The following is a 57,577-nucleotide window of genomic DNA, read 5'->3' as shown; positions in this document are numbered from 1 at the left end:
CCGCGGCCCTGGAGGAACAGGCCCGCGTCTTGTTTGACACCGGCAAACCCGAGGAAGCCGTCGCGCGGCTCCAGGCCGCCGTGAATGCGACCACGACCGGAAGGGCGCGCTTCATGGCACGCCTTTCCCTGGCACGCATGTGTGCCAACTCCGGCAAACTCTTACTCGCCCAGACGCTCTATGAGCAGCTCGACGCGGAGTGCAGCGCGAAACAGCTCGATGCCTGGGAGCCGGCGCTCGCGGCCGCGTGTCTTGAAGGACTCCTGACGTCTGTCATCGCGCAGGCAAAAGATGAGAGACGTCTGGAAATGAACCTACAGCTTCGTTATCGTCGCCTCGCGCAATTGGATGCACCGGCCGCGTTGCGCGTGCGCGTCGAACGACTGGAAGCGACAGCGGAGTCCCCACCGGACCCGACCGCGTCCTGACCCTTTCACCCCAGGAGAGAACCGAAGATGAGCAAGGAAAACTCCGTCGCCCCGACCGAACGCGTCAACATCGTCTACAAGCCCGCCACCGGCAATGCGCAGGAGCAGGTGGAGCTGCCGCTGAAGACTCTCGTCATGGGAGACTTCACCGGCCGCGAGGACGACCGGCCGCTGGAGCAGCGCGCTCCCATCAACGTCGACAAGAGCAACTTCAACGACGTGATGGCCCAGCAGGACCTGCGCGTCACGCTCTCCGCCGCCGACAAGCTTTCCAACGAGGCGGGCGCCACCATGTCCGTCACGCTCCAGTTCAAGAACTTGTCTGACTTCGCGCCCGAAAGCGTGGTCAACCAGGTGCCCGAGCTCAAGAAGCTGCTGGAGTTGCGCAGCGCGCTCAACGCCCTCAAGGGTCCCCTCGGCAACCTCCCGGCCTTCCGCAAGAAGCTGCAGTCCATGCTGAACGACGAGGAAGGCCGCAAGAAGCTCATCGAGGAACTCGGAATCAAGCCGGAAGCCGTCGCCGCCCCGACCAAGTAATCCGAAACGAGCGCGAACATGAGCACCCAGACCCAGACCCAGAATTCCGCAGCGGAAGCCGCGATCGCACTCGGCTCCAACTCGTTGCTCGATGAGATCCTCTCCGAGGCGAAGCTCAAGCCCAAGGACGAGGGCTATGACATTGCCCGCAAGGGCGTGCAGGCCTTCATCACGGAGATGCTGGCGCCGGACCGCGGCGAGGAGCGCATCGACAAGGCGCTCGTGGACGCGATGATCGCGGAGATCGACCAGCGCATGAGCGCGCAGGTCAATGAGATCATCCACGACAAGCAGTTCCAGACGCTGGAGTCGTCCTGGCGCTCGCTCAAGTTCCTGGTGGACCGCGTGGACTTCCGCGAGAACACCCGCGTGGAGATGCTCAACGTCTCCAAGGCCGACCTGCTCAAGGATTTCGACGACGCCCCGGAGGTCGTGAAGTCGGGCCTGTACCGCATCGCCTACTCCAACGAGTACGGCGTCTTCGGCGGCAAGCCCTACGGGCTCATCACCGGCAACTACGACTTCGGGCCCGGCCCGCAGGACGTGGACCTGCTTCGCAAGTGCGCGTCCGTGGCGGCCATGGCGCACGCGCCGTTCATCGCCAACGCCAGCCCGGAGTTCTTCGGCGAGGAGAGCTTCCTCAACCTGCCGAACCTCAAGGACCTGAAGTCCTTCTTCGAGGGCCCGCAGTACGCGCGCTGGCACTCCTTCCGGGAGAGCGAGGACGCGCGCTACGTGGGCCTGTGCCTGCCGCGCTTCCTGCTGCGCCTGCCGTATGGCGAGAAGACGGTGCCGGTGAAGGCGTTCAACTTCACCGAGGACGTCGTCGGCCACCATGACCGCTACCTGTGGGGCTACGCGTCCACGGCGTTCGCCACGCGCGTGACGGACTCGTTCGGCAAGTTCCGCTGGAGCCCGAACATCATCGGGCCCCAGTCCGGCGGCGCGGTGGAGACCCTGCCCCTGCACCAGTACGAGGCGATGGGGGAGATCCAGACCAAGATCCCCACGGAGGTCATGCTCACGGAGCGCCGCGAGTTCGAGCTCTCCGAGGAGGGCTTCATCGGCCTGGTGTTCCGCAAGGACGCGGACAACGCGGCGTTCTTCTCCGCCAACTCCACGCAGAAGCCGAAGTTCTTCGGCTCGTCGCCGGAGGGCAAGGCCGCGGAGACGAACTACCGGCTGGGCACGCAGCTGCCCTACATGTTCATCATGACCCGGCTCGCGCACTACGTGAAGGTGCTGCAGCGCGAGCAGATTGGCAGCTGGAAGGAGCGCGCGGACCTGGAGCGCGAGCTCAACCAGTGGATGAGCCAGTACATCGCGGACATGGATGATCCGGCCCCCGCCGTGCGCTCGCGCCGTCCGCTGCGCGCCGCGCGTGTGACGGTCGAGGACGTGGAGGGCCAGCCGGGCTGGTACCGCTGCAACCTCCAGGTGCGCCCGCATTTCAAATACATGGGCGTGTCCTTCACGCTGTCGCTGGTTGGAAAGCTCGACAAGGAGTGAGCCCCTCTCGTCTGAGATCGCCTGTCGTATTGCCCATGTAGTCGGGGGGCTCCATCACACCCGATCCGCCCTCCCGCGGGCCGGGTCCAACGCGCAAGAAGCCAAACGCGCACGAGGTGGCCGAAAATGGCTGAGACAGTACACCTGTACCTGAAGGCGAACGGCAGCGACATCAAGGGCGAGAGCACCCAGACGAGCCTGGGGCGCGAAGGCTCCATCGAGTGCGTCTACTACGAGCAGGAGGTCATCACGGCCCGCGAGGCGGGCTCCGGCCTGGCCACGGGGCGCCGCCAGTACCCGCCCCTGCTCATCCGCAAGCGCATCGACAAGAGCTCGCCGCTGCTCATGAAGGCGCTCGCGGAGAACCAGGTGGTGGAGGGCGTGCTGAAGTTCTTCCGCCCCAACCCCACCGGTGACGGCACCACCGAGCAGTTCTACACGGTGGGCTTCGCGCAGGGCCGCATCGGCAGCATCAAGCAGGTGGTGCCCAACACCATCATCCCCGCCACCTCCACCGAGCCGCCCCTGGAGGAGGTCACCTTCGTGTTCCACACCATCAACTGGACGTACACGAACGGTGGCGTGACGCACGAGGATTCCTGGGCGACGCAGCGCTAGTCACACCCTTCGCGGGGCGTCCTTCCAGCCTTGGAAGGACGCTTCGCGTCTGGCCTTTTGCCCCATGGCTGAACGAGGACTGCTCTCCCGTCTTGCCGCCGGTCAGGGCTCGCTGGTGTCCCAGGGGGACATCGTCGAGTCGGTGGCCGCGCACCTGCGCGTGCTGCTCAACACCCGTCGGGGCGAATCCGCCGCGGCGCCGAACTTCGGCATCCTCGACTTCAACGACGTCGTGCACATGTACCCGTCCGCCATCCCGAGGATGCAGCAGTCCATCCGCATGGCCATCCAGGAATTCGAGCCGCGCCTGAAGAGCGTGGTGGTGACCCACCAGCCCAACGAGGACGACCCGACTGCGCTGATGTTCGACATCAGTGCGCAGCTGTCCTGGCGGGGCCAGCGCGGCGCGCTGCGCTTCCACACGCACGTCCACCCGGGCGGCAAGGTGGAGCTGTGGTGAGCCGGGGCCGCGCCACACGACGAGACGGGGGACGGGGATGTTCAGCAAGTACTACCTGAGCGAGTTGTCCTACCTGCGGGAGATGGGCCGCGCCTTCGGGCTGGCCAATCCCAGCGTCGCGGGCCTGCTGGTGGAGCGTGGCGCGGACCCGGACGTGGAGCGGCTGCTGGAGGGCTTCGCCTTCCTCACCGCGCGCATCCGCGAGCGCCTGGACGACAACGTCCCGGAGATGGTGCACGGCCTCACGGAGCTGCTGCTGCCGCACTACCTGCGGCCGCTGCCCGCCACCACCATCGTGGAGTTCACCCCGCAGGTGCGGGCGCTGCGCGGCCGCTCACGCATCCCCGCGGGCGCGGAGGTGGCGTCGCAGCCGCTGGACGGCACGGCCTGCGTCTTCCGCACCACGACGGACGTGGACCTGCTGCCGCTGACGCTCCAGGACGCGGTGTTGGACCGCTCGTCGCTGACGTCGCCCGTGCTGCGCCTGTTCTTCCAGACGCACGAGCAGGGCCGCGCGGAGGTGTTCCGCGCCGCGGGCGTGCGCCTCTTCATCCAGGGGGAGCTGTCCGCCAGCTCGCTCGTGCTGCTGTGGCTGCTGCGCTACTGCAAGGCCGTGCGCGTGCGCGGGGCCTCCGACAGCGGCCCGGGCATCCGGCTGCCTCCGGACGCGGTGCGCGCCACGGGCTTCGAGCGCGACTTCAAGCTGCTGCCCTGGCCCAAGGCCACGGAGGGCTACCGGCTGCTCCAGGAGTACTTCACGCTGCCGGAGAAGTTCCTGTTCTTCGACGTGCGGGGCCTGGACGCGGGCGCCTCCATCATGGAGGACAGGTTCGAGCTCTCCTTCGAGCTGGAGCGTCCGCCGCCCATGGACGCGCGAATCACGCGGGAGATGTTCCGCCTGCACTGCGCGCCGGTCATCAACCTGTTCCAGGTGCCGGCGGATCCCATCCTCCACCACGCGTTGGACCGCGAGCACCTGCTGCGGGCCTCGGACCTGCCGCCGCAGCACGCGGAGATCTACGCGGTGGACACGGTGACGGGCATGCAGGCCGGCCGCAACGAGCGCCGCGCCTACCGGCCCTTCTTCGACTTCGAGCACACCCGGGGCGAAGGCGCGGAGACGTCCTTCTTCCGCGTGCGGCGGGTGCACTCACCCATCGACGACGGCATCGACACGTACCTCACGCTGGAGACGCCCCGCGACGTGGCGCCGACGCTCGGCTCGGAGGAGGTGCTCTCCATTGACTTGACGTGCACCAACCGCTCCCTGCCCTCGCGGTTGCAGGTGGGCGACCTCACGGCCTCCACGTCGGCGTCGCCCACGCAGGCGAAGTTCAGGAACATCGCGCCGGTGAGCCGGCCCGCGCGGGCGCCCCTGGGTTCGGAGCTGCACTGGCGGCTCTTGTCGCACCTGGCCGTCAACCAGCGCTCGCTGTCGGACGCGGCGGCGCTGCGGCGGCTCCTGGACCTCTACAACTTCCAGGCGCTGGCGGACAACCTGGCCTCGCGCGCCAGCCGGCAGCGCGTGGACGCCGTGCGGGCGCTGAACGCGAAGCCCGTCACGCGCTTCCTGGAGGGCGCGCCGCTGCGCGGCAACCTCACCGTCATCGACGTGGACGAGAAGAACTTCCAGGGCGTGGGAGACGCCTTCCTCTTCGGCTGCATCCTGGACGAACTGCTGGCGTCGAACGTGACCATCAACTCCTTCAGCGAGCTGAACGTCCGCCTCCACCCCTCTCAGACGGAGTTCTCGTGGCGCCCGAGGAACGGCTCCCAGCGCATCTCGTAGAGGCCAGCCGCGAGCTCGCGGACGCCGCGCCCCGGCTGGGGTTCTTCCCGCTCGTGGCCTACCTGGAGCGCCTGACGGAAGGCGCCGTGCGGGTGGGCGACGTGGGGCCGGTGAGCGAGGAGATGATCCGCTTCCGGCACGACCCCTCGCTGGGCTTCTCGTCCGGAGACGTGAGCAGCGTCACCCTGCGCGAGGTGCCCGTGCGCGCGGAGGACCCGTCCGCGCGCCGGCCCCTCTTCGAGGTCGCCACGCGCTTCCTCGGGCTCACCGGCACCGTCAGCCCGCTGCCCATGTACCTGGCGGAGGAGGTGGCCCAGGAGGACCCCGACCACGCCGTGCGGCGCGAGTTCCTGGACCTGTTCCACCACCGGCTCCTGTCGCTGCTGTACCGGTTGGAGGCCCGCTACCGCGTCACCAGCGAGTCCAACACGGGCTTCACGGACCAGTGGTCCCGGCGGCTCCTGGCGCTCGCGGGGTTCGACACCTACGAGCAGCACTCCGACAGCAAGCTGCCCACGGCGCGGCTCTTGCGCATCGTGCCGCTGCTGGCCAGCCAGGTGCGCACCGCGGAGAAGCTGGAGGTGGCGCTCCAGGAGGCGCTGGGCGACGACCTGGAGGGGGCGTCCGTCACCGTGCGCCAGTTCATGGGGCGGTGGGTGGACATCGACGCGCGGACGCGGCTGGGGCACTCGTTCCACCAGCTGGGCCGCAACATGCTGCTGGGCGGCAAGGCGTTTGATCGCACGGGGAAGATCCAGCTCGCCATCGGCCCGCTTCCGCCGCGCGCCTACAAGCGCCTGCTGCCGGACGGGGACCTGCTGCCCCTGGTGCGCGAGGTGATGGCGCTCTTCCTGCGCGACCCCCTGGAGTACGAGCTGGAGCTGGGGCTCACCGAGAGCGTCCGCCAGACCTTCTTCCTTTCCATGCACGACCACAAGGCGTCGCGGCTGGGCCGTGACACCTGGCTCGGCAACGGCCAGCAGAACCGACTGAACGTCCCCGGCGCGTGACCTTCGCGCCACCGACTCCCCGGGGCTCACGGCCCCCGGGGAACCCGGACCCCCGTTTCATGCCGTCGAGGAGGGTGTTCCCATCCGTGTCGACCCCAAGGCGCTCGTCCGTCGCCTGACGCCCACGTCCACCCGCCTGCTGGAGGCGGCCGTCGCCCGCGCCAGCACGGGACGCTTCTATGAAATCGTCGTCGAGCACCTGCTCGCGCAGTTGCTGGAGGCGGAGGACTCCGACGTCGCGCGCATCCTGAGCCACTTCCAGGTGGATCGCCGGAGGCTGGCCACGAGCGTGGACCGCGCCCTCCAGGGCATGCGCGCCGGCACCCCGGGCCGGCCCGTCTTCTCCGAGACGCTCTTCCAGTGGATCGAGGACGCGTGGTTGCAGGCGTCCGTGGAGCAGGGGGCCACGCGCCTGCGCTCCGGCGTGCTGTTCGCCCAGTTCATCACCCGGCGCAGCCGCTACACGGCGGAGCTGTTCCCGGAGCTCGACGCCATCTCGCGCGACGAGCTGATGGACTCGCTGGAGGTGGTGTTGCGCCCGTCCGCGGAGACGGTGGAGGTGGCGCCGCCGGAGGCCTCCTCGGGAGGCGGCTCGCAAGGCGCGCAGGCGGGAGGGCGCGGGGACGAGTCGCTCAAGCGCTTCACGACGTCGTTCACCGGCCGCGTGCGCGAGGGGAAGATCGACCCCATCTTCGGCAGGCACCGGGAGATCCGCCAGATCGTGGACATCCTGTCGCGGCGCCGGAAGAACAACCCCATCCTGGTGGGCGAGCCGGGCGTGGGGAAGACGGCGCTCGTGGAGGGTCTCGCGTGGGCCATCGTGAAGGGCGAGGTGCCGGACGCGCTGAAGAACGTGGAGCTCCTGGGGTTGGACCTGGGCCTGCTGCAGGCCGGAGCGGGCGTGCGCGGTGAGTTCGAGAACCGCCTCAAGGCCGTCATCTCCGAGGTGAAGGCCTCCCCCACCCCCATCGTGCTCTTCATCGACGAGGCGCACACCATCATCGGCGCGGGAGGCTCCGCGGGCGGCAGCGACGCGGCGAACCTGCTCAAGCCGGCGCTCGCGCGAGGCGAGCTGCGCACGCTCGCGGCCACCACCTGGAGCGAATACAAGAAGTACTTCGAGAAGGACGCCGCGCTGGAGCGCCGCTTCCAGCCCGTCAAGGTGGAGGAGCCGGGCGTGGAGGACGCGGAGCTGATGCTGCGCGGCCTGAGGGCCACCTACGAGGCCGCGCACGGCGTCACCATCCGCGACGAGGCCGTGACGGCCGCCGTGCGCCTGTCCCAGCGCTACATCTCCGGCCGGCAGCTTCCGGACAAGGCGGTGGACCTGCTCGACACCGCGGCGGCGCGCGTGAAGATCGAGCATTCCACCCGGCCCGACGAATTGGTGGCGCTGGAGCAGCAGATCGCGGGCCTGGAGCGCGAGCGCGACGCCCGCCAGCGCGACCTGTCGGAAGGCCACCCGGGAGACGCGGGCGCGGTGGCGCAGGTGGAGGAGCGGCTGGCCGCGGTGAGGGATCAACTCGCCACGCTGCACGGTCGCTGGGAGGTGGAGCGGGCGGCGGTGGCGCGGCTGTCGGCAGCCCGGAAGGCGCTCGCCACGTCCGCACCGGACGCGGACCGGCAGCCGCTGCGGGCCGAGGTGGACGAGGCCTCCGCGAAGCTGTCCCAGGCGCGAGGAGAGGAGCCGCTGGTCCACGCGGACGTGGACGCGGACATCGTGGCGCGGGTCGTGTCGAGCTGGACGGGCGTGCCCGTGGGCAAGATGCGCAGCGACCTCATCGAAGCGGTGCTGAGCCTGGAGACGAAGCTCGCGTCGCGCGTGCGGGGCCAGGACGCGGCGGTGCGCAAGGTGGCGGAGATCATCCGCATCTCCCAGGCGGGCATCCGCAACCCGGACACGCCCATTGGCGTGCTGCTCTTCGTGGGCCCCAGCGGCGTGGGCAAGACGGAGACGGCGCTCGCGCTGGCCGACAGCCTCTATGGCGGCGAGCGCTTCATGACGACGCTCAACATGAGCGAGTTCCAGGAGAAGCACACCGTCTCGCGGCTCATCGGGTCGCCCCCGGGCTACGTGGGCTACGGCGAGGGAGGCCTGCTGACGGAGGCGGTGCGCCAGCGGCCCTACTCCGTGGTGCTGCTCGACGAGTGCGAGAAGGCCGACCTGGAGGTGATGAACCTCTTCTACCAGGTGTTCGACAAGGGGATGCTCACGGATGGCGAGGGCCGCGCCGTGGACTTCCGCAACACGGTCATCATCCTGACGAGCAACCTCGCGTCCGACATCGTGATGCGGATGTTCGAGGGGGACGCGGCGCCCACGGCCGAGCAGGTGATGACGGCGATCCGCCCCGCCCTGAGCCAGCACTTCAAGCCGGCGCTGCTGGCGCGCATGACCATCGTGCCCTTCGGGCCGGTGCAGCGCGACGTGATGCGGCAGATCGCCGAGATGAAGCTCGACAAGCTGGTGGGCCGGCTGCGCACGGCGCACGGCGTGGAGACGACGCTCGCGCCGGAGCTGCTCGACGAGCTCGCGCGACGCTGCACCGAATCCGAGACGGGCGCGCGCAACCTGGAGCAGATCCTCCAGGGCTCGCTGATGCCCGCGCTGTCGCGGGAATTGCTTCAGAAGCTGGCGGGCGGCGCGGTGCCTCCCCGCCTGCACATCGCACTGACCGCCGAAGGAGACTGGGACCTCCAGTTCTCCGGAGCCTGAGCCGGATGGCGACCTCCATGATGACACGACAGGGATTGCTCACAGCCGTCGCGCTGGGCCTGCTGGCGGGGTGCGCCACCACCGCGCCCGCGCCCCGGCTCTGCCAGAAGGACGCCGGTTTCAACGAGCGCTCCGCGCCCACGCCGGACCTGTGGTTCGCGCTCCTGCTGCACGGCTACGACAAGGACCGCAACGTGGTGCCCCGGCCCGCGGTGGACTGCTCGGGAGCGCCGGTGGTCTGGCAGGACCCGACGCAGGACGAGTGCCGCGAGCCGGGCCCTCCCTCGGAGCCGCTGCCCCCGCCGGCGCAGCTGACGGAGCAGGACCTGGTGCTGGAGACGCTCCAGGCCCGCGAGCGGCTGGTCTGGGTCATCACGCGCCGGTACACCAACGGCGAGGGCGTGGGCCCCGTCGCGCGGGTGCACACGACGGAGACCGGCTTCTCCGTGGAGGCGCTGGGCACGCTGCGCGCGCTGCCGCTGCACGCGAAGCTGCGGATGGAGCGCGTGGCCGGCACGGAGGTCCTGGTGGCCGAGGGCGACGCCTGCACCACCGACCCGTCGGAGGAACAGGTCTGCCGGCGCGCGGTGCGCATCATGCCCCTGCGCAGCCACCGCTTCTTCGGGGAGGCCGTGTCCAACAAGGACAAGGCGTGCCTGGGCGCCGCGTGGTTCCCGCTCAGCCGGGAGCTGTCCTTCACGCTGCCCAACGGCCTGCGCCGGACGTACGAGCTGGCCTCGACGGTGTCGTTCAAGTCCGACGGCATCACCGTGCAGGAACAGGTGCAGGTGAGCGATTCGGATCCGAAGCAGCCCGCCGTGGCGCCCCGCCTCTACCGCCGCGCGCAGGACCACCGGGAGCTCACGGTGCAGGACAGCATCCTCACGGGCAGCGCGCCGTCGCTGTGGGTGCGGATGATCGAGCAGCAGCTGCTGGCCGGAGCGAAGCCGCTGCCGGAGCAGGTGGTGGTGCCGCTCGAAGCCCCACCCGCCCCGAAGGACGACGCACCGAAGACCGCGTCCGGCGCGAAGCCCTGAAGCCTTTGCCGTGGACCATCTCACGTCATTTCGAAGGGACCCTCCCTGACCCGTTGGTAGGAGCGCATGCGCATGGACAACGTGCAGCGGTTGGTGGCCCGGCGGGTCGAGAAGCTGCTGGAGCAGCTCGCGTTGCTGGTGGCGCGGGGACGGACGGGGGAGGACCTGCCTGCCATTGGCGTCACGCTGCACCTGGCGCATGGCCATCAGGTGAGCGGCGAGCTGCTGGACTACCTTCCGAAGGAGGCGGTGCTGCTGGCGCTGAAGAAGGAGGCGCTGTCGCGTTCCGAGTCGGTGACGTACGTGGATCTGGCGTCGGTGGTGGCGGTGACGGTGACGGACGCGGGCCGGCTGGCGCAGGTGCCCGGGATGGTGCGGCCCCTGCCCACGCGGTCTGACCTGCAGAAGCTGGCGGAGCAGCTCGCAAAGGGCATCACCGAACAGTTCTGGCCCAGCGAGGGAACGCTGGGAGGGCAGGTGCTGCGCTTCGAGGTGGACTGGGTGGGGCTGGACGACGAACCGGGGCGACTGGCGCTGGAGCTGGCATTGAACGTCGCCTCGCATGCGCTGAAGGAGCTGGGACGGAGCGAGAAGAACGGACGTGAGGCCATCCGGGCCATCTCGACCGTGCGCTTCGTGAAGGGCAAGGAGACCGTGGCGAGCCTGGAGGGCGACACCGGCACCGTGACGGTGGGCCCCGGGGGCACCCCCACGGTCCAGGCGTTCCGAAAGGGATTCACCGCGGGACGGTGAGCGCATCCCTCCATGGGCCACCCCTCCATCGAGAACGAAACGCCGTTCGCCCACGCCCTGATGGGACTGGCGGACGAGGAGGGGCGTCCCCTGCTCCTCATCGTGGTCAAGGCCACCTACACCTTGACGGCGACGGGGCTGCGACTCGCGGAGCAGCAGGTGCCCGTGAACTGGAGTGGCGAGTCCTGGGGCAAGCCGGGTGAGTCCAGCGAGCGCTACGAATCCGAGGGGGCCTTCTTCAAGCCCGCGACGGACGTGGTGCTCCTGGGCCATGCGTATCCGGAGAAGAAGGGCGCCACGGAGGCACTGGTGGTGCTCCAGGCAGGCCCGCTGAAGAAGGCCGTGCGCGTGGTGGGCGAGCGCACATGGTTCAAGAGCCTGGGACGCGTGGCCGCGACGAAGCCCCTGCCCTTCGACAGGCTTCCGCTGACGTGGGAGCGCGCGTTCGGAGGCTGGGACCGGACGGACGCGCAGCGGCCCACCTTCGAGCCGCGCAACCCCGTGGGCACGGGCTTCCGGGCCAGCCCCCGCCACTTCGAGGAGGGGTTGAGGCTGCCCAACCTGGAGGACCCGATGGACCCCGTGCGCGACTTCGGTCAGCAGGTGGTGCCAGCGGGGTTCGGCTTCACGTCGCCGCACTGGCAGCCGCGCGCGAGCTACGCCGGCACCTATGACGAAGCGTGGAACAAGACACGCAAGCCGCTGCTGCCCAAGGACTTCGACCGGCGCTTCTTCAACGCGGCCGCGCCGGGGCTGAGTGCCCCGGGTTACTTGAAGGGCGATGAGCCTGTCATCATCGCGGGGGCATCCCCGCAGGGCCAGCTGTCCTTCACGCTCCCCGGCCAGGCGCCGGAGGTGACGGTGGAACAGACCCGCGCAGAGGACTCGAGGCCCGGCATGCCCCTGGACACGGTCATCGTGGATCCGGATGAGAACCAGGTGCTGCTGCTGTGGCGTGGACACATGGTGCTTCGGGACGGCATCCATGACGTGCGCGGACTGCGCATCACGGTGGCGAAGAAGACGTGAGGGAAGTCCATCCGCATTGGAGGTAGCCCGTGCCTGTCAATACCGGAGTGAACAAGCTGTCCGTGGTGACCAAAGACAGTGGAGGCGTCACCACCGCATTCCCAGACGTATGCAAGACACCCTCCCCTGCCGGCCCCATCCCCATTCCCTATCCCAACATCGCGCAGTCCTCGGACACCGCGAAGGGCACCAAGAAGGTGACCGTGGCGGGCAACCCGGTATGCGTGAAGGACTCGAACTTCAGCACCAGCACGGGTGACGAAGCGGGCACGGCCGGGGGCGGCGTGGCCTCCAGCAAGACCCAGGGCAAGGCGGAGTTCATCAACTACTCCTTCGACGTGAAGTTCGAGGGCAAGAACGTAGCGCGCGCCTTCGACCTGATGCTTCACAACGACAAGAACACCCCTCCCTTCCCGGTCATGCAGGGTCCCGTCATCGCCATGGGCGGTGGTGAGGGGAAGCCCAAGTGCCTCTGCTGCGAAGAGGATCTCTAGGCAGGTTGCCGGGAAACGCGCTGATGCTCTCCAACGAAGCCCTCCGCGGCACGAACGCGTCCTCCGCGCCGCACGACGCCTCGCCCCGAATGGACATGGCACGCGACTTCCTCGCGGATGCCGCCTTCTTCTGGGTGCAGCGCGAGCAGGGGCTGGTCGCTCCCGACTACACCCTCCAGGAACTCCTGGAAGGCCCCGAGCAGCGGCTGCTTGCCTGTCTCGACGCACTGGTGCTGGGTGGACCGACAGTCACTCGGAAGCTGCTGCGGCCCGCCCTGGTTTCGGAGGAGTTCGAGACAGTCGCCTGTGCAGGCTCCGCCCTCCTCATGCAGGGTGGAGCGGAAGAACTCGATGCCGTGCTCACTGCGCTCTGTAGCGACGTGGAGTCGACGAGCCAGGGGGCAGCACGGTCCCTGGAGCTCACCCGCCGCGTGGACGCGGTGCCTCGGCTGCATGAGCTCCTGAGGGACGCCACTCCCAGGGTCCTGGCGCGGGTGCTGGCCATCCTCACGCAGTGGCAGGCGGATCCCGCTCAAGACCTGGACGGGCTCCTCGCCGCGGGCCATGCACCGCTCGCCTGCGCGGTGCTGCGTGCCGCCCGCCGCTTTCCCGCGCGACTGAAGCCCGCCTCGATTGAGCGCGCCCTCGGCTCGGACGTGCCGGAGGTGAGGAACGTGGCGCTGGAGACAGCCTTCCTGCTCGGGCATCCCGGCGCCTGGAGCACCTGTGTCGAGGCCGTCCGCCGCCAGGGGCCGGGCTGGGGTGGGCCTGCGTCGCTGCTCGCGCTGGGCGGAGACCCGCAGGACGTGGAGCTCCTCCTCCAGGCACTGCCGGAACCTGCGCTACGGCGGGATGCGCTCTGGGCCTTGGGGCTTTGCGGGCGCGTTGCCGCCGTGGGGCCCTTGCTCGAGGCCATGCGGGACGAGACCGTCGCCCCCATGGCCGCGGAGGCCTTCTGTGCCATCACCGGCCTGGCCCTTACCGGGGACCTCAAGGTGTCCCGAGAGGCCTGGACGCCGGAGGCTCCAGAGGAGGAAGCCACGCCGCTCGGTCCGGAGGCCGCGCTCCCCTTCCCCATGCACCAGCGGGTGGAGCACTGGTGGAAGGAGGCCCAGAGGAGATTCACACCCCAGGGGCGCTACCTCGCCGGGAAGCCCTTTGGAGCCGAGCCGCTCCTCGAGGCCCTCACGGCGGGCCCCATGCGCAGGCGCGCGACACTGGCGCTGGAGCTGGCCGTGCGCACCCAGGGCGCCTGGCAGCTTTCCACCGGGAACTGGGCGCTGCGGCAATGGAGGGAGCTCCAGGCCATGCGGCCCGCGGTGCGTGGGAGCCTGGCCCTGGGCTCCTTCCGCGCGCTACCGCGCACCCTCGCCGTCCCGGACGCGCTGCCCGTCAAGGACGAGCCGCTCTTTGCGCCGGTGTTCCGCCAGCGTCCCCCGCCGCCGGGTGCGCTCGCGGTGACCGGGCTGGGGCTGGTGTCGTCCCTGGGGGATGGCGTGGTGGGCAGTTGCGCGGCCGCACGGGTGGGCGTGGCCCGGCCGGGGGCGATGGAGGGCACTCCAGTCGTGGACGAGGACTCGGGCGAGGAGTTGCCGGTAACAGGGCATGCCATCCCCCACCTCACGCAGGGCTTCAGCGGCGTGGGACGGTTGGTGCGGATGGGCGAGGCGGCCCTCGCGGACCTCGTCCACCAGACCGGACTTGCCGCAGGACCGCGTACCGGCCTCTTCCTCAACCTGCCGAGCGGCTTCCTCCTCGCCGCCGCGGAGCGGCATGCACGCGAGGCCGCGAAGCAGGAGGCGGCCGCCTCCAGTCAGGAAGAGGACGCCGCGGAGCTGGAAGTCTCCGAGGAGGAACCCCTGCTCGCGGAGGTCTTGCGGGAGCGGTACTCACGGACGCTGCTTCCCCGGTTGCTCGCTCAGGCCCAATTGCCGGGCGGTGTCTCGCAGGAGGCGCTCTTCTTCGGTGACTCCCCTGGCTTCGTCACTGCCTTGCACGCGGCGGAGCGCGCGCTGAGTTCGGGCGCGGTGGACCGATGCATCGTGGGCGGCATCGACAGCCTCGTCGAGCCGGAGTGGCTGGACGCGCTGGAAGAACTTCGACTGCTGAAGACGCCCAACCGGCACGTGGGCTTGATGCCAGGGGAGTGCGCGGCCTTCGTGCTGGTGGAGAAGGCGAGCACGGCAGCCCGCCGGGGCGCACCTGTCCACGCGTACATCGATGCGCTGGCCTCCGCCTCCGAGCCGGCCCACATGTTCTCCGGCCAGCCCCACCTGGGCGTCGCGCTGACGTCAGTGCTCGCGGAGGTGCTCGGGAACCTGGAGGACCGGGGGCAGGAGACGGGCCTTGTCTTCGCGGACCTGGACGGCACGATGCAGCGAGCCCAGGACTGGGGCTACGCCCAGGTGCGGATGGACGGCTTCCCGCTGAGGGAGTTGCCCCAATGGACTCCCGTGGACGCATGGGGCGGCGTGGGGGCGGCGACGGGTGCCCTGGCCGTTTGCATGGCGGCGCGGAGCTTCGCGCGGGGCCATGCCCCGGCTTCAGGAGTCCTGGCATGGCTCTGGGGCGGGTCCGGGGAGCGGGCTGCGCTCCACGTGCGGGCGCCCACGGCGCGATGAGGTGGGGCGTCAGCGCCGGGCGAGTCCTGGCATCATCCGGTACTCGGGCTGCACGCGAAGGCCGTGCTCCTCGGCCAGCCGCAGCAGGGCCAGTCCCTCGATGAAGACATGGCGCTCGGTGTGGAAGCGCTGGGGATGAACAGGAAGGCCCGCGTTCCGGAACTCCGCATCGCGCTCGACGAGCAGGTCCTCCAGGGCGGCATCGAAGGCGTCCTGATCCCTGTTGGAGAGCGCCACACACACGGCAAGCCGCGGGGAGCCACTGTCGCCGGAGCATTGCTGGAACGCCGCGAGCGCCCGCTCCGTACCTGAGGAAGGAGCCTTCGCGTCCGCGAGCAGGTTCTCGCGCAAGAAGTCGGCGTAGCGGAAGTCGTCCTCGAACTCCTCATCCGCCACCCAGCGATGTGGAGCATGCTGGACAAGGTCGCGAGCGAGGCCGAGCTCACCGGATGCGAGCGCGTCGAACAGGGGCTCCACCCGACTGGCGCAGCGGAACCGGCTCGGGGCCGCCGGGTCCGAGTCGAGGAGCAGCAGCTCCCGGCGGGCCATCGCGGACAGACGCAGGTCATGGCGGAACGCCAGGACGTCTGCCTCCGCCAGCAGCGCGCCAATGGCGGCGATACGGCGATAGGTGGAGAGCCGGGTCAGCAGCTCCTCGCGTTGGAGGGGCGTCAGGGGCTGGCGGAGGCCGTCCTCGAGGTCTTCGACGGCCGTGAGCGCGTTCTCGCGAATGAGGTCCATCTGGAGCATGAACTGTCGCCTGTCCTCCGCCGGTCGCGGAGCGTCTACGTGCGGACCCGCTCGCGGAACTCGGAGCCGTAGTCCCCCAGCTCCTGGAAGATCATCCCGGTGCAGTCCTCGTCGATGATGATTTGACCCAGATCTTCTCGGATGAGGATGAGCCGGGACTTCTCCGCAAGCCGGAAGAGCTTCGCGTCCTTGGGAATCTTCTTTTCCTGGAGCACCAGCCGCCGGAACCGATGCACCTGGTCCTTGATGATGGAGTCCATGGTGAAGTCTGACTTCTGGGCATCCATGCAGGCCACGGTGCCCAACACATTGGCGACGAAGTAGGGCGTGTCCAGCGTCTTCTTGCGCGGGGTGCGCAGACGCACCGGCAGGAACTCAATAGTGCCTTGGGGCGTCTCCTTCTCCAGGATGCCCTTGAGCTTCGCGGACACCACGAGCAGCGCGGAGGTATTGGGGATGCTGTCCGTCAGCTTGCTGCCCCGCTCTTTCGACAGATCGAAGATGAGCCCCTCTGGGAACCAGTCCTTGCAGGGGACTCCCTCCTTCAGCAGGTAGCCATTGCCCTCAAACGGGTCCTTGCGGAGCGGTTCCATCCACGCAAAGGACTCGTCCTCGTCGTCATCCACCCAGGGGTAGTAGCTCACCGGAATCGACTCCTCGCTCAGGACTTCTTGCTCTTCGTAAGGCCCTTCTTCTTGGGCGCAGGCTTCACGAACGTGTTGATGGAGATGGGGCCGGCGGCAACCAGCATGTTCCAGTATTCCTTCTGGAGATTCATCAGCTTGGCCTTGAGGTCCTCGGGAGGATTCCACTCCTTGTGCTTCTTGTCCCTATTCAGGGCCTTATCCAAATCGTCCCTGACTCCGTCCATGTCCGCGTCGACTTGCTCGGTATAGGCCGGATGGCGGCCCTGGTGGAACGGCAGCTGGTGGAACTCCGAGTCCCGCTGCCTCGCGGGGAGGAAGATGATGTTCTCCCCGTTGTTGATGTTGTAGTCCACCCCTTGGAGCATCCGGAGTTGGTTGCTGTCGAAGTAGGAGAACGCCTCTTCCGGAAGCAGGTGGTGCCCCTGGTTGACGTACGGGGACTGGCCGATCTGGAAGTTGCTGCCATACGTGAAGGTGTAGCGCCGAGCGTGGAGCCTGCTGCCCGCCTTCACCCCCTTGTCACGGGCACGCGTTCCACGCGTCTGGAGCACGTTCTGGATGACCTCGAGGTCCGCGTAGACGATCTTCCGCCCACCATTGCCTTTGATGTGCTTGTAGCCCTTGTTCCGGTAGTCGCGATCGCGCTTGAGCCGTGCCTTCAACTTGCCCGCGCCCGAGAGGTGATTTCCCATGCGTGTCTCCGTAGGACTCAGTTCAACTCGATCTTGCCACCGCGGATGAGCTGGAGCCCCGAGGCGCGGCTCTCCACCCGGACGCCTCGCAGGAGGATGGTTCCGTCCCTGCGCAGCGTGATGCTCGCCTCGCCCACCTGAAGGACGAGTTCCCGCTGGGCGCCCAGCACGACACGCTCCTCCGGCACGGAGTTCTTTGCCCCGGTTTCCGTGGCGGGCGCGGGAGTCTCGGAGCTCCCGGGCCGAGCCGACCCCTCCAAGAGCTGGTCCAGCAGAGAAGGAGAATGGGAGTCCTGCGCCATGGCGACAAGCAGGGGCCGCGCCGGGTCACCCTCCTCGAAGAGCAGTACGGCCTGCCGCTGCTCCCCCGCGGCCACGCGGAGCTGTGCCATATCGAGCGCTACAAAGCTCCGGGCCGGAACCGGCCCGGGACCGCCTTCGAACTGCACCAGGGGCAGGCCCTCCAGACTCACGCCGACAAGTCGACCGACGCGCGCCCCGAGGAGGGGCTGCTGCGACTCGGTGCGGACATCATTGTCAGACTTGCTGGAATCATCAGGTGAAGACATGAGAGACCTCAGCGACACGGTGGATTCCATTGTCTCAAGCCGGCTGTATGGCCAAAACCACCACATGAGCGCCTGTCGCAATGGCAGCGGCGAATCATGAGCATGGCCCGGCTCCGCGACCCTGCCACACTCCGAGTGATGGATGGGATCAGATGTTGAGTAGCACCCGACGAAGCAGCAAGTCAAAGTTTGCCCGGTGGTGCAGCTGACGTTTGATACGTCTGGACTTCATGCCCTGGCACTCATCAACAAGGGGGAGCGTGATCCATTGAGCGACGGGCGAAAGCCGCCGCTCATGCGCTCAGCGCCGTCAGCACGCGGGACGCCACGGCATCCCACGAGCGCTCGACCGCCGCCGTGTGGATGCGCCGCTCCATCTCCCTGCGCTCCGCCTCTCCAATCTGGGCGGCCTGGCCGAGAACCTCCGAGAGGCGCTCGGCCGTCAGGGGCGTCACGGACCAGCCGGCCCCTGTCTCCTGCACGTAGCGGTGGAGGTCCGGCGGGCCTCCCGCGATGATCGGCCGGAGGAAGGCGCGGGCCAGGTGCGCCGTCCCGCTCTCATGGCGGATGCGCTCGTCGTAGAGGTTCAGCACGGCGTCCGCCGCCCAGAAGAACCGGGGGTGCTCCTCCATGGGGACGAAGCCGGGGAACAGGTGGACCCGCTCGCGGACACGCGCCTGCGCGATGAGCGCCTGGAGCTCCCGGTACGACACGTCGCCCTCCGGGCCCGCGATGAGCAGCTCCCAGTCGGGACTGCGCGCCAGGGCCTCGAAGACGAGGCGGAAGCGCTTGTCGGCGCGCAGGGTGCCGAAGGCGAGCGCCAGCTTGCGCCGCGTGGGAAGGCCCAGCGCTGTCCGTGCCGTGGCGCTGTCCACATGGGTCTGGGTGTCGGGATGGGGCGCGCCATAGGGGAGCACCTCGACCTTGTCGGCGAAGCCCTGCCCGGGGTCGATGTTCTTGAGCAGGTTCACCCTCATCCCGGAGGCGTGCACGAAGCACTTGTCCACGCTGCGCAGGATGTGCCGCGCGAAGGGACGCGCCAGGAGCTTGTAGGCGCCCGCGAGGGGCGAGGCGTGCGTCAGGTTGAAGTGGGTGTCGTGGAAGATGCAGAGCCGCCGGTGTGCCCGGGGCTCCCGCGACAGGTGCGCCGCCAGCGAGAGGTACTCGAAGGTCTCGAACAGCAGCGGAGGCCCTCCGAGTGAGCCATGCACGTGCTCCAGCTCGTTCAGCAGGCGCAGCTGGCGGGTGAGGCGCGCGGTGCCCCACACCACGTCTCCCAGCGGCCCGAATCGCTCGCGATACTCCGAGCGGAACCCGGCCCCTGTGTCCTTCCCGGACATGTGGGGGACGATGGACGGGGGATAGCTCACACTTCCCGTCAGACCGTGGACGTGGACCTCCACGCCCCGGCGCGCGAGCGCGTCACCCAGGCCGGTGAGGTACGACTGCTGGTGTCCCGCGGGACGGAACGCCGTGGGGCTGAAGATGAGCAGGCGGTTCGACGGCATGGGGAGGCCCTCGGGATGGGCGCCCCACGCCACTGCGACTTCGCCGTGGCGACAACGGCCCTACGAGACAGGCCTCGCGTCCTTTAGTGGCCAGCCGGCCGCCCCAGGCACCACGCCGCCCTGCACTTCCGGGCCCGCTGCTGGCTGGGCAGCTCTGCAGGCAGCCAGGACGTAGGAGGTTGGAGGTTGGACCGGGCGGTGGGTGGGCGGCCACCGGGTCCGCCGCGTCCCGTCATGGCGCTGATCGAGCTCGCGCGCCGCACTGCGCCGCGAATGACGAAAACGGGGAAATCTTGCCACCGGCATCCGGCCTGTGTTAGCGATTTGATAACGTGATAGCAATTGGAGCGTGTCGATGGGCTTTACGCGGGTCCTGGCGGGGCTGGACATCACACAACCGTTTCTGGGACCGTGGGAGCTTGAGCGTCGTCGCGGCCGTCCCTTCAAAGCCCGGCTCGGCGCCAACGAGTGTCTGTTCGGCGTCTCCCCTGCCGCGCTGCGCGTCCTGTCCTCCCGCGGCGCTGAAATCGCGCTTTATTCCGACCCTGTAAACAAGGCCCTGCGCGACTCAATCGCCGGAGCCTGTGGCCTGTCGCGTGACTGCGTCGTCATCGCGGAGGGAATCGAGGGACTGCTCGGCCTCTTCGCCCGCGCGTTCATCGACCCGGGTGACGTGGCGGTGAACTCGCGCGGCGGCTACCCCAGCTTCGACTACTACGTCCGCGGGTGCGGGGGTCGGCTGGTCCACCAGCCCTATCTCCAGTCCGGGCACAACGACATCGACGGGCTGCTCGACGCCGCCCGGCGCCATGACGCGAAGCTGCTCTACCTGGCCAACCCAGACAACCCGACGGGGACGCTGGCCGGGCCGACGGAGATCAAGCGGCTGCTGGACGGGCTCCCCGCCGGGTGCGTGCTGCTGCTCGACGAGGCCTATGTCGAGTTCGCCGATCCCAGCGCCGTGCTCCCCACCAACGAGACGCGGAGCAACCTGATCCGCCTGCGCACCTTCTCGAAGGCGTACGGCCTCGCTGGCGCGCGCGTCGGCTACGCGCTCGCCGAACCCGGGTTGCTGGCCCAGGTGGAGCGCATCCGGCACCACTTCGGCGTCAGCAAGCTCTCGCAGGAGATGGCGCACGCGGCGTTCGAGGACCGCGACTTCCTCGGCAGGGTGGTGGCCGAGACCGCGAAGGGCATCGAGGACTACAAGGCGCTCGCGGCGCGGCTCGGTGTCACGACGCTGCCAGGCTCCGGCAACTTCGTGGCCTTCGACTTCGGCGACGCACGGACCGCCAAGGCCGTCGCGACCCGCCTGGACGCGCACGACATCCTCGTCCGCCACGTCGTCGAGCCGCCGCTCGACCGACTCATCCGCATCACCGTCGGGCCGCAAGAAGCACGCGCGTACCTGACCGAGATCCTGCTAAAAGCCTGACGGGTCCCTGGGTTGGGGGGGACTCGATTGTGAATCGCCGCAGTGATTGAAAGCGGAGACGGGGGTGCGCATGCACAAGGTCTATGTTTTTCCCGGACAGGGAGCGCAGAAACTCGGCATGGGGCAGGGGCTCTTCGAGCGCTTCCCGGCCTATACGCGTGCTGCTGACTCCATCCTCGGGTACTCCATCCAGCGGCTCTGCCTCACCGACGAGGCGAACCAGCTCCGCCGGACCGAGTACACGCAGCCGGCGCTGTACGTCGTCTGCGCGCTCATGTACCTCGACCGGGCCCGCACGGATTCCACCGACCCGGCGTTCTTCATCGGCCACAGCCTGGGCGAGTACGTCGCGCTGTTCGCGGCCGGCGTGTTCGACTTCGAGACGGGGCTCAAGCTCGTCAAGCGCCGCGGTGAGCTGATGGGCCGCGCCACTGGGGGCGGCATGGCCGCGGTGATGGGATGCGACCGGGCGACCGTGGAGTCGACGCTGCGTCGCGCCGGCCTGACCAGCCTCGACCTGGCGAACCTGAACGCGCCCCGGCAGATGGTGCTGTCGGGCCCGCTCGACGACATCTCGCGCGCCGCCCCGCTCTTCGAGGCGCAGCAGGCACGCTTCGTACCGCTGAACGTCAGCGCGCCCTTCCACTCCCGCTACATGCGCGCCGCCGCGGACGAGTTCGCCCGCGAGCTCGGCCACGTGCACCTGCGCACGCTGCGGGTCCCGGTGATGGCGAACGCGTCTTCGCGGCCGCACCAGCACGAGAGCCTGCGGGAGATGCTGGCGCGGCAGATCGAGAGCCCGGTGAACTGGGTCGACAGCATCGAGTTCATCATGGCGCAGGGTGACTTCACCTTCGAAGAGCTCGGCCCCACCTCCGTCTTGACGCGACTGGTGAAGGAGATTCGCGAAGCCGCCGCGCCGGCCCCCCGCGCGGCCCCGTCGCGGGAGGCGACGTGTTAACCGTCCTCAACGCCTTCTGTCACGGCTACGTCGCCACGCCCATCCTCGCGCTTGGCGTACAGCGGGGACTCTTCGGCTGCCTCGACGCCCGCGTCCCCCGGTCGCTGACCTCGCTCGAGGAGAAGACCGGCGCGAACAGCGGCTATCTGCAGATCGTGCTCCGCGCCCTGCTCACGCTGGGCTGGGTGAAGGAGCAGGACGGCGGCTACCTGCTCGACGCGAGCGCCGAGCCGGACCGCGTGCCGTGTGACGTCGTCGAGCTCTACGGCTTCGCGCCCGGGGAGTGGCTCGTCCCCGGGCGGGCGCGCGACCTGCTGATCCGTCACGCCACCCGGCTGATCGAAGCCCCGGCGTCGCCGCTGTCGCGGCACACGGAGGGGGCGCTCCTGCTGCCGCTGATCATCGGCCTGAAGCGCCACCAGACCGCGCCCGGCGAGGCGCCGCTCGGCGGCCTCGACGCGGAGCTGCGCGCTTGCCTCGTGCGCCTGCTCGCGGCGAAGGCGTGGCTTGAGCCCGATGGCGGCACCGCCCTGACCCGCATGGGGAAGGAGCTGTTCGAACGCGCGAACGTCATGGCGATCGCCGCCTCGTACCGCCCGATGCTGGCGCGGCTCGACACGCTGGTCTTCGGAAACCCCCTCGAGGTCATCCACAAGAGCGGCCAGGAGGAGGAGGCCCACGTCGACCGGACCATGAACGTCGTGGCCAGCGGCTATCAGCACCGGCGCTACTTCGCCGAGGCCGAGGCGATGCTCGCGGACATCTTCAACCGGATGCCCATCGAGAGCCAGCCCCGCTACATCGCCGACATGGGCTGCGGCGACGGGACGCTCCTCAAGCACGCCTACGACGTGGTGCGGGAGCAGACCGCGCGGGGCGCCCACCTGAAGGAGCACCCGCTCACGCTGGTGGGCGTCGACGTCAGCCTCGACGCGCTGCGGGAGACGAAGAAGACGCTCACCGGGCTGCCGCACGTCACGCTCACCGGCGACATCGCCCGGCCCGATCGACTGGTCGCCGACCTGTCGACGCACGGCATTGGCGACCCGCGGCAGGTCCTGCACATCCGCTCGTTCCTCGACCACGACTTCCGCGACGTGCGGGAGGACGCGGGAGCGGGCCGGGCCTCGGACGCGCGTTGGCAGTCGGACGCGGCGTACGCTGACAAGACCGGGCAGCGGGTGACGACGGCCGACGTGCTCGCCGCGTGGCGGCAGCACCTGCGGCGGTGGTCGGACGCGGCGTCGGACCACGGCATGGTCGTGCTCGAGGCGCACAGCCTCCCCACGGATTGCGCGAGGGAGAACTTCGACTCCACCGAGAGCTTCTACTTCGACACGCTGCACGCGCTCTCGCAGCAATACCTCATCAGCGCGGAGACCTATCTGGTGGTCGCCGCGAGCGTGGGGCTGTTCCCCCGCGTCAGCCCCAAGCGGTTCCCGAAGACGCTGCCGTTCTGCCGCATCACGCTGACGCACTTCGAGAAGCGCGACTACATCGTCCGCCTCGCGGAGCCGGACGACCTGCCGGCGCTCGTCGAGCTCGAGCGCCTGTGCTGGCCCGAGCACCTGCGCTCCTCGGAGGCCACGCTGCGGGAGCGGGTGCGCGTGTTCCCCGAGGGCCAGCTCGTGCTCGAGCTCGGCGGCCGCGTGGTCGCGGTGATGTACTCGCAGCGCGTCGAGAGCGTGCGCGCGGTGGAGATGAGCACCGCCGAGCAGACAGCGTCGCTCCACGTCCCGAACGGGCCGGTGGTCCAGCTCATCGCGCTCAACGTCGACCCGGAAATGCAGCAGCGGCAGCTCGGCGACCAGCTCCTAGAGTTCATGCTGCAGCGGAGCACGCTGCTGAGCGGCGTCCGCCACGCGGCCGGCGTGACGCGCTGCAAGGCGTACGACCGCGGCCAGGGGATTCCCATCGAGCAGTACGTCCGCGAGCGCGACGAGCGCGGCAATCCCGTGGACCCGATGCTGCACTACCACGCGTCCCACGGTGCGCAGATTGGCGACGTGGTCCGCGCCTACCGCCCGCGCGACACGGCCAACGAGGGCTGCGGCGTCCTGGTCGTCTATGACCTCCACGACCGCGTGGCGAAGCACGCCGCGCGCCCGCGGGGCGGCGAGGCGCCGGCCAGCCCGGGCGCCGATGTGGAGGCGCTCACCGAACGCATCATCCGCGCCTGCCTCGGGCCGCAGCGGGAGGCGGCATACTCGCCGAGCCGGCCGCTCATGGAGATGGGCCTCGACTCCGCGGATCTCCTGGAGCTGACCGGCCACATCCGCCACGAGTTCGCGGTCAACCTCGGGCCCGCCTTCTTCTTCGAGCACAGCACGCCGGCCAAGGTGGTCGCGTTCCTGCGCGGCGCGACGGGAGCACGACCCGAGGCGGTCGCCGCGCTGGCCGCGGTGCCGCCGCGCAGGGACACCTCCCCCGGCGCGAGGACGGCGGATGTCGCCATCGTCGGCTGCGCGTGTCGGCTGCCTGGCGGTAACGACGACCCGGAGGCGTTCTGGGCGTTCCTGAAGACGGGCGGGAGTGGGATCCGCGACATCCCCCGCGAGCGGCTCGCGTGGCCCCGCGGCATCTCGCCGGACGGCGAGCACTCGGGCATCGCCAGGGCGGGACTCCTCGACGACGTGCGCGCGTTCGATGCCTCGTTCTTCCGCATTGCCCCGGCGGAGGCCGCGTCCATGGACCCGCAGCAGCGGATCCTCCTCGAGCTCGCGTGGCGATGTCTCGACGACGCCGGCTACAGCGGCGGCTTCGCGCCCGGCGCCACCACCGGCGTGTTCATCGGCGCGAGCGGCTCCGACTACGGGACGCTGCTCGCCTCGCGGCCGACGGAGGCGCACTTCGCCACCGGCGCGGCGATGGCGCTCCTGCCCAACCGGATCTCCTACTTCTTCGACTTCCACGGGCCGAGCATCCTCATCGACACGGCCTGCTCGAGTTCGCTCGTCGCGGTGCATCAGGCAGTGCAGTCCCTGGCGCGCGGCGAGTGCGACGGCGCCCTGGTGGGCGGGGTCAACATCATCTGCCACCCCGGCAACAGCGTGGCCTACCACAAGGCCGGGATGCTCTCGCGCCGCGGCCAGTGCAGCACGTTCGACGAGAGCGCCGACGGCTACGTGCGGGCCGAGGGCGCGGTGGTGATGCTCCTGCGTCCGCTCGAGCAGGCGCTCGCGGATGGCGACCAGATCTACGCCGTCATCAAGGGCACCGCCGTCAACCACGGCGGCCAGTCCGGTGGCCTCACGGTGCCCAACCCCCGCCAGCAGGCGAACCTGCTCAAGCAGGCCTGGGAGCGCGGTGGCGTCGCACCCGAGTCCATCGGGTTCTTCGAGACGCATGGAACCGGCACCTCCCTGGGCGACCCCATCGAGATCCAGGGCATCCGCGAGGCCCTCACGGCGGGGCGTGCCGCTCCGTCCGGCGCGGCGTGCGGGCTCGGGGCACTGAAGACCAACCTGGGCCACCTGGAGGCCGCGGCCGGCATCACCGGCCTGCTCAAGGTGGCGATGAGCCTGCGTCACGGCGAGCTGGCGCGGAACTACTCGCTGCAGCGCCTGAATCCGAAGATCCAGCTCGAGGACAGCGCGCTCTACCCGGTGACCGAGACGCGGCCATGGCTCGCTCCGACGGGCCACCCCCGGCGCGGCGCGATCAGCAGCTTCGGCATCGGCGGCGCGAACGCACACGCGGTGCTCCAGGAGCACGCGGCCTCGCCCGGCGACGACGTCCCTGGCGAGCGGCCACTCCCCTTCGTGCTCTCGGCGAAGACCGAGGGCGCGCTGTTCCGGTACGCCGAAGCGCTCCTGCGCCACCTGAAGGCGGGCCGCGCCTGTTCCCTGGCGTCCATCGTGTACACGATGCAGCGGCGCGCCGCGCTGAGCGAGCGCCTCGCCCTCGTGGTGCGCTCGACCCCGGAGCTGATCGAGAAGCTCGAGCAGTTCGTCGCGCGCGTGCACGGTATCGACGGGGCCTTCCGCGGCACGGTCCGGGACCGCATGGAGCACGGCGCCGCCGCCCCGCTCACCAGCGGCGAGGCCGCCGAGCTCGCCTCGCGCTGGACGCAAGGGGCGCCCGTGGAGTGGAAGGCGCTCTGGCGGAGCGCCGCGGAGAGCGGCCATGGTCCGCGCGTGGTCCCGCTGCCCACGTACCCGTTCGACGTCCAGCAGCGCTACTGGCTGTCGAACGACGTGCCGCGCGCCCGCGCGGTGGCCCCGGCGGCGCGGGTGCAGCCCACCGTGGGCGACGGCCCGCGAGCGTGGGTGGCCTCTCCGCGCTGGATGCCGCCGCGTCCGCTCCACGGCCCCGCGCCTGCGGAGCGCCACGCCGGCGTGCTGCTCCTCTCGACCCTTGAGGTGGGGCTCGCGCCCATCCTGCGCGCGTCCGTGCGGCACCACGTCACGGTGCCGGCCATCCTCGAGCCCGGTGACGCTCAAGCCTGGGCCGCCGCCTATCGCGACGGCATGGACCGCGTGCGCGCCGCCATCAAGCAGCAACGGCCCACCCACTGCGTCCTCATCTCCGACGGAAGCGACGGCGGCCTGATGGCGATGCTGCACGCGGCGCTGCTGTGCGTGGGCCGCGAACTCGGCTTCCCGGTGCACGGGTACACCTGGGACGACACCCTGCCCCGCGCGCCCGACGTCCTCTCGCTGTCGGCGCTCGATGACGCGCTCCACGAGTCCGCCGTCCCCGGCCTGAAGCGGCTGATCTCCACCGGCGGCGCCCTGCAGGTCGAGGAGCGCGCATGGGCACCCGCGCCGCTCGCGCTCCCCGCCGAGCTGCCGCTGCGCCGCGGGGGCTGTTACTGGATTACCGGCGGCCACCACGGCATCGGCCGGCACCTCGCCGCCCACCTCGCCCGCGAGTATGCGGCGCGCGTCGTCCTCTGTGGCCGCTCCGAGCTCGGGCCCGATGACGCCCGGGCGCTGGACGAGCTCCGCGCCTCGCTCCGCGAGGGCTCCATCCGCTATCACGTCGCCGACTGTGCCGACGCACGCGCCGTCCGGGCGATGCTCGACCGGACGCTCGAGGAGCACGGCGCGCTCGACGGCGTCATCCACTCCGCTGGCGTGACGCGAGACCACACCCTGTTCCTGGGCACCGCGGAAGACACGGCGGCGGTCCTGCGCCCCAAGGTCACCGGCGCGCTGGTGCTTGACGAAGTCACGCGCGACTGTGCGCTCGACTTCTTCATGACCTTCTCGTCGCTGTCGGCGGTGCTCGGCAACCCCGGCCAGGCGGACTACGCGGCGGCGAACGCGTTCCTGCAGGTCCACGCCGAGCGCCGTCGCGCGCTGGAGCGAACGGGTGCCCGCTCGGGCGCGACGCTCACCGTCCACTGGCCCTACTGGGCCGACGGTGGGATGCGCCTCGACGAGGAGCAGGTCGCGCGCCTCGGCGAGCTGCATGGCACCGTTCCGCTCCCCACGCGTGAGGGCCTCGCCGCGTTCGAGGCCGCGCTCGGGGGAACGGCCCCCGAGGTCGCCGTGTTCCATGGTCGCCAGCCCGAGGTGAGGACGAGGCACGTCGCGGACGCCCCATCCCTCGGCAGCCAGGCCTCGGGCGACATGCTCGCCACCGTCACGGAGATCGCCGCGCGCGCGCTCGCGATGTCCCCGGCCGAGCTTGACACCGGGCGGCACCTCTCCGACTACGGCGTCGACTCCATCATGCTCCAGCGCATGGCGAAGGAGCTCAACCAGCGCTTCGGCGGCAAGCTGTCGGTGCTGGACCTCCACCGCTACCCGACGATTGGCGCGCTCGCGCGGTACCTCGACGGTGGCCCGCGCGAGGTGCCCGTGCCCGCTGCGCCGCCCACCGTGGCGACCGCCGCACGTGCCGAGAGCACCGGCGAGGACATCGCCATCGTGGGCGTCAGCATCCGCGTCCCCGGCGCGGCGACGCTGGAGGAGCTCTGGCAGACCTTCTTCCGGAGCGACGCCCGCGCCATCCCCTACCCCGAGCGGCGGTGGAACGCCCTGCCGCCGCGCTGGACCGAGGGTCGGGACCGCTCGCGCTATGTGGGCGCGTTCCTGGAGGACGTCGACGCGTTCGACGCACGGCTGTTCGAGACGTCGCCGCGCGAGGCGATGCTGATGGACCCGCAGCACCGGCTCGCGCTGATGAGCGTGTGGGAGGCCATCGAGAACGCCGGCTACAGCAAGACGGAGTTCGCGCGGAACGTCACCTCCGTGTACCTCGCCATCGGCCCCGAGGACTACGCCGCCATCACGGCGCAGGACGGGCGCATGGACGAGTTCCACGGCCGCGGGGTCTGGCGGTACATGGGCCCCAACCGCATCTCGCACGTCTTCAACCTCCAGGGCTCCAGTGAGACGGTGGACACCGCCTGCTCCAGCGTGTTCGTCGCCATCGACCGCGCCTGCGCCGCGCTGCGCAGCGGGCGCAGCGAGCAGGCCGTCGTCACCGGCGTCCACCTGAACCTCGACCCCACCGGGTTCGACGTGCTCGGCGAGCACGGCCTGCTCAGCCGGGCTGGCAGGGCGCGCCCCTTCGACGAGGCCTCGGACGGCTACACGCGCACCGAGGGTGTCGGCACCGTCATCCTCAAGCCGCTGCGAAAGGCGCTCGCGGACCGCGACCACGTCTACGCGGTCATCCAGGGCGTGAGCGTCTGGCACGGGGGCCGCTCCATGGGCCTGACCTCGCCGAACGAGTCCGCCCATCGCCGGACCCTGGCGGAAGCGCTGACCCGGAGCGGAATCTCCGTCGATGACCTCTCGTACATCGAGGCCCACGGAACGGCGATGCCGCTCGGCGATGCCAGCGAGGTCGCCGCGTTCTCTTCCGTGTTCCGGGAGCGCTCGCGGGACCGGCAGCAGCCGTGTGTCCTCAGCACCGTCAAGTCGACGCTCGGGCACATGGAGACCGCGTCCGGTATCGCCGCGCTGCTGAAGGCCATCCTCGTGCTGCAGCGAGGCCAGGTGCCCGGAGTCCCCGGCCTCGAGAAGGTTCGCGCCGACCTCGACCTGGGCTACTTCCGCCTGAGCCCCGAGCCCCAGCCGCTGCCGCCGCCGCGCGGCGCGGGCCGGCCGCACGCGGGGCTCCACGCCTACGGGCTCGGCGGCGTGTCTGCCTTCATCGTCCTGGAGAAGGCGCCCGAAGCCGCTGCCGCGCCGCAGCCGCTCCGGCAAGGTGCCGAGCCGCGGCTGTTCGTCCTCTCGGCCGCGTCACGCGAGGTGCTCGACGCCTACCTCACCCGGGTCCGCGACAGCCTCGCTGACGCCGAGCAGCGCGGGGAGACCGTCGACTTCGCCTCCCTCATCGCGACCTACCAGCACGACCGCCACCCCATGCGCACGCGGCTGGCCATTGTCGCGGCGGACGCTGGCGAGCTGCGGCGGACCGCGGACGCGCTCCTGGCGGGTCGGGCCTGTGACAACACCTATCGCGGGGAGGCCGTGGCCGCGTCGCGCGAGAACGTCAATGGCGTCGACCTCTCGCGGACCGTCGCGGAGCGGGACTGGCACGCGGTGGCCCGGGCTTGGGTCGCTGGCGCCTCCGTCCCGTGGCCGGCGGCGCACCACCCGAGAACCCCCTCCCCTGGATATCCATTTGATCTCACCCGGCGCTATTGGAGCCGGCCCGATGGCGAGGAGGCACCACGGCAGCACGGCGCGCGCCCCTCGCCCATCGAGCCGGCGCTGGCGGCACCGGGGGCGGCAAGGAAGGCAGAAAAGGAAGGCCCATGAACGACAAGCGCGCAGCACTCAGAAAAATGTTGGCGGACGCCATATCGCTCGGAACCCAGATCGCGGAGTTCGACTACGCCCACCCCATCGAGAGCCCGGAGGCAGCCGGTGTCCTCAAGAGCCTGGAGCAGCTGCGCGTGAGCACGCGCACCTTCCTCGACAGCGCCTCCCTGGAAGCGCTGTCCGACCAGGACGTGTTTCCGATCTACCCGGAGATCATGCACAACCTTTCCGAGAGGAGCTCAGCGTGCACTCAAGAGAAGAAGTGAAGGCGGACCTCGCGAGCCGCATCGCGAAGGCCATGTACATGGAGCCTGGCGAGATCGGCGACGACGATCTCTTCTCCGACTTCGGTCTGGAGTCCGTCACCCTCGCCAGGATCCTCAAGGACGTCTGCACCGCCTACAACTGCGACATCCCCATCGCCGAGTTCCTGCACCGGCAGACGCTGGGAGAGGCGTCCGAGCTGGTGCACTCGAAGCTCACCACCCCGGCGCCCGCCAGCGCCGCCTCTGGAGGCGCCCGTTCATGAGCAACGCCACCCCCCTCTACCGGTCCGTGCCCGTCCCGAACGACATCCTCGCGCGGTCCAAGCACATCTTCTTCCTGCGCAACTACTTCCAGGACCCGCTGATGTACGAGGAGGAGCTCGCCGGGCTGCGCCAGCGGCTCGCCAGCGAGCTGCCCGTGCTGGAGAACGACCACTTCGAGCCGGAGATCTACCAGCCCGGCGAGAAGAAGCTCGAGGACATCAAGGACCTGTGGGCCACCGAGCTCAGGCCCATCGTCCTGCGCGGCTACGTGTCGCAGCACGACTGTGTGCGAACCTGGACGCCGGAGCACTTCCGGGACAAGTACGGCGACTTCCGCATCTTCTACACGTCGACGGAGAAGATCATCAACGACGACCAGATGCGGCTGGGCGACTTCGTCGACCGCGTCCTCGCTGGTGACAAGAGCCGCGCGTACGTCGAGAACCTGTCGGACATCTTCAACGCGTTCCCCGAGCTGCACGACCAGCTGGGGCTGGACCGGATTGGCGCCAGCCTGACGGGCTACGCGAGCTACCACCAGATCTCCCAGTTCTTCCTCGGCGGCCTGGGCACTGGTGCCGCGTACCACTGTGCCAACGAGCTGAACTGCTTCCTCAACATCTACGGCCGCAAGAAGTGGACCTTCCTGCACCCGCTGTACTCCATCGCGATGAATCCCACGCTGATGAACAAGGGATACTTCATCGGCTCGCCGGTGAAGGCGCTCGCGCCCAAGGGCTTCATCGAGGCCAACTTCCCGCTCTACAACCGCGTGCCCAAGCTGACCATCACGCTGGAGCCCGGTGACCTGCTCATCAATCCGCCCTGGTGGTGGCACACGGTCAAGAACGTCACCCCCAGCACCATCGCGGTCGCCACGCGCTGGGGCTTCCTGAATGACGTCCAGCGCCAGGCGCCCCTGGCCGACTTCGTCCAGTCCATGCGCTCCGACACGTGGGTGTCGTTCAACGAGGAGTTCCTCAAGACCGTGGTCGTGGTCCCCGACGAGAAGGTCCGCAAGAACTACGTCAGCTACGAGAAGATGGGCTGGAGCGGAAGCTAACCGTGGATGAACGAGACCCCGGCTGTGCGATCATCGGCTTTGCGGCGCGGTTTCCCGGCGGCTCCTCGCCCCAGCGGTTCTGGGAGCTGCTCGAGGAAAAGGGCACCTTCATCGCCGAGATGACGGAGGCGCGGCGCCGGCTCCTGTTCCCAGGAGACGGCCCGAAGCGTGGCGCCGCCGGGCTCCACGGCATGTTCCTCGACGACGTGGACACCTTCGACCGGCGGCTCTTTGGCCTCTCGCCGCCGGGCGCGATGTTCGCTGACCCGAGGCAGCGCCTGCTGTTGGAGATGTGCTGGGCCGCGCTCGAGGACGCGGGGCTCAAGGGAACGGAGCTGGCCGGGCGCAGGGTCGGTGTGTTCGTGGCGCAGGACGCCTGGTACTGGGGCTCCTACGCCGATACCGGACACGCCGACTATGTGCCCAACCAGGAGTTCCTGCTCCCTGGCAACAATCCGTCGTTCCTCGCCAACAGGGTCTCGTCGGCCTTCGACTTCCGCGGTCCATCGCTGGTGTTCAACACGACGTGCTCGAGCGTATACGTCGCCCTCCACCACGCTCGGGCCTCGCTCCTGCGTGGGGAGTGCGACTACGCGCTGGTCGGCGGGGTCACCGTCATGCACCGGCCCCCGCCCGACCGGTTCGAGTCGCCGTCCAACACGATGCAGAGCTTCGCCGTCGGGGCCGACGGGTACGTCTCGTCGGAGGGATGCGGAGCGTTCGTGCTGCGCCGCGCCGACGCCGAGACGGAGCGGCGGCACGCGGTTCACGGCGTGCTCCGCGGCTCGGGGTGCAACTCGGGCGGCAGGACCAAGTCGTTCGCGCAGCCCAGCCAGGCGCAGCTGGTCGCGCTCCTGCGCGAGACGCTCGAGTCCTCGGGCCTGAGCGCGGAGGGCGTCGATTACGTGGAGGCTCACGGAATCGCTTCGCACCTCGGCGATGCCATCGAGGCGAACGCGCTGATCCAGGTGTTCGGCAAGCGTGAGCAGGGAAGCTGTCACATCAGCACGGTGAAGCCCAACATCGGGCACGCGCACGCCGCCTCGGGCATCTACTCCGTCATCAAGGCGTTGCTCGCGTTCCGCCATGGCCGGATCCCTCCGATTCGTGGGATGGCCGGTGTGGAGCTCAACCAGGCCATCGGAAGCCTCGGCGAACGCCTGAAGTTCGCCGCCGAGCCGGTAGCGTGGCCCTCGCGGGATGGGGAGGGCCGTCACGTGCTCCTGCCCTCCTTCGGCTTCAGCAACGTGAACGCCGCGCTCGTGCTGCGTGAGCCCGCTCCAGCCCGGAGCCGGCCAGCGCGGGCGGCGGCAGGCGAGAAGGTCGCGGTGTGTCTGTCCGCGCGGGCGCAGGACCGGCTCGGCGAGTCCATCTCGCGTCTGCACGATTTCGTCGATGAAGGCGTCCGCTCGCGCGCGGCGTCACTGGACCTGGCGGAGCTCGCGTACACGCTCCAGGTCGGGCGGGAGTCCTTCGAGGCGCGCTTCGCCACGGTCGTGGGCAGCGTCGAGGAGCTCGCGGAGGTGCTGGCGGCCTGCCGTCGCGGCGAGAGCCCACCGGGCACGCATCGCGGCACGGCGGCGCGGAAGCCGTCTGCGGACGTCGCCGCGGCGGTCGAGGCGGCAGTGGAGGCGCGCGACGTTGCCAGGCTGGCGGAGCTCTGGACCGCGGGGGCGGCGGTGCCCTGGGCACGCTGTTACGGCGACGAGCCGCCTTGCTTGATGCACCTGCCGGTGTATCCGTTCGCCCGCGAGCGCTACTGGCTGCCCGAGGCCGCGGCCGCCGAGCCTGGGCCCTCCGAAACCCGGCCCGCGAAGGGCGGCGCCAATGCCGCGAAGACCGGCGCCAGCACCGCGAAGACCGCCACCCGTACAGGGACGGCCGGCGCCGATACCGCGAACACCGGTGCCAGTACCGGGCCGGACGGCGCCAACACCGCGAACACCGGTGCCAGTACCGGGGCGGCCGGCGCCAACACCGCGAACACCGGTGCCAGTACCGGGACGGACGGCGGCGCTCCGCGCACGCTCGCGCTGGCGGACACGTCGACGCCCGAGGAGCGGCGCTTCACCACCCGGCTGACGGGTGAGGACTTCTTCTTCTCCGACCACCGGGTGAAGGACCAGCCGGTACTCCCCGGGACGGCGTACCTCGAGATCGCGGACGCGGCATTCCGCGCGCTGGCCCGCCCCTCCGACACCCAGGCCGTGCGCCTGCGCAACACGACCTGGCTGCGCCCCTTGGTGATGACCGGGGCGGGCCAGGACGTCACGATCCGTTTTCCCGACCTCCGCGGAGAGGTGGCGCTCGAAGCTGGCCGGCGCGTCCGGTACGAGATCTACACGAGAGCGGATGACGCCCCCGAAGGCGAGGCGGTACACGCCTCGGGCGTCGTCGAGCTCATGCCGGCCGCCCCGCCGGAGAGGCTCGACCTCGACGCGCGGAGGGCCGCCGCGAAGCTCGGCACCATCGACGCGGACGCGTGCTATCGGCGATTCCGGGAGATGGGGCTCAACTACGGCCCGCTGCACCGCGGAGTCGAGCGGATCGAGTTCGGCGACGCAGAAGCGCTCGCCCGGCTGACCCTGCCCGCCGAGCTGTTCGACCGGTCCGGGAAGTACGTGCTCCACCCTGGTCTCCTGGACTCCGCGCTCCAGACGTTCATCGGCGTCGACGGCGCGAATGCTGGGGCGGCCGAGTTGCTGCTGCCCTTCGCGCTCGATGAGCTGGACGTGTGCCGGCCGCTGGAGCGCGAGATGTTCTGCTGGGTGCGGCCGGCCCGGTCCGGGTCGTCGCGGCGGCTGCGCAAGTTCGACCTCGACGTCGCCAGTGAGAGCGGCGAGCTCCTGGTGAGGCTGCGCGGGTTCAGCCTCCGCTCGCCGAACCGCGAGGCCACGGCCAGCGCCCCGGCGAAGAAGCCGGCGCCGACCGCGGCCGAGCCCGTGAAGGCGCCGCCGCAGGCCGAGAGCGGGGATCCGAAGCGAGCGCGGGCCGTCGGCCTCCTGTGCGCGGCACTCGCGAAGGCGTTCCGGCTGGCGGAGTCCGACCTGTCCGTCCAGACGCCCTTCCGCGACCTGGGGATGGACTCGCTGCTCGCGTCGACGGTGACGAAGGAGCTCGAGAAGCACTTCGGGTCGCTGCCGCGGACGCTGTTCTTCGAATACGAGACCGTTGGCGAGCTGGCCGACTTCCTCCTGGCGAACCACTCCGAGCACCTGGACCGTGCTCCCGAGCGCATCAGCACGGACGCGGCCGCGCTCAGCGATCCGCTCGTCGACAAGGCGGCCGTCGCCTCGGGGAGCGAGCTGCATCACAGGCTGGAGGCCCTGGGCGCCACCCGCCTCCAGAACAGCGTGCTGTTCGAGATGTGGCCCCAGCTCTACCTGTCGCCCGGAGGGCATGGCTGCCTCCACGTCTCACGGCGTGGCAACCGCGTGTTCGCGACGGGACAGGGTTACTCGCGGGAGAGCCCGGGCGAGGACGCGCTCGTCGAGGAGTTCGCGGCCTGGTGCTCCTCACGCGGGTGGACGCCGTGCTACCTCGGCATGACCGGCAAGCGCGGCGCCGGGTTCGAGAGCCGCACCCGCATGGTGTCGCTCCCGGTCGGGTGTTTTCAGACCATCGCGCCGCTCTCGGAGTTCACGCTCGCCGGCTCGCGCATGAACCGGCTGCGCTACATGGTGCAGCGGTTCCGGAAGATCGAGAACCAGAAGACCGTCGAGTACACCGGAGGTGACCGCGCGACCGACGATGCGATTCGCGCCGTCATCCTCGCGTGGAGCACCTCGAAGCGAATCGTCGCCAACGTCGACGTGGCGCTCCGCGACATGAGCGAGGGCGTCCTGTACCGGCGCTATCGCGTCTTCCTCACGTACATCGGCGAGACGCTCCAGAACATCATCATGATCCTCCCCGTCGAGGGCGGATACCTGATGGACCTGGAGTACTACCTCCCGGACATGCCGCTCGGCGGGACCGAGTCGGCCGCGGTCCAGATCATCGAGACGCTCCGAGCCGAGGGGCACCAGAAGTTCAGCCTTGGCCTCACCTGGGGGCTGTTCGACGTGGAGGGCGACGAGGTAGGCAGCGATGTCGCCGGCCAGGAGTTCCTCGCTCGCGGCGCCGGCATGGTGGCCGCCATGCTGCGCAACGGGCAGCAGAACCATCAGCACAAGAACAAGTATCGCCCGGGCGCAAGGCCGATGTACCTCTACCGGCCCGCGGACAGCGACACCGGCATCATCGAGAAGTGCCTGGGCGAGTTCCTCGCCTCCGGCATCGACGCCACCGACGTGCAGAAGCTCGTCGACTCCGCCGAAGCCCCGCCGGTGGCGGCGCCGCCAGCCGTCGAGCCCGAACCGCTGCCGCAGCCTCCGCCTCCGCCCCTGCTGAAGCCGCGCGAGACGGCGGCGAAGCTCGCCCGACCCGCTCCGCAGCCACCGCCCGAAGCGGCCGAGGCCCCGAATGCCTTCGGCGGCGAGAGCGCGTGGGATCTGTTCAGCGATTCGTGGCCCTACCTCGATACCCGCTTCGTTCGCGAGCGCATGGAAGACCTCCGGCGCAGGAGCGAGGCGAGCGGTGCACTCCGGCCCGGCCCTGGTTTCCTCGACGGCCGGCCCCACGTCCTGACCACCTCCGGACGGCTCGCGGAGCGGCTGTTCTTCCGGACGTTCCGCAGCAAGCGCCGCAAGGTCCTGCAGAACGTCCTGTTCGAGACCACGCTCCACAACCAGGTGACCGCCGGGTTCGAGGCCGTCGAGATTCCCGACCCACGCATCTTCGAGACGCGCTCGGAGCACGTCTTCCGCGGCGGGCTCGACCGCGAGCGCCTCTTGCAGTCCCTGCGCGACGCGAAGGACGAAATCGCCCTCGTCTTCCTGGAGCTTTGCAACAACGCCTCCGGGGGCTATCCCGTCTCGCTTGAGGAGATCCGCACCGTGGCGCGCGCTTGCGGGGAGCACGGCGTCCCGCTGGCCATCGACATCACGCGCATCGTGCGCAACGCCGAGCTCATCCGCCGCCACGAGCCGGGTCAGGCGGAGCGGTCCGTCTGGGACATCGTCGACGAGATCATGGGCCACGCGACGTTCGCCATCGGGAGCCTGTGCAAGGACTTCGCGATCGACGTCGGCGGGGTGATTGTCTCGCGCGACCAGGACTTCCTCCAGCGCCTGGCGGCGTTCGGGAAGCTCGAAGGCGGCCTCACCAGCCCGAAGCAGGAGCGGCTGATCGCCGCGGCGCTCTCGACCCGGGACCACGTCGCGGCGCAGGTGCGGGCGCATTTGGACCTGTCCTCGCGGCTCCACCAGGAGCTGGCCCGGAGAGGCGCGCCTGTCGTGCAGCCCGGGGGTGGACATTGCATCGTGATCCGGGCGAACCAGGTTCCCGGTCTCGAGCGTGAACAGCACCCGCAGGAGGCGTTGCTGAAGCGCCTCGCCAGGACGGCGGGGATCCGCGGCGCCGCGCACCTGACCGGCAACCAGCGAGACACCTCGCTCAACGGGTGTGTGCGGCTCGCGCTCCCGCTCGGGCTCCCCGGCGATGGACTCGCCGAGCAGCTCGCGGCGGCGCTCGCCCCGGCCGCCACGCAGGAACCCGAGACCGCGGGCCGGCGGCGCCAGAAGCAGGAGCGCCGCGACGTGGCCATCATCGGGATGTCGGCGCGCTATCCCTCCGCTCCCGACCTCGACGCGTACTGGCAGAACCTGGCGTCGGGGAAGAGCAGCATCGGGGAGATCCCACCGTCCCGCTGGGAGTGGCAGGCGTACTTCGAGGCGGACCCCGCCGCGGCCGTCGCCCACGGCAAGAGCTATGGCAGGTGGGGGGCGTTCCTTGACGACGTCGAGCGCTTCGACCCGCTCTTCTTCGGCATCGCGCCGAAGGACGCGGAGGACATGGACCCCCAGGAGAGGATCTTCCTCGAATCCGCGTGGGCGGCGCTGGAGGACGCGGGCTACAGCTCGCGGCGGCTGTCGCCGGGCCAGCGCGACCGGACGGGGGTCTTCGCTGGCGTCACCAATGCCATCTTCGACGACGGCAGCGAAGGCACGGCACGCCAGTGCTCGTTCTCCCGGCTGGTCAACCGGGTCTCCCACCAGCTCGACCTCGGCGGGCCGAGCCTGGCGATCGACAACCTGTGCTCCTCGTCGCTGGTCGCGATCCACGAGGCGTGCGAGTACATCCGCCGTGGTCGCGGCGACATGGCGCTCGCGGGCGCGGTGAACCTCAACCTGCACCCCGGCGTCTACGTGAACCGGTCCCGGGAAGGGCTGCTGTCACCGGGCCCGCGCTGCGCCGCCTTCGAGAAGGGAGGCACCGGGTACGTTCCCGGTGAAGGTGTCGGAGTGCTCGTGCTCAAGGAACACTCCGCCGCGCTCCGCGACGGTGACCACATCTACGCCGTCATTCGCGGCAGCGCCGTCAATCACAGCGGAAGGATGAACGCGTTCGGCGTGGCGAACCCCAGGCGGCAGGCCGCCGTGATCACCGAGGCGCTCGCCCTGGCCGGCGTCGAGCCGCGGACCATCAGCTACATCGAGGCCGCGGCGGCGGGCGTGGAGCTGAGCGACTCCATCGAAATGGCCGCGCTCGACAAGGTGTTCGGCGGACGCACCGGCGGCCACGGCACCTACGCGATGGGCTCGGTCAAGCCGAACGTCGGCCACTGCGAGGCGGCCGCCGGCATGTCCCAGGTGATGAAGGCGGTGTTGTGCCTCGCGAACAGGAAGCTCGCGCCCACACTGCTCTCGGGCGAGCTGAACCCGGACATCCACTTCGAGCGGTTCCCGTTCCGGCTGCAGCGCACGCTCTCGGACTGGGAGCGGGTCCAGGTGGACGGCCGGGAGGTCCCCCGGCGCGCTGGCGTGACCTCGACAGGGGCGGCGGGCGTGAACGCGCACCTGATCCTCGAGGAGCACGAGGCCCCCGGAGGCACCCCGGCCTACGGCGAGCCGGGGCTGTTCGTCCTCTCGGCCCGGAACCCGGAGAGCCTGAAGCGCTACGTCGAGCGCTGGATCGACTACCTCGCGGCACCGCGTCCGAGCCCCCGCCTCGCGGACATCGCGTACACGCTGCAGGTGGGGCGCGATGAGATGCCGCACCGGCTGGCGGTGGTCGCCTCCGATACGGCGGATCTGCTCGCCCGGCTGCGTGCGTGGCGTGAGACGGGCGTCGGGACACGGCCCGTGGCCTCGGAACCCGGCGGCCTCGACCAGGTCGCGGCACGCTGGATGAGCGGCGCCCAGGTCGACTGGGAGTCGCTGCACCGAGGCGCCGGGCGGCGTCGCGTGGCCGGGCTCCCGTCCTATCCGTTCGCACGGCGGGATTGCGGCGGGTTGTGGCGAAAGGCGCCGCCTGTCGCGGGGCGCCTCGCGGCCGCGGCCGTGAAGCCGCCTGGCGGTGAGGTGAAGCACCACGGCCATGCCCCCGCACCGCAGGCCACCTCCGGCGCCGTCGTGAGCGCCCTTCGCACCATGGTCGAGCGCATCCTCGGGCTCACCGCCGAGGACGCTGTCGCGGACCGGACCAGCTTCTCGGACATGGGCTTCAACTCCCTCAAGCTCGCCGCGCTGGTGGACGGGCTGAACCAGCGCTTCGGCCTCTCCCTGTCGCGCACGACGCCTTTCGACTACCCCGACATCGAGTCCATGGCGGCCCACGTGAGCGCGCAGTCCGCCGGGCGTGGCGCGGGGAACGCCGGGGAGGCGGTGGACGCGAGCGGCTCGGGGCTTGGGTCCATCCTGGAGGACTTCGTGAACCGCCGCGCAGGGCTTGACCAGACGCTGGACCGGCTGGACCGCTGCGAAATCGGGAAGGACCGATGATCTACGCGATGAACCTCTTCAACCTCGTCGAGGGCGCGGAGGAGGAATACAAGCGCTACGCCGTGGAGGCCGGGCGCGTGCTCCAACGCGTTGGCGCCTCGGTGGTCGCCGCCGGGCGCGACCCCATGCGCATGCTCGAGGGAGACGTGCTCCGGGAATGGTTCCTCGTGGTCCAGTTCCCGGACGAGCGGGCGTTCTCCAACTTCCTGGCGCTCATGGACGCGGGGCCGCTGCACGGCACGCGGGAGCGCGTCACCAGCGACTACATCTGGACCACGTATCAGCCGTGGGATCTGCTGGAGTGGGTCGGCGGACCCGCAGGCGCGGGAGGCAGCACGTGAACATGGACAAGCGCGCCGTGCTGAAGGCCCTGGAGTCCGGCGAGATATCGCTCGAGCAGGCTCGCGCCGCGCTGGAGCGCATCCTGACCGCGGAGCGCCGCGGCGCCGCGACGGATGAACGCCCCGCGCCCGCGGCGTCCGAGCGGGCGCCAGCGGGCACCGATATCGCCATCATCGGCATGTCGGGGCGCTTCCCGGGCGCGGAAGACGTCGCCGCCCTGTGGAGCTGTCTCGCCTCCGGACGGACGAGCGTCTCCCGGGCACCGACGGATCGCGGCTGGGACATCCGCGACTACTTCGACCCCAAGCCCCAGACGCCGGGCAAGACGTACGTCGACAAGGGGGCGTTCCTCGAGGGCATCGACCGCTTCGACCCCCTCTTCTTCGGCATCTCGCCGCGCGAGGCGGCGCTCATGGACCCCGCCGCGCGGCTGTTCCTGCAGGAGTCCTGGCGCGCCATCGAGGACGCAGGCTATGCGCCGGGCCGCATCAGCGGGCAGAGCTGGGGCGTGTTCGCCGCGGTCAAGGGCGACTACGAGGCCTACATCCAGCGCGAGAACGAGACGTACTTCGTCGGAACGGAGTCGTTCAGCGCCGCGCGGCTGTCCTACCTGCTGAACCTGGTCGGCCCCGCGGTGAGCGTGGATACCGCGTGCTCGTCGAGCCTGATGGCGATCGCGCTCGCGTGCGACAGCCTGGTGCTCGGCAACTGCGACGTCGCGGTGGCGGGCGGAGCGAGCGTCTACAGCACGCCGACGACGCTGATTTCGTCGAGCCAGTCGCTCCTCTTCTCGCCCGACGCGCGCTGCTACGCGTTCGACGACCGCGCGAATGGCACCGTGCTGGGCGAAGCGGTCGCGGCCATCGTCCTCAAGCCGCTGCGGGACGCGGAGCGTGACAAGGACGCGATCCTCGGTGTCATCAAGGGCTGGGGCACCAACCAGGACGGGAAGACCAACGGAATCACGGCGCCCAGCATGCGCTCCCAGGCGCGCCTCCAGTCGTCGGTCTACCGCCGGTTCGGCATCGACCCGGAGCGCATCACGCTGCTCGAGGCGCACGGCACCGGCACCAAGCTCGGAGACCCCATCGAGGTCCAGGCCCTGACGGAGTCATTCCGCGAGTTCACCGGGAAGACCTCGTTCTGCGCGCTCGGAACGGCCAAGCCCAACATCGGCCATACGTTCTTCGCCTCGGGCGTCGCGGGCGTCATCAAGGTCCTCCTGTGCATGCAGCACGGGCGGATTCCCCCCAGCATCAACTTCGCGTCGGTCAACGAGCACATCGCGCTGGCGGAGAGCCCGTTCTACGTCAATACGGAGCTGGCCTCGTGGAACCCGGGCGGCGGCACGCCCCGGTGCGCCGCGGTGAGCGCGTTCGGGCTGGCCGGAACCAACGCCCACGTGGTCATCGAGGAGTACCGGCGGCCCCCTGCCAGGGGCGGGCGCGCCGCCGAGGAGGCGATGGTGTTTCCGCTCTCCGCGCGCGACCCGGAGCGCCTGCATGAGTACGCGGAGCGGCTGGTGCGCTTCCTCGCGCGCGACGACTCGGACGGGGGGCTCCGCGAGGTTGCGTCCACACTCCAGAGGGGACGGGTGGCGCTCGACGAGCGGCTGGCCGTGGTCGCGCGCTCGCGGCGCGAGCTGGTGCAGGCGCTCGAGGCATTCCTCGCCGGAGACAAGGACGCCGCTGGCGTCATCCGCGGGCGGGCTGCGCGCGGCGGCGCGAATGCTCCGGCGCTGGCCGGCGACCTTACGGGCGTCGCGCGAGCGTGGACGCAGGGAGCCGAGGTCGACTGGCAGCAACTGTGGCGGGGCGACCCGCCGGGCACGGCCCACCTGCCGACGTATCCGTTCGCGCGGGAGTCCTGCTGGTTCCCGGTGCGAGGCTTCGGCGCCAGGCCGCGCACAGGGGACGCGTCCGCCGCTACAGCCGCGGAGGCGGTCGAGCTGCAGGCGCTCGAGGTCTCGTCGGCGAAGCAGTGGCTGTGCTTCACCGAGCAGTGGGGCGCGCAGCGCTCGGAGCGCTCGCCGATCGACTGGATGGAGCTCCGGCGCCGCCTTGGCGAACCACGGGTCCTCGTCATCGGCGGTGACGAGGCGGTCCACGCCGCGATTCGCGACCCTCTTGCCCGGGCGTTCAGCGACGCCTCGTTGCCAGCTCCCACCGTGGAGCGCCTCACGCCCTCGGCTCCCGAAGAGCTCGACGGCTGGCTGCGCCGGCGCGAGGCACCTCATGCGGTCTTCCTCTTCTTGACGGACAGGGAGCCCCAGGACCGGCTGCGCGCCGTGCTCGGGTGCTGCCGCGCCTTGTCGCTGCACTGCTACGAGCACCCCATCGACGTCTTTGTCTGCCTCGAGGACGGCGGCGAGCGCCTGGAGGTGCACGGCGAGGCCCTGTCGGGGTTGCTGCGCTCGGCGTCGCTGGAGAGCGCGAATCACCGTTACCACTGGGTCCAGCACGCGGCGGGCGGGCCGGCGGTGCGCGGCGGTGAGCTCGCCGCCGAATGGCTGAGCGCGTGCAGCCGTCCGGAGGCGGCGCGCCCTGCCCCGCTGGTTCGCTACCGGGAAGGGCTCCGCCTCGCCACGACGTACCGGGAAGCGCAGTCGATTCCGGTGACGCCCACCGAGCGCCGCTTCCGGCCCGATGGCACGTACCTGGTCGTCGGCGGGCTCGGTGAGGTGGGCCGGCGCCTGTGCATCGAGATTGGCAGGAAGTACCGACCGACGCTGGTGCTGGTTTCGCGGCGAGCGCATGACCCGGAGGTCGAGCGCACACTCGAGGAGCTGCGCGCCACCGGGGCGCGGGCGCTGTGGTTCTCGGCGGACATCACGGACCGCGACTCCATGTCGCGCGCCTTCGCTGACATCAAGCGAGCGGTGCCGCGAATCGACGGCGTGCTGCACCTGGCACGCGCCGTCGACGACGGGCTCATCGTGAGCAAGACGCCGGAGGCTTTCGCGCGGACCATCGCCGCGAAGGTCGCGGGGACGGAGCTGGTCGACCTCGTCACAAAGGACGAGCCGCTCGACTTCTTCGTGATGTTCTCCTCGATGGCGTCGTTCGGGCTCCGGGGCTCGTCCGACTACGCCTATGCCTGCGCGTTCCAGAACGCGTTCGCACGGCTCCGCAACCGCATGCGTGATCGCGGCGAACGGAGCGGTGACGCGCTCGCGTTGTGCTGGGGACAGTGGGACGCCGACAAGTACGTCAGCGCCGAGCGGCGCAACGAGCTGAAGGCTTCCGGCCTCGACCTCATCGATGCGCCGTCCGCCTTGCGCGTCATCGAGGCGTGCATGAACAGCGCGGACGGCGTCCTGGGTTTCACCGCTGTCACGGACAAGGACAAGGCGCGCGGCATGCTCGCCGGCCGCGCCGCGCCCCGGCGGGATGCGCCGTCTCAGAACGCGGTGGCCCTGGATCCGCGGCTGCCCGGGCTGCGCAAGGCGCTGGAGACATTGTCGTACGAGCAGCTGCTGGACCTTCATTCGGCCGCGGTCGCCGCGCAGCAGACACGGAGCGGACGATGAATCCTTCAACGGTCGCCGAGACGGTCGAAGCCAGGCTGCGGGAAGTTCTCGGAGCAGCCCCCTCGCTGCGAATCGATCCGAACGACACCTTCGACCGGTACGGGCTGGACTCGATCGCCGCGTTCAGGCTGTCGCGACTCCTCGGAACGGCACTCGGCCTCGAGGTCGAGGTGCGCGCCGTCGCCGAGCGCCCGACGATTGCATCGCTGACGTCATTCCTCGTGGCGGCACTGGAGCAGCATGGCGGCAGTCCCGGCCCTTCGCCCGAGGCGGCTCCGCGCGCGACAGGCGCGCAGCCCGCGCCCTCCAACGCGACCGTGCCAGAGACCCGCCCTCGCGCCGAGGCCGTGCAGGGGCCGCCCGCGAGGTCCATGCTGATTGACGAGCTGCTCTCCGCCTTCTCGCGCTCGCCGCAGCTGCTCGACGCGCTGTCAGCGCGCCTGGGCGCCGCGCCCGCTCCATCGGTCCGGGAGCCCCCCGTCACCTCCGCTCCGTGGAGCGCGGAGTCGCTGGGCTTCAGCTTCATCTTCTTCTCCACCACGGGCCAGCGGGAGCTCGCCTCGAAGTACGGCTACGTCACGCAGGTCGCGAAGTACGCCGACGCCCACGGCTTCGAGGCGCTGTGGATTCCGGAGCGCCACTTCCTGCCGTTCGGCGGCAGCTTCCCCGACCCGGCCATTCTCCTCTCCCACATCGCCGCCGAGACGAAGCGGATCCGGCTGCGCTCCGGCAGCGTGGTCCTGCCGCTCCATCACCCCGCGCGCGTCGCGGAGTCGTGGGCCATGCTCGACAACCTGTCGGGCGGCCGTGTCGACATGGCGTTCGCCAGCGGGTGGAATCCGAACGACTTCATCCTCTCGCCGGACACCTACGCGACCATGCGGCAGACCTGGGTCGAGCGGATGGCGCTCGTCCGGCGGCTGTGGCGCGGCGAGTCCGTCGAGTTCCGGAATGGGAAGGGAGAGGCGAAGTCGGTCGCCATCTACCCGCGCCCCGTTCAACCGGACCTGAACGTCTGGATGACCGTCACCAGCAAGCCGGAGAGCTTCATCGAGGCGGGCAGGAACGGCTACAACATCCTCACCATGCTCCAGAGCCGCTCGGTCGAGCAGCTCCGCGATGAGATTGCCTCGTACCGGCGCGCCCGCCAGGAGAACGGGTTCGACCCCGACACGGGCCGCGTCACCTTGATGCTCCACAGCTACGTCCACCCGGACGCCGGCCAGGTGCGGCGCACCGTCGAGGCGCACTTCCTTTCGTACATCGAGAGCGGCCTTCGCGGCCACATCGAGCGGATGGAGAAGAAGCCCACGGAGCAGGAGATCCGCCAGATCGCGGAGCACTCCTTCCACCACCAGTATCAGCACAGCGCCCTGTTCGGTGACGTCGAGCACTGCGTCGCCGTCGCGCACAAGATGCGCGCGGCAGGCGTGAATGAGATCGCGTGCCTCGTCGACTTCGGGCCGAGCGAGGAGGAGATCTACGGGACGCTGCCGTTCATCCGCGAGGTGATGGCGCGCGTCAACACGGGCCGCGCGGTGGAGCCGCTGGCTCCGAGCCCCCGGCCCGCTGTCAGCGAGCCGGCACGTGCAGAGCTCCGGCGCGCTCCGGAGAGCACGCCGCGCCCGGCGCCGGAGTACGCCATCATCGGGATGTCGGGGCGGTACCCGGAGGCCCGCACACTGAGCGAGTTCTGGGACAACCTGGTGAACAACCGGAACGCGATCCGCAAGCTCGATGCGGCGCGGCTGGCCGACATGCCGCCCGGTGCCGCCGTGGAGAACCGGCACTTCGGGCTGCTCGACGGCGTCTATCGCTTCGATGCGGCGTTCTTCGGCCTGTCGGAGCGAGAGGCGGAGCTCATGGATCCGCACATGCGCATCCTCCTCGAGGAGGTGTGGCTGTGCATCGAGAACGCCGGCTATTCACCCAGGGAGCTGGCGGGGAGCCGGACGGGCATCTTCGTCTCCTTCTACAACTACGAGTACAGCGAGCTGCTCGACGGGCTGTCGGTTGAAGCGTCGAGCGAGCCCTACCTCGCGACGGCGACGGCCGGCACCATCATGGCCAATCGCATCTCGTACCTGCTGGGGCTGCGCGGGCCGAGTGAGGTCTACAACACGGCGTGCTCCAGCGGCCTCGTGGCGGTCCACCGGGCGGTGCAGGCCATCGCGGCGGGCGACTGCGATCAGGCCATCGTCGCGGGCGTGAACCTGCTGCTCACGGGGCGCCGCGTCCGGGCCCTCTCGCGAATGGGCATCCTGAGCGAGGGCGGCGTGTGCAACCCCTACTCCCACCCCGCCAACGGAGAGATCCTCGGTGAGGGCGCCGGCGCCCTCTGGCTCAAGCCGCTCCGCGACGCGGTCGCGCACCGCGACTTCGTGTACTCCGTCATCTGCGGCACTGACGTGGGCCATCCAGGCCGGGCGTCCGGCAGCCTGACCATGCCGTCCGCCGAGGCGCTCGCGGAGCTGATGGCGAAGACGTACCAGCGGCTCCAGGTCGACGGCAGCCGCATCTCCTATATCGAGGGCCACGGCTCGGGCAACGCCACCGATGTCGTCGAGCTGGTCGCGTTCCAGAAGCTGCTGGGAACGCTGGGCGGCGCGAAGGGCAAGGTGCCCGTCGGTTCGGTCAAGTCGAACATCGGCTTCGGGGAGGCCTCGGGCGGAATCGCCCAGGTGACCCGGTGCGCGCTGTCGCTGAGCCATGGGCTCATTCCGGCAACGCTCCATTTCGAGCGCACCGACCCCAGCTTCGCCATCGACGCATCCCCCATCACGGTCCCGACGTCCAACACGCCCCTCGAACAGGGCTCCTCCGGACGTCACTACATGAGCAGCGTCGCCTACGGATTGGGCGGGACCTGCGCGCACGTGGTGATGCGCGACCACGAGCACGGCGCCATGGCTGGGGCGGGCAAGTCCTGGGATGGGGAGGTCCCGCTGCCGTTCTCGGCGCGGACGCCCGAGCTGCTCGTGGATTACGTTCAGCGCATCGCGGCACGGCTCCGTGACCCCACCACCCGGCGGCACTACGAGCGGCTGTGCGGCAGCGAGCGCGCGCTGCTCGAGTCCCTGTCGTCGACGCTGGCGCCGCGGGAGCGCAACGAGGCGTACCGCGTGGTCTTCCTGGCACGATCGCTCTCCGACCTCCTGCACGCGTTCGACGCGTTCGCGCACGGCGAGGAGCGCAACGACATCGTCACGCCTCGCGGCGGCCTGCCGTCGCACGACTTCCGCGCCCTCGGCGATGTCTGCGTCGAGCGGCGGCTCGCGCGCGAGCTCGCGGTCCTGTGGGTGTCCGGGGCCGAGGTCTCCTGGACGAAGCTGCGTGACGGCATGGCCCAGAAGCTCCCGCTCCCACCCGCACCGCTCGCGGGCAAGTGGCTCCGCCTGGCGAGGAAGGACGCGGCCGCGGATGGCCCCGCGCTCGAGAAGAGGCTCCTGGTCACCCGGGAGCCGGAGGGGGTCGTCGTCGAGCTGCCGATCCGCGTTGACGATTACTTCATCGCGCAGCACATCGTGGATGGCAGGCCCATCATGCCCGCGACCGGGTACCTCGGCCTGCTGTCGATGATTGTGCGCACCGTGTTCGAGCGTGGCCAGCCGGTGCTGCGGGACGTCACCTGGCTCGCGCCCTTCGAGGTGACGGAAGAGCCGGTCCTCCTGCGCATCGAGTTCACGGCCAAGGGGCGCTTTCGCGCCTATCGCCGGCAGGGCGTCGCCACGAGCCTGTGCTGCTCGGGCCGGATGGACCTGGCGGGGGAGGAGCCGGCGGCGCTCGACAGGCAGCTGGATCCGCCAGCGCTCACGGACGCGAAGGCGGTCGTCGATGCGGACGCCTACTGGCGCGTCGCGGATTCGGTGACGTCGAAGCAGCAGCACGGTCCGCTCATGCGCCGGATCGAAAGCATCCAGCGCGTGGGGGACAGCCTCGTGGGCGTCATGAGCCCCGTCCCGGTGCCCGTGCCGCTGCCAGACATCGCGCTCCTCGATTCGGCCCTGGGCGTGACCCTGGCATTCGGAATCGAAGCGGGGGAAACCTCGGGGGCGGCGCTGGCGTTCACCCTCGAGGAGCTCCACTCCGTGCGGCCGTTCCCGACGAGCGGGGCCCTCTACGCGGTGGCCAGGAGGCGTGCCGGAGCGGAGGGGACCTTTGATATCTCGATCGAGGACGAGGCCGGCGTGTGCTCGCTGCTCCGTGGCTTCTCGGCCCGGTCCTTCGAGGGCTTCCAGCGCCGCCGCAACACGCTCGAGGCCAGCCCTCCACGACCCGCCATCGAGCACGCGGTGGAGAGTGCGCAGGTGGAGGGGGCCTGGACGCCCGAGGGCGAGGTCTCGCTCAAGCTGAAGAAGCTGATTGCCGCCTTCCTCAAGGTGGACGCGGCGTCGATTCCGGAGCTGGAGGTGCTGGAGTCGCTGGGGCTGGACTCCATCGCGGTGCATGAGCTCGCGGCACAGGCAGGCGACGTGCTCGGCATCGAGCTGCCGGTGGCGGTCATGTACCAGGGCCGATGCGTGCGCGATATCTCCCGACTCCTCGTCGACAAGCACGGCCACGTGCTGTCGACGCCGGGCAACGGCCATGGCAGCCCGGAGCAGGCGAACTAGTCCGGTGGAGTGCCAATTCGCGGCTCGGAGGCCGGCAGCGCGCGCAAGGCCTCTGTTCCAGACTTAAGTCTGGAATTTCCGTAATCTGCGTTCTCACCGGTGCCGGCCACGATCCGGGCCAGGCCATGCATGGGGTTCCCAGGGATGATGTTGTCCGCGCCTGCCATTGGTGTCTCGACGTTGCTCGACCTCCTCGCGGAGCGCACGGAGCAGCGGCCCCACGCCCCCCTCTTCACCCTTGTCGGGGATGAAGAGGGCGAGCAGGAGATCATGGACAGGGCCACCCTGCAGCGGCGCGCACAGGGTATCGCTGCCGTCCTCCAGCAGCAGGCGGCGCCCGGCGAGCGGGCCGTGCTGCTCTACCCACCGGGGTTGGAGTACGTGGCTGGATTCTTCGGCTGCATGGCGGCGGGGCTTGTGGCGGTGCCCGCCTATCCGCCGGATCCGCTCCGCCTGGAGCGCACGCTGCCGCGCCTGCAGGCCATCATCCAGGACGCCCAGGCCACGGTGGTGCTCACCACCTCCTTCATCGCGTCCATGGCGGAGACCCTCTGCGAGTCGGCTCCGGAGCTGCGGGCCTTGCGCTGGGTGGCGACGGACGCGCTCCCGGAGGGCGTGGAGGACGGCTGGCGGTCCCCGGCGCTGCGGGAGGACTCGCTGGCCTTCCTCCAGTACACCTCGGGCTCCACCGGCACGCCGAAGGGCGTGGAGCTGACCCACGGCAACCTGCTGCACAACCTCCGCCTCATCCACGGCGCGTTCCGCATGCGCGAGGACAGCGCGGGCGTCATCTGGCTGCCGCCCTACCATGACATGGGGCTCATTGGCGGCATCCTCGGCACGCTGCACGGGGGCTTCGCCACCACGCTCATGTCGCCGCTGACCTTCCTGCGGCGCCCCATGCGCTGGCTGGAGACGCTCTCCCGCACGGGGGGGACCATCAGCGGCGGGCCCAACTTCGCCTTCGACCTGTGCGTGCGCAAGTCCACCCCCGAGCAGCGCGAGGCGCTGGACCTGAGCCGCTGGGAGGTGGCGTTCTGTGGCGCCGAGCCCATCCGCCCCGAGACGCTGGACCGCTTCGCCGAGGCCTTCGCCCCCGCGGGCTTCCGCCGCGAGGCCCTCTACGCCTGCTATGGCCTGGCCGAGGGCACACTCATCGTCTCGGGCGCCGCGGCGGGCACTCCGCCCGTGGTGCAGGCGCTGGACGTGGACCGGCTCCTCGAGGGGCGCGCCGTGCCCGCCGAGCCCGGACAGGCGGAGACCCGGTCGCTGGTGGGCTGCGGACGGGCGCTGGAAGATCAGGACCTCATCGTCGTGAACACCGGGACGCTCCGCCCGTGCGCCCCCGGTGAGGTGGGGGAGGTCTGGGTGAAGGGGCCCAGCGTGGCCCGGGGCTACTGGAACCATCCCGAGGAATCACAGCGCGTCTTCCAGGCGCGCACCGCCACCGGCGAAGGGCCCTTCCTGAGGACGGGTGACCTGGGCTTCCTGCGGGCGGACCAGGAGCTGTTCGTCACCGGCCGGCTCAAGGACCTCATCATCATCCGTGGCCGCAACCACCACCCGCAGGACATCGAACTGACCGCGGAGCAGGCCAGCCCCGCGCTGCGGCCCGGGTGCGGCGCGGCGTTCTCCGTGGAGGTGGACGGCGAGGAGCGTCTGTCCATCGTGTACGAGGTGGACCGGCGCCGGCAGGAGCACCTGCCCATCGAAGACGTGGCCCGCGCGGTCGCACAGCACGTGGCCGAGCACCATGAGCTCCAGTTGCACACGCTCACGCTCATCGAGCCGGGCAGTCTGCCCAAGACGTCCAGCGGCAAGATCCAGCGTCGGGCGAGCCGCTCGGCGCTGCAGGCTGGCGAGCTGCCGGTGGTGAGCACCTGGAGCGCACGGTCCGGGGCAGGCTCGGCCGCGGCCACGCAGTCGCCGCTCCCCGAGGAGGCCGCCCCGGCCGCCGCCACCCTGGAGGCGCTCGAGGACTGGCTGCATGCACGGCTCGCCCGGAGGTTCCAGGTGGCTCCCGAGCGGCTGGAACGGAGTGAGCCGCTCACGCGCCATGGCCTGGACTCGCTGGGAGCCGTGGAGCTGAGCCACGACGTGGAGCGGGCGCTGGGCGTTGCGCTCCCCATGGAGGTGCTGCTGAGCGGCCCCTCCGTCCGGGAGCTGGCGGCGCGGCTCCACGAGTCGCGGGCGCAGCAGGCGGCCCCGTCGCTGCCGCCCCTGGTCCCCGCGACATCGCGCGAGGAGCAGGCGCTGTCCTTCGCGCAGCAGCGGCTGTGGTTCCTTGATCAGCTCGCGCCGGGGGAGGCCCACTACCACATCGCCGCGGCCGTGCGGCTGGAAGGGCCGGTGGACACGGCGGCGCTCGAGCGCGTCTTCACCGAGGTGGTGCGCCGCCATGAGTCGCTGCGCACCACCTTCCGCTCCGACGCGGGGAAGCCCGTGCAGGTGCTCCATCCGGACGCGCGCCTCGAGCTGTCCCAGAGGGATCTGTCCGGACTGAGCGCCGCGGACTGGGAGGCGGGCGTGCAGGACCGAGCCTCCCAGGAGGCCCGGCGCCCCTTCGACCTGACACGGGGCCCGCTGCTGCGCGCCACCCTGCTGCGGCGCTCGGATACCGAGCATGTGCTGGTGCTGGTGATCCACCACATCGTGTCGGACGGTGGGTCCATGGGCGTGCTGGTGCGCGAGGTGAGCGCGCTCTACTCGGCCTTCGTCGAGGGACGCCCCGCGCTGCTTGCGCCGCTGCCCGTGCAGTACGCGGACTACGCGCGCTGGCAGCGGGAGTGGCTGCGAGGCGAGGTGCTCGAGGCGCAGCTGGCGTACTGGCGGCGGCAGCTGGCCGGCGTGCCCCAGGCGCTGGACCTGCCCACCGACAGGCCCCGCCCGCCCATGCAGGGCTTGAGGGGCGCGGCCGTCCCGGTGCGGTTGTCCCGGGAGCGCTGGGACGCCCTGAAGGCCCTGGCGCGCGACGAGGGGGTCACCCCCTTCATGCTGTTGCTGGCCGCCTTCCAGGTGCTGCTGCACCGCTACTCGGGTCAGGAGGACTTCTGCGTCGGCACGCCCATCGCCGGCCGGCCCCGCCCCGAGCTGGAGGGCCTCATCGGCTTCTTCGTCAACACGCTGGTGCTGCGCGCGCGGGTGGAGCGCCCCCTCTCCTTCCGGGAGCTGCTGGGCCGGGTGCGCCAGGCGACGCTGGAGGCCTACGCGAACCAGCATGTCCCGTTCGAGCGGCTGGTGGAGGAGCTGCGCCCGGAACGCGACACGAGCCGCTCGCCCCTCTTCCAGGTGATGCTCGCGCTGCTGCCGGACCCGCTCTCCGACGCCGCCCTCGCGGGCGTGTCGCTGCGGGCGCTGGAGCTGGAGGACCACACCTCCCGGTTCGACCTCGAGCTGTCCCTCACCGAGTCCGCGCAGGGACTCTCCGGCACGCTCGGCTACAGCACCAGCCTGTTCGAGCCCGGGACGGTGGCCCGCATGGTCGGCCACCTGGACGTGCTGCTCGGCGAGATTCTCGCCCGGCCCGGTCAGCCCATTGGCGAGCTGTCCCTGCTTCCTCCGGCCGAGCGCCAGCAGGTGCTGGTGGACTTCAATGCCACCGCCGCCCGCTTCCCACGGGAAGCCTGCGTCCACCACCTCTTCGAGCAGCAGGTCTCCCTGCGCCCGGAAGCCATCGCTATCGAGTTCGGCGAGCAGCGGTTCACCTACGGCGAGCTGGAGCGGCGGGCCGGAGCGCTGGCGCGCAGGCTGCGGACGCTTGGCGTGGGGCCCGAGGTGGTGGTGGGCCTGCACGCGGAGCGCTCACTGGAGCTGGTCGTGGGCATGCTGGCCATCCTCAAGGCCGGGGGCGCCTACGTGCCGCTGGACCCTGCCTATCCGGAGGAGCGGCTGGCGTGGATGCTCGAGAACTCGGGCGCTCCGGTGGTCCTCACCCAGCGGCACCTGAAGGTGCCCGGCGTCTCGCGCCCAGTCCAGGAGGTGCTGCTGGAGGACCTGGCCGTCGCGGAGCCGCGCGTGGAGGAAGCGCCCTCCGGAGCGGGGCCGGACACCCTGGCCTACGTCCTCTACACGTCGGGCTCCACGGGCCGGCCCAAGGGCGTGATGGTGCCCCACCAGTCCGTGGCCAACTTCTTCCACGCCATGGACGCGCGCGTGGGCGCGCAGCCCGCGGGGACGTGGCTGGCCGTGACGAGCGTCTCGTTCGACATCTCCGTCCTGGAGTTGCTCTGGACGCTGGCGCGCGGCTTCAAGGTGGTGCTGCCGGAAGGCTCCCAGGCCGAGGCGCTGCACCCCGCGTCACTCGCCGGACTGGTGCGCCGTCACGCGGTGACGCACCTGCAGTGCACGCCGTCCCTGGCGGCGGCGTTGGTGCTGGAGCCGCAATCCCGGCAGGCGCTCTCGGGCCTGCGCCGGCTGCTGGTGGGTGGCGAGGCGCTGCCGGTGCCCCTGGCCGCGCAGCTGGCCCGCGCGGTGCCCGAGGGCGCCGTGCTCAACATGTACGGCCCCACGGAGACCACCGTCTGGTCCTCCTCGCACCGCGTGGAAGCGCAGGAGGGGCCCGTCCCCATCGGCACCCCCATCGCCAACACCTCGCTGTACGTGCTGGACGAGCGGCTGCAGCCGGTGCCCCTGGGCGTGCCCGGTGAGCTGTACATCGGCGGGCTGGGCGTGGTGCGCGGCTACCTCGCCCGGCCGGAGCTCACCGCGGAGCGCTTCCTGCCGGACTCCTTCTCGCACCGGCCCGGTGCGCGCATGTACCGTACCGGCGACCTGACGCGCTGGCGCATGAATGGGACGATGGAGTTCCTGGGCCGCGCCGACTTCCAGGTGAAGGTGCGCGGCTTCCGCATCGAGTTGGGCGAGGTGGAGGCCGTGCTCGGCCAGCACCCGGGCCTTCAGCAAGCGGTGGTGGTGGCGCGTGAGGTTGCCCCCGGAGACCGGAGGCTGGTGGCGTACGTGGTGCCGCGGACGGGCCAGTCCGTGGACGTGGAGTCCCTGCGGCAGCAGGCCCGGGCGCGGCTGCCCGAGTACATGGTGCCCTCCCTCTTCGTCACCCTGGAGGCCCTGCCGCTCACGCCCAACCGCAAGGTGGACCGCAAGGCGCTGCCCGCCCCCACCGGGGCGCGCCCCGAGCTGCAGCGGACCTTCGTGGCGCCCGCCACGGCCACGGAGGAGCGGCTGGCCCAGCTCTGGGCCGAGGTGCTGGGCGTCCAGCAGGTAGGGGCGGAGGACGGCTTCTTCGAGCTGGGCGGCCACTCACTGCTGGCCACCCAGGTGGTGGCCCGCGTCCGCGCGCACTTCGGCGTCGAGCTGCCGCTGCGCAGCCTCTTCGAAGCACCCACCGTGCGAGCCATCGCCGCGAGGCTGGAGGCGGCGCTCCAGGCCGGTGGCGCCACCGAGGTTCCGCCGCCCATGCGGGCGGACCGGAGCGGCCCGCTGCCCTTGTCATTCGCACAGCAGCGCCTGTGGTTCCTGGAGCAGCTCGAGCCGGGCCAGGCCACGTACCACCTGCCCGTCGCCCTGCGCCTGAGCGGTGACCTGCGGGTGGACGTGCTGGAGCGGTGCTTCACGGAGGTCGTGCGCCGTCACGAGTCGCTGCGCACCACCTTCGGCTCCGAGGACGGACACCCGGTCCAGCGCATCCAGCCGCCGGCCCCGCTGCCACTGGAGGTGGTGGACCTGACGGCGCTGCCCCTGGGACAGCGCGAGGAAGAGGCCTGGCATCTGGCCCAGCGGGAGGCGACGCGTCCGTTCTCCCTGGCTCGGGGCCCGCTGCTGCGTACGTCCCTGGTGAAGCTGGGGGAGCAGGACCACCTGCTGCTGCTGACGATGCACCACATCGTCTCGGACGGCTGGTCCATGGGCGTGCTGGTGCGGGAGATGGCCGCGCTCTACCCCGCGCTGTGCGAGGGCCGGGCCTCGCCGCTGCCGGAGCTGCCCGTGCAGTACGCGGACTACGCGGTGTGGCACCGCGAGTGGCTGCGCAGGCCCGAGCTGACGGAGCAGCTCGCCTGGTGGCGCCAGCAGTTGGAGGGCGCCCCCGGGGTACTGGAGCTGCCCACGGACCACGCCCGCCCGGCGTGGCAGAGCCACCGTGGCGCCCGGCTCCCCTTCCGGCTGTCGCGAGCCCAGACGGAGGCCGCCCGGGAGCTGGCCCTCCATGAGGGCGGCACGCTCTTCATGACGTTGCTGACCACCTTCCAGACACTCCTGTTCCGCCTGTCGGGCCAGGACGACGTGTCCGTGGGCACGCCCATCGCGGGCCGCTCCCGGCCGGAAGTGGAGGGGTTGATTGGCCTGTTCATCAACACCCTGGTGCTGCGCACGCGCGTGCGTGCCGACACGAGCTTCCGGGCCCTGCTCGCGCAGGTACGCGAGGTGGCGCTCGGCGCCTACCAACATCCGGACGTGCCCTTCGAGAAGCTGGTGGAGGAGCTGCGGCCGGAGCGCAACCGCAGCCACGCGCCGCTGTTCCAGGTGATGTTCATCCTCCAGCCCCGGGAGCGCTCCACGCCTCCCGTCCTGCCCGGCGTGCGAGTCACCCGGCAGGCGGTGGAGGCGGGCACCGCCATGTTCGACCTGACCCTCACGCTCAGCGAGACGGATCAGGGCCTGGAGGGCGCCTTCGAGTACAGCACGGACCTGTTCACCGCCCCCACCGTGGAGCGGTGGGCGGCGCGCTTCACCACGCTGCTGGAGGCGGCGTGCGCGGACCCGGACCAACTGCTGTCGCGGCTGCCCGTCCTGCCTGATCCCGAACGCCGTCAGCTCCTGGTGGAGTGGAACACCACGGGCTCGGACTTTCCGGCCGACTGTCTCCACCATCCCTTCGATGCCCTGGCCGCGCGGACTCCCGACGCGGTGGCGCTGATCTTCGGGGACGTGCAGCTCACCTACGGCGAGCTGGAGCAGCGGGCCGAAGCACTGGCGCGCAGGCTGCGGACGCTCGGCGTGGGGCCCGAGGTGGTGGTGGGCCTGCATGCGGAGCGCTCACTGGAGCTGGTCGTCGGCATGCTGGCCATCCTGAAAGCGGGTGGCGCCTACGTCCCGCTGGACCCTGCCTATCCGGAGGAGCGGCTGGCGTGGATGCTCGAGAATTCGGGCGCTCCGGTGGTCCTCACCCAGCGGCACCTGAAGGTGCCCGGCGTCTCGCGGCCCGTCCAGGCAGTGCTGCTGGAGGACCTGGCCGTCGCGGAGCCGCGCGCGGCGGAAGCGTCCTCCGGGGCGGGGCCGGACACCCTGGCCTACGTCCTCTACACGTCGGGCTCCACGGGCCGGCCCAAGGGCGTGATGGTGCCCCACCAGTCGGTGGCCAACTTCTTCCATGCCATGGACGCGCGCGTGGGCGCGCAGCCCGTGGGGACGTGGCTGGCCGTGACGAGCGTCTCGTTCGACATCTCCGTCCTGGAGCTGCTCTGGACGCTGGCGCGCGGCTTCAAGGTGGTGCTGCCGGAAGGCTCCCAGGCCGAAGCGCTGCACCCCGCGTCGCTCGCCGGACTGGTGCGCCGTCACGCGGTGACGCACCTGCAGTGCACGCCGTCCCTGGCGGCGGCGTTGGTGCTGGAGCCGCAATCCCGGCAGGCGCTCTCGGGCCTGCGCCGGCTGCTGGTGGGTGGCGAGGCGCTGCCGGTGCCCCTGGCCGCGCAGCTGGCCCGCGCGGTGCCCGAGGGCGCCGTGCTCAACATGTACGGCCCCACGGAGACCACCGTCTGGTCCTCCTCGCACCGCGTGGAAGCGCAGGAGGGGCCCGTCCCCATCGGCACCCCCATCGCCAACACCTCGCTGTACGTGCTGGACGAGCGGCTGCAGCCGGTGCCCCTGGGCGTGCCCGGTGAGCTGTACATCGGCGGGCTGGGCGTGGTGCGCGGCTACCTCGCCCGGCCGGAGCTCACCGCGGAGCGCTTCCTGCCGGACTCCTTCTCGCACCGGCCCGGTGCGCGCATGTACCGTACCGGCGACCTGACGCGCTGGCGCATGAATGGGACGATGGAGTTCCTGGGCCGCGCCGACTTCCAGGTGAAGGTGCGCGGCTTCCGCATCGAGTTGGGCGAGGTGGAGGCCGTGCTCGGCCAGCACCCGGGCCTTCAGCAGGCGGTGGTGGTGGCGCGCGAGGTCGCCCCCGGAGACCGGCGGCTGGTGGCGTACGTGGTGCCGCGGGCTGGCCAGTCCGTGGACGTGGAGTCGCTGCGGCAGCAGGCCCGGGCGCGGCTGCCCGAGTACATGGTGCCCTCCCTCTTCGTCACCCTGGAGGCCCTGCCACTCACGCCCAACCGCAAGGTGGACCGCAAGGCGCTGCCAGCCCCTACTGGAGCGCGCCCCGAGCTGCAGCGGACCTTCGTGGCGCCCGCCACGGCCACGGAGGAGCGGCTGGCGCAACTCTGGGCCGAGGTGCTGGGCGTCCAGCAGGTGGGGGCGGAGGACGGCTTCTTCGAGCTGGGCGGCCACTCGCTGCTGGCCACCCAGGTGGTGGCCCGCGTCCGCGCGCACTTCGGCGTCGAGCTGCCGCTGCGCAGCCTCTTCGAAGCGCCCACCGTGCGGGCCATCGCCGCGCGACTGGAGGCGGCGCTCCAGACCGGTGGCACCACCGAGATTCCGCCACCCATGCGAGCGGACCGGAGCGGCCCGCTGCCCTTGTCCTTCGCGCAGCAGCGCCTGTGGTTCCTGGAGCAGCTCGAGCCGGGCAGCAGCACCTACCACATCCACACGCCCCTTCGGCTCCAGGGCCCGCTGGACGTGGCCGCGCTCCAGCGGTGCTTCACGGAGGTCGTGCGCCGTCACGAGTCGCTGCGCACCACGTTCGCGGTCATCGACGGACAGCCCCTCCAGCGCATCCAGCCCGCGGCTCCGCTGCCGCTGGAGGTGGTGGACCTGACGGCGCTGCCCATGGGACAGCGCGAGGAAGAGGCACAGCGCCTGTCTCGCGAGGATGCCGCGCGGCCCTTCTCCCTGGAAAAGGGGCCGCTGCTGCGCACGTCCCTGGTGAAGCTGGGGGAGCAGGACCACCTGCTGCTGCTGACGATGCACCACATCGTCTCGGACGGCTGGTCCATGGGCGTGCTGGTGCGGGAGATGAGCGCCCTCTTCGCGGCGCACGCCCAGGGCAAGCCCTCCCCCCTGCCGGAGCTGCCCGTGCAATACGCGGACTACGCGGTGTGGCAGCGCGACTGGCTGCGCGGCGAGGTGCTGGAGCGACAGCTCAGCTACTGGAAGCAGCAGCTGGCCGGTGCGCCCCAGGTGCTCGAGTTCCCCACGGACAGGCCCTACCCGGCCGTCCCGTCCCACCGAGGGGCCATCCTGCCCGTGCGGCTGCCTCGCGCGCTCTCCGAGCAGCTCAAGCTGCTGGCGCAGCAAGAGGGGGCCACGCCCTTCATGTTGCTGCTGGCCGCCTTCCAGTCCCTGCTGCACCGCTACAGCGGCCAGGACGATCTCCTCGTCGGCTCTGCGATTGTCGGCCGTCGCTACGCCGAGCTCGAAGGCCTCATCGGCTTCTTCGTCAACACGCTGGTGCTGCGTGCCCGGATGGAGGACGCCCCGTCCTTCCGCGCGCTCCTGCGGCAGGTGAAGGGAACGACGCTGGGCGCCTATGCGCACCAGGACATCCCCTTCGAGAAGCTGGTGGAGGAGCTCAAGCCCCGGCGTGACCTGGGGCGCTCGCCCCTCGTGCAGGTCATGTTCGTCCAACAGAACGCCCCCGTGATGGAGGCGGGCCTGCCGGGCATCTCCTTGCGCCCCGTGGAGGCGGAGACGCAGGGCGCGCGGTTCGATCTCACCCTCAATCTGGGAGACGCGCCCGAGGGCTTCACGGGCACGCTGGTCTACAGCACGGACCTCTTCGAGCCCGCCACCGCCGCGCGGATGATGGCGCACCTGCAGGTGCTGCTCGAAGGCGCTCTGGCCTCACCTGACGCGCCACTGGCCTCACTGCCCCTGCTTCGTCAGGACGAGCGCCACCAGCTGCTGGTGCAGTGGAACGACACCGCCTCCGCCTTCCAGGGCGACGACTGCCTGCACCACCTCTTCGAGGCCCAGGTGCTGCGCACCCCCGACGCCCCCGCCGTCGTCTTCGAAGGCGCCTGCCTCTCCTTCCACCAGCTCAATGCCCGCTCCAACCAGCTGGCCTGGCACCTGCGCTCCCTCGGCGTCGGCCCCGACGTCCCCGTCGGCCTCTACCTCGAGCGCTCCGTCGACTCCCTCGTCGCCATTCTCGCCGTCCTCAAGGCCGGCGGCGCCTACGTCCCGCTCGACCCGGCCTACCCCCCGCGGCGTCTGGCTTTCATGCTCCAGGACTGCCAGGCCCCCGTCCTGCTCAGCCACTCCCACCTGGACACCTCCTGGCTGCCTTCCGGGCCCCGCCTCCTGGCGCTCGACGCGTCCTTCCCCGCCTCGCTTC

The 57,577-nt window shown here is 70.4% G+C and carries 29 protein-coding genes; 24 read left to right on the top strand and 5 right to left on the bottom strand.

The genetic code is table 11. The features are described 5' to 3' along the window. The 13 genes from D7V93_RS01045 to D7V93_RS00985 form a co-directional block, all read left to right on the top strand. Positions 1–428 (top strand): type VI secretion system domain-containing protein (locus tag D7V93_RS01045; RefSeq protein WP_208722887.1); only part of this gene is annotated, 428 nt, incomplete at its 5' end. Between the two features lie 27 nt (positions 429–455). Beyond that, positions 456–965: a type VI secretion system contractile sheath small subunit gene (gene tssB / locus D7V93_RS01040; protein WP_120641534.1), complete on the top strand. Its 510-nt coding sequence runs from the start codon at positions 456–458 to the stop codon at positions 963–965. An 18-nt stretch (positions 966–983) separates the two neighbouring features. Beyond that, complete coding sequence (gene tssC, locus D7V93_RS01035; protein WP_120641533.1) at positions 984–2,474, top strand: type VI secretion system contractile sheath large subunit; 1,491 nt, start codon at positions 984–986, stop codon at positions 2,472–2,474. Positions 2,475–2,600: 126 nt separating this feature from the next. Continuing rightward, positions 2,601–3,092 (top strand): type VI secretion system tube protein TssD, encoded by a 492-nt coding sequence (tssD, locus tag D7V93_RS01030; protein WP_120641532.1) that lies wholly within the window; start codon positions 2,601–2,603, stop codon positions 3,090–3,092. Positions 3,093–3,156: 64 nt separating this feature from the next. Continuing rightward, the gene (gene tssE, locus D7V93_RS01025; protein ID WP_120641531.1) at positions 3,157–3,552 is read left to right on the top strand and encodes a type VI secretion system baseplate subunit TssE; all 396 of its coding nucleotides are present in this window, start codon (positions 3,157–3,159) and stop codon (positions 3,550–3,552) included. A 37-nt stretch (positions 3,553–3,589) separates the two neighbouring features. Further along, a complete protein-coding gene (gene tssF / locus D7V93_RS01020) occupies positions 3,590–5,341 on the top strand; it encodes a type VI secretion system baseplate subunit TssF (protein WP_120641530.1) in 1,752 nt (583 codons plus the stop codon). Further along, a complete protein-coding gene (tssG, locus tag D7V93_RS01015) occupies positions 5,305–6,351 on the top strand; it encodes a type VI secretion system baseplate subunit TssG (protein WP_208722886.1) in 1,047 nt (348 codons plus the stop codon). The genes tssF and tssG overlap by 37 nt, the downstream gene beginning before the upstream one ends. An 82-nt stretch (positions 6,352–6,433) precedes the next feature. After that, the gene (tssH, locus tag D7V93_RS01010) at positions 6,434–9,067 is read left to right on the top strand and encodes a type VI secretion system ATPase TssH (protein ID WP_120641529.1); all 2,634 of its coding nucleotides are present in this window, start codon (positions 6,434–6,436) and stop codon (positions 9,065–9,067) included. Between the two features lie 17 nt (positions 9,068–9,084). Continuing rightward, a complete protein-coding gene (locus D7V93_RS01005) occupies positions 9,085–10,104 on the top strand; it encodes a hypothetical protein (protein ID WP_244237043.1) in 1,020 nt (339 codons plus the stop codon). A 66-nt stretch (positions 10,105–10,170) separates the two neighbouring features. After that, entirely contained in the window at positions 10,171–10,857 is a 687-nt protein-coding gene (locus D7V93_RS01000) for a hypothetical protein (RefSeq protein WP_120641528.1), read from the top strand. Between the two features lie 12 nt (positions 10,858–10,869). Further along, positions 10,870–11,886 carry a DUF2169 family type VI secretion system accessory protein gene (locus D7V93_RS00995; RefSeq protein WP_120641527.1) on the top strand — a complete coding sequence of 339 codons (1,017 nt, stop codon included), beginning with the start codon at positions 10,870–10,872 and terminating at the stop codon, positions 11,884–11,886. Positions 11,887–11,915: 29 nt separating this feature from the next. Next, positions 11,916–12,380, top strand: coding sequence for a DUF4150 domain-containing protein (locus D7V93_RS00990; protein WP_120641526.1), 465 nt, complete (start codon positions 11,916–11,918; stop codon positions 12,378–12,380). A gap of 23 nt (positions 12,381–12,403) precedes the next feature. Further along, the gene (locus tag D7V93_RS00985) at positions 12,404–15,001 is read left to right on the top strand and encodes a TIGR02270 family protein (RefSeq protein ID WP_120641525.1); all 2,598 of its coding nucleotides are present in this window, start codon (positions 12,404–12,406) and stop codon (positions 14,999–15,001) included. 9 nt (positions 15,002–15,010) lie between these two features. Here D7V93_RS00985 and D7V93_RS00980 read toward each other — a convergent pair whose 3' ends face one another. The 5 genes from D7V93_RS00980 to D7V93_RS00960 form a co-directional block, all read right to left on the bottom strand. Continuing rightward, positions 15,011–15,751, bottom strand: coding sequence for an Imm49 family immunity protein (locus D7V93_RS00980; protein ID WP_120641524.1), 741 nt, complete (start codon positions 15,749–15,751; stop codon positions 15,011–15,013). Positions 15,752–15,786: 35 nt separating this feature from the next. Further along, the gene (locus D7V93_RS00975) at positions 15,787–16,395 is read right to left on the bottom strand and encodes an imm11 family protein (protein ID WP_120641523.1); all 609 of its coding nucleotides are present in this window, start codon (positions 16,393–16,395) and stop codon (positions 15,787–15,789) included. A 17-nt stretch (positions 16,396–16,412) separates the two neighbouring features. Next, entirely contained in the window at positions 16,413–17,090 is a 678-nt protein-coding gene (locus tag D7V93_RS00970) for an AHH domain-containing protein (RefSeq protein WP_120641522.1), read from the bottom strand. Positions 17,091–17,107: 17 nt separating this feature from the next. Next, positions 17,108–17,659, bottom strand: coding sequence for a DUF6484 domain-containing protein (locus D7V93_RS47850; RefSeq protein ID WP_504739558.1), 552 nt, complete (start codon positions 17,657–17,659; stop codon positions 17,108–17,110). Between the two features lie 293 nt (positions 17,660–17,952). Next, positions 17,953–19,167, bottom strand: a complete 1,215-nt coding sequence (locus tag D7V93_RS00960) for a glycosyltransferase family 4 protein (protein ID WP_147450989.1) — start codon at positions 19,165–19,167, stop codon at positions 17,953–17,955. A gap of 355 nt (positions 19,168–19,522) precedes the next feature. Here D7V93_RS00960 and D7V93_RS00955 point away from each other — a divergent pair, with 355 nt between their 5' ends. From D7V93_RS00955 to D7V93_RS00910, 11 genes are all read left to right on the top strand, one after another. Continuing rightward, complete coding sequence (locus D7V93_RS00955) at positions 19,523–20,602, top strand: aminotransferase class I/II-fold pyridoxal phosphate-dependent enzyme (RefSeq protein ID WP_120641519.1); 1,080 nt, start codon at positions 19,523–19,525, stop codon at positions 20,600–20,602. 70 nt (positions 20,603–20,672) lie between these two features. Beyond that, positions 20,673–21,563 (top strand): ACP S-malonyltransferase, encoded by an 891-nt coding sequence (fabD, locus tag D7V93_RS00950; RefSeq protein ID WP_120641518.1) that lies wholly within the window; start codon positions 20,673–20,675, stop codon positions 21,561–21,563. Further along, positions 21,557–29,284, top strand: coding sequence for an SDR family NAD(P)-dependent oxidoreductase (locus D7V93_RS00945; protein ID WP_120641517.1), 7,728 nt, complete (start codon positions 21,557–21,559; stop codon positions 29,282–29,284). The genes fabD and D7V93_RS00945 overlap by 7 nt, the downstream gene beginning before the upstream one ends. Continuing rightward, a complete protein-coding gene (locus D7V93_RS44725) occupies positions 29,281–29,553 on the top strand; it encodes a hypothetical protein (protein ID WP_158623606.1) in 273 nt (90 codons plus the stop codon). Before D7V93_RS00945 ends, D7V93_RS44725 begins: the two co-directional genes overlap by 4 nt. Beyond that, on the top strand, positions 29,532–29,816 hold the full coding sequence (locus D7V93_RS44720) for an acyl carrier protein (protein ID WP_158623605.1): 285 nt from the start codon (positions 29,532–29,534) through the stop codon (positions 29,814–29,816). Before D7V93_RS44725 ends, D7V93_RS44720 begins: the two co-directional genes overlap by 22 nt. Continuing rightward, positions 29,813–30,880: a cupin-like domain-containing protein gene (locus tag D7V93_RS00935; RefSeq protein ID WP_120641515.1), complete on the top strand. Its 1,068-nt coding sequence runs from the start codon at positions 29,813–29,815 to the stop codon at positions 30,878–30,880. The genes D7V93_RS44720 and D7V93_RS00935 overlap by 4 nt, the downstream gene beginning before the upstream one ends. A 2-nt stretch (positions 30,881–30,882) precedes the next feature. Then, positions 30,883–38,703, top strand: a complete 7,821-nt coding sequence (locus D7V93_RS00930) for a beta-ketoacyl synthase N-terminal-like domain-containing protein (protein WP_120641514.1) — start codon at positions 30,883–30,885, stop codon at positions 38,701–38,703. Then, positions 38,700–39,044, top strand: coding sequence for a DUF1330 domain-containing protein (locus D7V93_RS00925; protein WP_120641513.1), 345 nt, complete (start codon positions 38,700–38,702; stop codon positions 39,042–39,044). The genes D7V93_RS00930 and D7V93_RS00925 overlap by 4 nt, the downstream gene beginning before the upstream one ends. A gap of 2 nt (positions 39,045–39,046) precedes the next feature. Next, positions 39,047–42,574 carry a type I polyketide synthase gene (locus D7V93_RS00920; RefSeq protein WP_244237044.1) on the top strand — a complete coding sequence of 1,176 codons (3,528 nt, stop codon included), beginning with the start codon at positions 39,047–39,049 and terminating at the stop codon, positions 42,572–42,574. Beyond that, positions 42,571–47,187 carry a MupA/Atu3671 family FMN-dependent luciferase-like monooxygenase gene (locus D7V93_RS00915; RefSeq protein WP_120641511.1) on the top strand — a complete coding sequence of 1,539 codons (4,617 nt, stop codon included), beginning with the start codon at positions 42,571–42,573 and terminating at the stop codon, positions 47,185–47,187. Before D7V93_RS00920 ends, D7V93_RS00915 begins: the two co-directional genes overlap by 4 nt. Before the next feature lie 180 nt (positions 47,188–47,367). Beyond that, positions 47,368–57,577, top strand: a 10,210-nt coding sequence (locus tag D7V93_RS00910) for a non-ribosomal peptide synthetase (RefSeq protein WP_120641510.1), incomplete at its 3' end; no start/stop codon positions are given.

The sequence above is a fragment of the Corallococcus llansteffanensis genome (assembly GCF_003612055.1).
In the GTDB taxonomy this organism is placed as follows: Bacteria; Myxococcota; Myxococcia; order Myxococcales; family Myxococcaceae; genus Corallococcus; species Corallococcus llansteffanensis.
This window is presented reverse-complemented; position numbering and strand designations above follow the sequence as displayed.

What these genes read in the sequence shown, in the direction of transcription:
- tssB (WP_120641534.1), top strand. Translation starts at nt 456, where the DNA reads ATGAGCAAGGAAAACTCCGTCGCCCCGACCGAACGCGTCAACATCGTC.
- tssC (WP_120641533.1), top strand. Translation starts at nt 984, where the DNA reads ATGAGCACCCAGACCCAGACCCAGAATTCCGCAGCGGAAGCCGCGATC.
- tssD (WP_120641532.1), top strand. Translation starts at nt 2,601, where the DNA reads ATGGCTGAGACAGTACACCTGTACCTGAAGGCGAACGGCAGCGACATC.
- tssE (WP_120641531.1), top strand. Translation starts at nt 3,157, where the DNA reads ATGGCTGAACGAGGACTGCTCTCCCGTCTTGCCGCCGGTCAGGGCTCG.
- tssF (WP_120641530.1), top strand. Translation starts at nt 3,590, where the DNA reads ATGTTCAGCAAGTACTACCTGAGCGAGTTGTCCTACCTGCGGGAGATG.
- D7V93_RS01005 (WP_244237043.1), top strand. Translation starts at nt 9,085, where the DNA reads ATGATGACACGACAGGGATTGCTCACAGCCGTCGCGCTGGGCCTGCTG.
- D7V93_RS01000 (WP_120641528.1), top strand. Translation starts at nt 10,171, where the DNA reads ATGCGCATGGACAACGTGCAGCGGTTGGTGGCCCGGCGGGTCGAGAAG.
- D7V93_RS00995 (WP_120641527.1), top strand. Translation starts at nt 10,870, where the DNA reads ATGGGCCACCCCTCCATCGAGAACGAAACGCCGTTCGCCCACGCCCTG.
- D7V93_RS00985 (WP_120641525.1), top strand. Translation starts at nt 12,404, where the DNA reads ATGCTCTCCAACGAAGCCCTCCGCGGCACGAACGCGTCCTCCGCGCCG.
- D7V93_RS00980 (WP_120641524.1), bottom strand. Translation starts at nt 15,751, where the DNA reads ATGCTCCAGATGGACCTCATTCGCGAGAACGCGCTCACGGCCGTCGAA.
- D7V93_RS00970 (WP_120641522.1), bottom strand. Translation starts at nt 17,090, where the DNA reads ATGGGAAATCACCTCTCGGGCGCGGGCAAGTTGAAGGCACGGCTCAAG.
- D7V93_RS47850 (WP_504739558.1), bottom strand. Translation starts at nt 17,659, where the DNA reads ATGTCTTCACCTGATGATTCCAGCAAGTCTGACAATGATGTCCGCACC.
- D7V93_RS00960 (WP_147450989.1), bottom strand. Translation starts at nt 19,167, where the DNA reads ATGCCGTCGAACCGCCTGCTCATCTTCAGCCCCACGGCGTTCCGTCCC.
- D7V93_RS00955 (WP_120641519.1), top strand. Translation starts at nt 19,523, where the DNA reads ATGGGCTTTACGCGGGTCCTGGCGGGGCTGGACATCACACAACCGTTT.
- fabD (WP_120641518.1), top strand. Translation starts at nt 20,673, where the DNA reads ATGCACAAGGTCTATGTTTTTCCCGGACAGGGAGCGCAGAAACTCGGC.
- D7V93_RS44725 (WP_158623606.1), top strand. Translation starts at nt 29,281, where the DNA reads ATGAACGACAAGCGCGCAGCACTCAGAAAAATGTTGGCGGACGCCATA.
- D7V93_RS00935 (WP_120641515.1), top strand. Translation starts at nt 29,813, where the DNA reads ATGAGCAACGCCACCCCCCTCTACCGGTCCGTGCCCGTCCCGAACGAC.
- D7V93_RS00925 (WP_120641513.1), top strand. Translation starts at nt 38,700, where the DNA reads ATGATCTACGCGATGAACCTCTTCAACCTCGTCGAGGGCGCGGAGGAG.
- D7V93_RS00920 (WP_244237044.1), top strand. Translation starts at nt 39,047, where the DNA reads ATGGACAAGCGCGCCGTGCTGAAGGCCCTGGAGTCCGGCGAGATATCG.
- D7V93_RS00915 (WP_120641511.1), top strand. Translation starts at nt 42,571, where the DNA reads ATGAATCCTTCAACGGTCGCCGAGACGGTCGAAGCCAGGCTGCGGGAA.